The organism is Nitrosococcus watsonii C-113, assembly GCF_000143085.1.
Lineage (GTDB): Bacteria > Pseudomonadota > Gammaproteobacteria > Nitrosococcales > Nitrosococcaceae > Nitrosococcus > Nitrosococcus watsonii.
Window position 1 is genome coordinate 1,208,277 of record NC_014315.1, and the last position, 57,671, is coordinate 1,265,947.

General features: G+C 50.3%; 42 protein-coding genes (2 of these 42 cut by a window edge). 22 read left to right on the forward strand and 20 right to left on the reverse strand.

The genetic code is table 11. The features are described 5' to 3' along the window. Positions 1-1,304, reverse strand: the 5' end (the start) of a protein-coding gene (locus NWAT_RS05610) for a DUF2309 domain-containing protein (RefSeq protein ID WP_013220173.1). The gene continues 2,101 nt to the left of window position 1, outside the view; 1,304 of the gene's 3,405 nt are visible here — the first part of the coding sequence; its start codon is at positions 1,302-1,304; its stop codon lies off the left edge, out of view. A 30-nt stretch (positions 1,305-1,334) separates the two neighbouring features. Next, a complete protein-coding gene (locus tag NWAT_RS05615) occupies positions 1,335-2,792 on the reverse strand; it encodes a complex I subunit 4 family protein (protein WP_013220174.1) in 1,458 nt (485 codons plus the stop codon). A 405-nt stretch (positions 2,793-3,197) separates the two neighbouring features. On the opposite strand from NWAT_RS05615, the gene NWAT_RS05620 reads away from it, so the two are divergent. The 11 genes from NWAT_RS05620 to NWAT_RS05670 all read left to right on the forward strand — a co-directional run bounded on the left by NWAT_RS05620 (position 3,198) and on the right by NWAT_RS05670 (position 19,970). Beyond that, positions 3,198-3,797, forward strand: a complete 600-nt coding sequence (locus NWAT_RS05620; RefSeq protein WP_013220175.1) for a DUF938 domain-containing protein — start codon at positions 3,198-3,200, stop codon at positions 3,795-3,797. A gap of 191 nt (positions 3,798-3,988) precedes the next feature. Continuing rightward, positions 3,989-6,664 carry a pyruvate dehydrogenase (acetyl-transferring), homodimeric type gene (gene aceE, locus NWAT_RS05625; protein WP_013220176.1) on the forward strand — a complete coding sequence of 892 codons (2,676 nt, stop codon included), beginning with the start codon at positions 3,989-3,991 and terminating at the stop codon, positions 6,662-6,664. 15 nt (positions 6,665-6,679) lie between these two features. Then, a complete protein-coding gene (locus tag NWAT_RS05630) occupies positions 6,680-8,029 on the forward strand; it encodes a 2-oxo acid dehydrogenase subunit E2 (RefSeq protein ID WP_013220177.1) in 1,350 nt (449 codons plus the stop codon). 60 nt (positions 8,030-8,089) lie between these two features. After that, a complete protein-coding gene (gene lpdA / locus NWAT_RS05635) occupies positions 8,090-9,511 on the forward strand; it encodes a dihydrolipoyl dehydrogenase (RefSeq protein WP_013220178.1) in 1,422 nt (473 codons plus the stop codon). A 203-nt stretch (positions 9,512-9,714) separates the two neighbouring features. After that, entirely contained in the window at positions 9,715-10,284 is a 570-nt protein-coding gene (locus NWAT_RS05640; RefSeq protein WP_013220180.1) for an HNH endonuclease, read from the forward strand. Between the two features lie 111 nt (positions 10,285-10,395). Continuing rightward, positions 10,396-11,355, forward strand: coding sequence for a universal stress protein (locus NWAT_RS05645; protein WP_013220181.1), 960 nt, complete (start codon positions 10,396-10,398; stop codon positions 11,353-11,355). Between the two features lie 265 nt (positions 11,356-11,620). After that, positions 11,621-14,614, forward strand: a complete 2,994-nt coding sequence (locus NWAT_RS05650) for a DUF748 domain-containing protein (RefSeq protein WP_013220182.1) — start codon at positions 11,621-11,623, stop codon at positions 14,612-14,614. Between the two features lie 40 nt (positions 14,615-14,654). Beyond that, a complete protein-coding gene (locus tag NWAT_RS05655; protein ID WP_013220183.1) occupies positions 14,655-15,545 on the forward strand; it encodes a metallophosphoesterase family protein in 891 nt (296 codons plus the stop codon). Positions 15,546-15,663: 118 nt separating this feature from the next. Beyond that, on the forward strand, positions 15,664-16,416 hold the full coding sequence (locus tag NWAT_RS05660; RefSeq protein ID WP_013220184.1) for a class I SAM-dependent methyltransferase: 753 nt from the start codon (positions 15,664-15,666) through the stop codon (positions 16,414-16,416). Positions 16,417-16,444: 28 nt separating this feature from the next. Beyond that, positions 16,445-18,241, forward strand: a complete 1,797-nt coding sequence (locus NWAT_RS05665) for an ABC-F family ATP-binding cassette domain-containing protein (protein ID WP_013220185.1) — start codon at positions 16,445-16,447, stop codon at positions 18,239-18,241. A gap of 652 nt (positions 18,242-18,893) precedes the next feature. Further along, positions 18,894-19,970 carry a cytochrome-c peroxidase gene (locus NWAT_RS05670; protein ID WP_013220186.1) on the forward strand — a complete coding sequence of 359 codons (1,077 nt, stop codon included), beginning with the start codon at positions 18,894-18,896 and terminating at the stop codon, positions 19,968-19,970. Between the two features lie 104 nt (positions 19,971-20,074). On the opposite strand, the gene NWAT_RS05675 is transcribed toward NWAT_RS05670, so the two are convergent. Next, positions 20,075-20,737 carry a class I SAM-dependent methyltransferase gene (locus NWAT_RS05675; protein WP_013220187.1) on the reverse strand — a complete coding sequence of 221 codons (663 nt, stop codon included), beginning with the start codon at positions 20,735-20,737 and terminating at the stop codon, positions 20,075-20,077. 87 nt (positions 20,738-20,824) lie between these two features. Then, entirely contained in the window at positions 20,825-21,628 is an 804-nt protein-coding gene (thiD, locus tag NWAT_RS05680) for a bifunctional hydroxymethylpyrimidine kinase/phosphomethylpyrimidine kinase (RefSeq protein ID WP_013220188.1), read from the reverse strand. A gap of 308 nt (positions 21,629-21,936) precedes the next feature. Between thiD and NWAT_RS05685 the strand changes: the two genes are divergently transcribed. From NWAT_RS05685 to NWAT_RS05710, 6 genes are all read left to right on the forward strand, one after another. Next, positions 21,937-23,745, forward strand: coding sequence for a thiamine pyrophosphate-binding protein (locus tag NWAT_RS05685; protein ID WP_013220189.1), 1,809 nt, complete (start codon positions 21,937-21,939; stop codon positions 23,743-23,745). Continuing rightward, positions 23,742-24,542 (forward strand): citryl-CoA lyase, encoded by an 801-nt coding sequence (locus tag NWAT_RS05690; protein WP_013220190.1) that lies wholly within the window; start codon positions 23,742-23,744, stop codon positions 24,540-24,542. Before NWAT_RS05685 ends, NWAT_RS05690 begins: the two co-directional genes overlap by 4 nt. A 56-nt stretch (positions 24,543-24,598) precedes the next feature. Further along, positions 24,599-25,399 (forward strand): citrate/2-methylcitrate synthase, encoded by an 801-nt coding sequence (locus tag NWAT_RS05695; protein ID WP_013220191.1) that lies wholly within the window; start codon positions 24,599-24,601, stop codon positions 25,397-25,399. A gap of 119 nt (positions 25,400-25,518) precedes the next feature. Then, positions 25,519-27,570, forward strand: coding sequence for a TonB-dependent receptor plug domain-containing protein (locus tag NWAT_RS05700; protein ID WP_269724274.1), 2,052 nt, complete (start codon positions 25,519-25,521; stop codon positions 27,568-27,570). Between the two features lie 147 nt (positions 27,571-27,717). Then, positions 27,718-28,674, forward strand: coding sequence for an ABC transporter substrate binding protein (locus NWAT_RS05705; RefSeq protein ID WP_013220193.1), 957 nt, complete (start codon positions 27,718-27,720; stop codon positions 28,672-28,674). A gap of 9 nt (positions 28,675-28,683) precedes the next feature. After that, positions 28,684-33,186, forward strand: a complete 4,503-nt coding sequence (locus NWAT_RS05710; RefSeq protein WP_013220194.1) for an EAL domain-containing protein — start codon at positions 28,684-28,686, stop codon at positions 33,184-33,186. Positions 33,187-33,227: 41 nt separating this feature from the next. Here the strand turns inward: NWAT_RS05710 and NWAT_RS05715 are convergent, their stop codons facing one another. After that, positions 33,228-35,780, reverse strand: a complete 2,553-nt coding sequence (locus tag NWAT_RS05715; protein WP_013220195.1) for an FtsX-like permease family protein — start codon at positions 35,778-35,780, stop codon at positions 33,228-33,230. Beyond that, positions 35,777-36,466 (reverse strand): ABC transporter ATP-binding protein, encoded by a 690-nt coding sequence (locus NWAT_RS05720; RefSeq protein ID WP_013220196.1) that lies wholly within the window; start codon positions 36,464-36,466, stop codon positions 35,777-35,779. Before NWAT_RS05720 ends, NWAT_RS05715 begins: the two co-directional genes overlap by 4 nt. A 137-nt stretch (positions 36,467-36,603) precedes the next feature. Between NWAT_RS05720 and NWAT_RS05725 the strand changes: the two genes are divergently transcribed. Beyond that, positions 36,604-37,071: a nucleoside deaminase gene (locus tag NWAT_RS05725; RefSeq protein ID WP_013220197.1), complete on the forward strand. Its 468-nt coding sequence runs from the start codon at positions 36,604-36,606 to the stop codon at positions 37,069-37,071. Between the two features lie 180 nt (positions 37,072-37,251). Here NWAT_RS05725 and NWAT_RS05730 read toward each other — a convergent pair whose 3' ends face one another. From NWAT_RS05730 to NWAT_RS05740, 3 genes are all read right to left on the reverse strand, one after another. Further along, positions 37,252-39,024, reverse strand: coding sequence for an efflux transporter outer membrane subunit (locus NWAT_RS05730; protein ID WP_013220198.1), 1,773 nt, complete (start codon positions 39,022-39,024; stop codon positions 37,252-37,254). Positions 39,025-39,133: 109 nt separating this feature from the next. Beyond that, positions 39,134-40,798, reverse strand: coding sequence for an efflux RND transporter periplasmic adaptor subunit (locus NWAT_RS05735; protein WP_013220199.1), 1,665 nt, complete (start codon positions 40,796-40,798; stop codon positions 39,134-39,136). After that, complete coding sequence (locus tag NWAT_RS05740) at positions 40,795-44,100, reverse strand: efflux RND transporter permease subunit (protein ID WP_013220200.1); 3,306 nt, start codon at positions 44,098-44,100, stop codon at positions 40,795-40,797. Before NWAT_RS05740 ends, NWAT_RS05735 begins: the two co-directional genes overlap by 4 nt. Positions 44,101-44,394: 294 nt before the next feature. Here NWAT_RS05740 and NWAT_RS05745 point away from each other — a divergent pair, with 294 nt between their 5' ends. After that, on the forward strand, positions 44,395-44,928 hold the full coding sequence (locus NWAT_RS05745) for a MauE/DoxX family redox-associated membrane protein (RefSeq protein WP_013220201.1): 534 nt from the start codon (positions 44,395-44,397) through the stop codon (positions 44,926-44,928). 16 nt (positions 44,929-44,944) lie between these two features. Here NWAT_RS05745 and NWAT_RS05750 read toward each other — a convergent pair whose 3' ends face one another. From NWAT_RS05750 to NWAT_RS05785, 8 genes are read right to left on the reverse strand one after another with little or no spacing between them, the layout of a single operon-like run. Continuing rightward, positions 44,945-46,642, reverse strand: coding sequence for a complex I subunit 5 family protein (locus NWAT_RS05750; protein ID WP_013220202.1), 1,698 nt, complete (start codon positions 46,640-46,642; stop codon positions 44,945-44,947). After that, positions 46,642-48,141, reverse strand: a complete 1,500-nt coding sequence (locus NWAT_RS05755) for a complex I subunit 5 family protein (protein WP_013220203.1) — start codon at positions 48,139-48,141, stop codon at positions 46,642-46,644. The genes NWAT_RS05750 and NWAT_RS05755 overlap by 1 nt, the downstream gene beginning before the upstream one ends. Further along, positions 48,138-49,610, reverse strand: coding sequence for a complex I subunit 5 family protein (locus tag NWAT_RS05760; protein ID WP_013220204.1), 1,473 nt, complete (start codon positions 49,608-49,610; stop codon positions 48,138-48,140). Before NWAT_RS05760 ends, NWAT_RS05755 begins: the two co-directional genes overlap by 4 nt. Positions 49,611-49,643: 33 nt before the next feature. Beyond that, positions 49,644-49,961 (reverse strand): sodium:proton antiporter, encoded by a 318-nt coding sequence (locus NWAT_RS05765; RefSeq protein ID WP_013220205.1) that lies wholly within the window; start codon positions 49,959-49,961, stop codon positions 49,644-49,646. After that, entirely contained in the window at positions 49,958-50,641 is a 684-nt protein-coding gene (locus NWAT_RS05770) for an MnhB domain-containing protein (protein ID WP_013220206.1), read from the reverse strand. The genes NWAT_RS05765 and NWAT_RS05770 overlap by 4 nt, the downstream gene beginning before the upstream one ends. Positions 50,642-50,663: 22 nt before the next feature. Beyond that, the gene (locus NWAT_RS05775) at positions 50,664-50,954 is read right to left on the reverse strand and encodes a Na(+)/H(+) antiporter subunit B (protein ID WP_013220207.1); all 291 of its coding nucleotides are present in this window, start codon (positions 50,952-50,954) and stop codon (positions 50,664-50,666) included. After that, positions 50,951-51,265 carry a monovalent cation/H(+) antiporter subunit G gene (gene mnhG / locus NWAT_RS05780; protein ID WP_013220208.1) on the reverse strand — a complete coding sequence of 105 codons (315 nt, stop codon included), beginning with the start codon at positions 51,263-51,265 and terminating at the stop codon, positions 50,951-50,953. Before mnhG ends, NWAT_RS05775 begins: the two co-directional genes overlap by 4 nt. After that, the gene (locus NWAT_RS05785; RefSeq protein ID WP_013220209.1) at positions 51,262-51,531 is read right to left on the reverse strand and encodes a monovalent cation/H+ antiporter complex subunit F; all 270 of its coding nucleotides are present in this window, start codon (positions 51,529-51,531) and stop codon (positions 51,262-51,264) included. Before NWAT_RS05785 ends, mnhG begins: the two co-directional genes overlap by 4 nt. A gap of 140 nt (positions 51,532-51,671) precedes the next feature. Here NWAT_RS05785 and NWAT_RS16005 point away from each other — a divergent pair, with 140 nt between their 5' ends. Continuing rightward, positions 51,672-52,253, forward strand: a complete 582-nt coding sequence (locus tag NWAT_RS16005; RefSeq protein ID WP_157679816.1) for a hypothetical protein — start codon at positions 51,672-51,674, stop codon at positions 52,251-52,253. Between the two features lies 1 nt (position 52,254). Beyond that, complete coding sequence (locus NWAT_RS17975) at positions 52,255-52,755, forward strand: RNA-guided endonuclease TnpB family protein (RefSeq protein ID WP_083781426.1); 501 nt, start codon at positions 52,255-52,257, stop codon at positions 52,753-52,755. 38 nt (positions 52,756-52,793) lie between these two features. On the opposite strand, the gene NWAT_RS05795 is transcribed toward NWAT_RS17975, so the two are convergent. Then, on the reverse strand, positions 52,794-53,309 hold the full coding sequence (locus NWAT_RS05795; protein ID WP_013220210.1) for a Na+/H+ antiporter subunit E: 516 nt from the start codon (positions 53,307-53,309) through the stop codon (positions 52,794-52,796). 193 nt (positions 53,310-53,502) lie between these two features. On the opposite strand from NWAT_RS05795, the gene NWAT_RS05800 reads away from it, so the two are divergent. After that, positions 53,503-54,435, forward strand: a complete 933-nt coding sequence (locus NWAT_RS05800) for a universal stress protein (RefSeq protein ID WP_013220211.1) — start codon at positions 53,503-53,505, stop codon at positions 54,433-54,435. Positions 54,436-54,549: 114 nt separating this feature from the next. On the opposite strand, the gene NWAT_RS05805 is transcribed toward NWAT_RS05800, so the two are convergent. After that, complete coding sequence (locus NWAT_RS05805) at positions 54,550-56,214, reverse strand: PEP-CTERM sorting domain-containing protein (RefSeq protein WP_013220212.1); 1,665 nt, start codon at positions 56,212-56,214, stop codon at positions 54,550-54,552. A 487-nt stretch (positions 56,215-56,701) separates the two neighbouring features. Beyond that, positions 56,702-57,671 carry the 3' portion of a hypothetical protein gene (locus NWAT_RS05810; RefSeq protein ID WP_013220213.1) on the reverse strand. Its footprint extends 290 nt past the window's final position, so the window shows 970 of its 1,260 coding nt (coding positions 291-1,260); the start codon falls outside the window, past its right edge; it ends in the stop codon at positions 56,702-56,704.

Sequence of the window (57,671 nt, forward strand, 5' to 3'; positions counted from 1 at the left end):
AATTCCGACGGATTAGTCTCAAAATAGGTTTTGAGTTCATTGAGGTTGCCGGCTATTCCCCAGGTATTCTGGGAAATATGCTCGATCCAAATAACATCCAGGAAGAGGCGGATGGCTAGGTAATCCATGAGGGAGGCGGGCGCCTCCTGGTTTGCCTTATACTGAGGCCGGTGGTAGCGCCAGTTGATGAGGCCGGACCAGCCTGGTATCTCCAGCGCAATTCTCTTTAAGTAGCCATCCCAGCGGGATTCTGGAATCCGTAGCCGCTGGAGACAGGTAATCACCGCATCTACCGAATGCTCCGGTAATTCGGCATGAAACTGATGCCACCCATCGGGTAGTTCGGCCAAATCGAGTCCGAAATCAACAGGTGAGCAACCCCGCCATGCCATATAAAGTCCCTGCTCCCGGTGCGGTAAGTTCCAGGCGGCGAGTCCTTCATCAAGGTGGGAAGCGCAAAAACGGATCAGGATAGGTCGGACTTGGTCCAATAGATCCTCGCCAGTCAGTGCTTGTAATAGGCCACGCAGGGATAGTTGCTCACCTACCTCTTCAAATAAATGGCTGAGATCTCTGCGGGCTTCAGCAAGCATTTCCTTTTGAGGTATAAGCGTGGGTTGGCTAGCTAAGCTTACCCGAAACTTACTCTGCCTCCCTTCAGCCTGGCTGTGGGAAAATTCTTCCAGGTCCACTAATTCCTCTAGTTCTTCCGAATGTAGGTTCGGCTTTTCAAGCTGGAAAACTTTTAAGCATGTTTCCCATAGATTCCGGATAGTTTCACTTTCCGAATGGTGGCTTTGATTCTCATCCTGGGCAGCCCCAAGCAGCGCATCGCGGGCAGACTTTGGCACATCGTCCTGAAAGCGCCTTAGCGCACTGCACTCATTGATTTGCCAACGGAAACGGCTAGGGGAGAGAGGGCTGATATCGTGGATTAGGCTGATGCGCCAAATATCCTGTTTACTGATAGGGCGATCGCTAAACTTCAGTACGATTTCACGGCAACGGCCATCGGTGTTGTACCTTAGGGATTCATTAAGATCAGCGTCGTCTATACGGCCCCGGGCGTAGTGCTTGCGGAAATCTTTTTCAGGCAGGTAACCACGAAGGCCGGTTAGCTTATAGTAAGCCTCGAGGGCTTCGGTAAAGGGTAAATGCTCATAGCCCTGCAAGGTATTTAGGTGATTGAAATTATATAAGGGCGCTGCGCATGGCAGCACCAGTTCTAGCTTGTCTACCGCGGCAGTCAGTTTTTCTCGAATATCCAAGGGCGATTCTGCCCGTTCGGGGTGGTGTGCGCTCATGAGATTCTCCTAAATTTTTATAAAAGTTTATTAAGGGAAACCGGCACTGAGGCTGATGATGTAGGCTCCAAATAAATCCAAGGCGGAAGCCGGCATGACCCCTAAGGCAATGATACCGAAAGCCAATACCCCAGCGGAGGCAAGCTCTGTGCCATGCAGGTCTTTTAAAGCGCGCATTTCAGGCCGAACCGGACCGGTAAATAAACGTACGATAGTCCGCATGGCGTAGGCAGCGCTGATGACTACGCCGAGGCTGGCTAGCAGCACCCACCAGCCCCAGCGCTCGAAGCCGCCAATGAGCGCATGAAGTTCAGCCGGAAAGCCAACGAGGCCAGGCAGGCCTATCGATGCCAGCAAGGCTAAGGTAGTAAACAGGGCGAATTTAGGCATCACTTGGACCAGCGAGCTGTAATCAGCGACCTCACGGCTATGCGTTCTATCATAGAGCAGGCCGATTAGCAGAAACAGGGAGCCGGCCACCAAGCCATGGGCGATCATCTGCATGGTTGCGCCCAAAAAACCAGCTTCATTGAGGGCGGAGATGCCCAGAATCACAATCCCCATATGACTAATCGAGGAATAGGCGATCATGGCTTTGAGATCGCTCTGGCGCCAAGCCAGTAATCCTCCATAGACGATACTAAACAGCGCTAATCCAGCTAATAAAGGCTGAAGGGCGAGGGCTGCGTCCGGCAGCATGCCGATAGCGCGAATAAGACCATAGGCCCCCATTTTTAGCAATATGCCGGATAGCAGAATACTGACGGGGCTTGGCGCCTCCACATGGGCCAAGGGGAGCCAGCCATGGAGGGGAAAGATAGGAACCTTGACTCCAAAGCCAATCAACAGTCCTAGAAATACCAGTATTTGCTTCTCCAGGGGCATTTGGGAGGCAGCCTGGGTCATGGCAGCTATGGTGGTAGAGTGCTCGCTGGACGAAGTATAAATTATCAATAGACTAACCAGCATGAATACAGAGCCGCCCATGGTGTAGAGCACGAAATTTAAGCTGGCCATCTGTCGGCGTTTGCCACCCCACTGATCGATGAGAAAGAACATGGGGATTAGGGTTAGCTCCCAGAAAACGTAAAACAGCACCCAGTCTTCGGCCATGAACACGCCCAGCAGGCCGAATTCCAGCACCAGCAGGGCAATATTGTAGCCCTTGGGGCGATCAGTCATGTTATAAGAGGCCAAAATAGCAATGAACGAGAGCAGGGTTGCCAGCAATACCATGGGCAAGGCAAGACCATCCATGGCTAAGGCATAGTGGCTCCCCAGCTCTGGATTCCAGGGTTCCAGCTCTACGAGCTGAAACTCGGGACTGCTGGCATCAAAGACGAGCAACAGGGAAAAACTAAGGATAAGCACGAGCGCTGATACCCCCACCGTAGTACGGCGTATTAAAAGAGATTTATGGGGGGGCATGAAGGCGATGAGTAGCGCGCCGATAATTGGCGTAATTAGAATTAGGCTAAGAAATCCCATTGTCTTAATTCTTATTTGTGTGGCTAGGATAATAGGCAGGCGGATACCGATTTAACTTTATAGGGTTAGGATTATTACACACAGGGCATACCCCTTTTTTAAGATATATATTGCGGAAGTATCTTTGAATAGAAATAAAGATTTAGCAATTTTTATGCCTATTATTTATTTGATAAGAACAATTTGCTGAACTATAGAATAAAATATGGAACTAATACCAGCTTTTCGAGACCAAGGATAAATAAAATAGTTTATTTAAGCCACTTCCTTGGTTTATTTAAACCGATAAAAAAGATAGAGGGTGATTTGCCCCACTCAACATGGTGAATATATTCTTTTTTATCGATTCCTTTGCCTTCACTAGGAGGCTTCCATCATTTTATAACGTTAGAAATTTCAAGTTGAATGTTGATAAAAAATTTTTCACAGGCCTGTGAAAATAATAAAAAGCCTATCTTAGAGATATTAAAAACCGTGCTTAAAGAGCGTGGCGAAGTATTAGAAATCGGAAGCGGCTCGGGTCAGCATGCGCTGTACTTTGGAGAACATCTCCCCCACCTGGAATGGCAGCCGACCGAACTGCCGGCGGGGATAAGCGCATTGCGAGATAATTTAAGCATGGCCTCCCTTCAAAATATTCTGGCGCCGAGGGTGCTCGATGTCTGTCAGCACCCCTGGCCCATAAGTTCCACCGCTAACATCTTCACTGCCAATACTTTGCACATCATGGCCTGGTCTGATGTTCGTCATTTTTTCAAGGGCGTCGGGCGGATACTCAATCCAAATGGTTTGCTATGCGTTTACGGGCCATTTCGCTATGGCGGGAACTACACTAGCGAGAGTAACGCCTATTTCGATAGGTGGTTGAAAGATCGAAATCCTGAAAGTGGTATTCGAGACTTTGAGGACATAAACTTGCTTGCCCAGGAACAGGGATTAGAACTGCTTCATGATTACTCGATGCCAGCTAATAACCAGTTACTGATCTGGAAATTAAGCCATTGAGCGGTGTAAAAGTAACACGCTACCCCTTGCGCTTGGTGTTTACTCGGCGGCACAGGCCGGGGTAGAGCGCCTTGGATAAGTCAGAACTCATTATTCGGGTGAGTAAAGGGCATCCTTGCCTATAGTGGGGAATAGTCTTAAGCTTTTATAGTATTGATTTGGCATTCGAAATAGACAGGATCGAAGGCGATATGGCGGAGAATAAGGCACAGACCATTGAAGATATTGAGGCTCAAGAAACCCGGGAATGGCTGGAGTCTCTGGATTATGTCTTGCAGCAAGGCGGCCCCCAACGTACGGTACGGCTGCTGGATCGTTTGCGGCTTCATGCCCAAAAGGCAGGGGTAAGTCTGCCTTATCCGGCCAACACGCCTTATATTAATACTATTCCGGTGGAGCAAGAGGTTTCTTTTCCTGGCAGCCAGGAAATCGAGCGGCGTATTCGGAGTTTGGTGCGCTGGAATGCCATGGCCATGGTGGTGCGGGCTAACCGGGAAGAAGAGGGGATTGGCGGCCACATTTCCACTTTCTCTTCAGCGGCTACCCTCTATGAAGTTGGCTTTAACCATTTTTTCCGAGCCAGAAGCGAAGAGCAAGAGGCCGATATCGTTTATTTTCAGGGCCACGCCTCGCCGGGTTTCTATGCCCGCGCCTTCCTCGAAGGCCGCTTATCCGAGCAGCAGCTAGAGAATTTTCGCCGGGAGCTGAAACCAGAAGGAGGCTTGCCTTCCTATCCCCATCCTTGGCTCATGCCTGATTTTTGGGAGTTTCCCACAGTCTCCATGGGACTCGGTCCCATTATGGCCATTTATCAAGCCCGGTTTAACAGTTACTTAGAGGACCGGGGGCTGAAAAAGCCTTCCGGACAAAAAGTCTGGGCCTTTATCGGGGATGGGGAAACCGACGAACCAGAAACCCTGGGGGCTATTAGCCTGGCCGTTCGGGAGCGTTTGGATAATCTTATTTTTGTCGTCAACTGCAATCTCCAGCGGCTCGATGGCCCGGTGCGGGGCAACGGAAAGATCATCCAGGAATTGGAAGCTATTTTTCGGGGGGCCGGCTGGAACGTTATTAAAGTGATTTGGGGCCGGGATTGGGACCCGTTGCTGGCCAAAGACTATGAAGGCGTGCTGGTCCGGCGGATGGAACAAGCCGTCGATGGAGATTATCAAAAGTACGCTGTTGAATCTGGGAGCTATATTCGCAAACATTTCTTTGGCACGGATCCTCGCCTTCAGGAGATGGTCAAACACCTTTCGGACGAGCAATTACGCCGCCTACGCACGGGAGGGCATGATCCAGAGAAAGTCTATGCGGCTTATAAAGCGGCGGTAGATCATCAGGGTTCACCGACCGTTATTCTGGCTCGAACCATTAAAGGCTATGGCTTGGGTGAAGCGGGTGAGGGGAAAAATATTACCCACCAACAAAAGAAATTAAACGAGCAGGAACTTCGTGATTTCCGGACTCGCTTCGGCATTCCTATTTCTGATAACCAGGTAGCCCAGGCGCCTTTCTATAAACCGCCGGAAGACAGTCCCGAGTTTAAATATCTTCATGAACGCCGCCGGGCTCTAGGCGGTTACCTGCCGGCGCGGCAGGTGCATGGTGAGTCCCTGCAAGCGCCTTCCGAAGAGTTTTTTACCGAGTTTTATGCCGGCACTGGTGAGCGGACCATGGCCACCACCATGGCTTATGTCAGAGTGCTGACCAAATTGCTCCGCGACCCGGAAATTGGCAAGCTCATTGTCCCTATTATCCCTGATGAGGCACGAACCTTTGGCATGGAATCCCTTTTCCGTCAGGTGGGAATTTACTCCCACGTGGGCCAGCTTTATGAGCCGGTGGATAGTTCCACCCTGCTTTATTATAAAGAAGCCACCGACGGACAGATTCTGGAGGAAGGAATCACCGAGGCGGGCTCTATGTCCTCCTTTATTGCCGCAGGCACAGCTTATGCCACCCATGGAATCACTACCATTCCTTTTTTCACTTTCTATTCCATGTTTGGCTTTCAGCGCATTGGGGACCTTATTTGGGCCGCCGGGGATATGCGCTGCCGCGGCTTTCTGGTGGGAGCAACGGCAGGCCGCACCACCCTTGCCGGTGAAGGGCTTCAGCATCAGGATGGTCAAAGCCAAGTGCTGGCCTACTCCGTTCCTAACTTGAAGGTCTACGATCCCGCCTATGCTTATGAAATTGCGGTCATTATCCAGGATGGTATGCGCCGTATGTACCAACAGCAGGAGGATATTTTCTATTATCTAACGGTGACCAATGAGCTCTATCCCATGCCCGAGATGCCCGAAGGGACCCGTGAAGGAATCTTAAAGGGTATGTACCGGCTGAAAACTGCTGCCAACCCGGAGGCGGGGCTGAGGGCGCAGCTCTTCGGTAGTGGTGCTATTTTGAATGAAGTCCTAAAGGCCCAGAAGCTGTTGGAAAATTACCAGGTAGCGGCGGATGTTTGGAGTATCACTAGTTATAAAGAGCTCTACCTGGAGGGCCATACCGTGGAGCGCTGGAATATGTTGCATCCGCTGGAAACACCCCGGGTGCCTTATGTGAGACAATGTTTGCAAGAAGCTCCAGGGGTTTTTGTGGCCGCTTCGGATTATCTGAAAGTGTTGCCGGATTCCATTTACCGTTGGTTTCCCCGGCCAGTGGTTTCCCTCGGGACGGATGGGTTTGGCCGCAGTGACGGCCGCCGGGCCTTACGCGATTTTTTTGAAGTCGATGCCCGGTTTATCACGCTGGCAACCCTGGGAGCATTGGCCCGTGAGGAAAAGGTGGCGCCTGCCCTGGTGCAACACGCCATCCAGGATCTGGATATCGATCCGGAAAAAGCCAATCCCATGATTACTTGAGAAGGATATTATTCCGTGGTGCGTGAATTTAAGCTTCCCGAATTAGGCGAGAATGTTGAATCTGGTGATGTGGCCAAAGTGCTGGTATCTCCAGGAGATACTTTAGAAAAGGATCAACCGGTTTTAGAACTTGAAACCGACAAGGCGGTAGTGGAAATCCCTTCAACAGTTAGCGGTAAGATCAAGGAGTTAAAGGTTGAAATAGGAGATCAAGTGGCCATTGGCCAAGTTATTCTTACCTTGGAAGAAGGGGAAGAGGACATCCAAGAGGAGGCTCCTGCTGCTAAAGAAGAGGCAAAGCCTGAGCAGGATGACAAACCCTCTGAAAAAAACGCAGCCGTAACAGGTGGCCAGCAGCCAGCACCTAAAGTCTCTCGAATGGAGGCTCGCGAGGAGAGGGGGATAAAGAGGGATGAGATCACAGCCGCCCCTGAAACAACGGTTTCGGCGCCTGCTCCAGCGACCCCATCAGTGCGGCGATTAGCTCGGGAGCTCGGCGTTGATATTCACGAGGTCACAGGGTCTGGCCCGGGTGGGCGGATTTCCGGGGATGATGTGAAGCATTATGTCCGTGCTTTGGTATCCCAGCGGACCACGCCATCATCAGCTCCCGGAGTTGTTTCTCAAGCGACTCCCTTCCTTCCCCTGCCAGCGTTTGAAAAATGGGGTGCGGTGGAGCGGGAGCCCATGAGCAAGATACGCCGCAAGACGGCGGAGCAAATGAGCCAAGCCTGGACTATTCCCCATGTGACCCAGCATGATCAGGCGGATATTACCCGGCTTGAGCAAGCCCGGAAGCGTCTTGCTAGGCGGGTAGAGCAAGCAGGCGGCAAACTCACCCTGACCGCTATTGCCTTGAAGGTAGTTGCTGCCGCACTGCGAGCTTTCCCCCGCTTTAATACATCCATAGATGTGGACGCTAAAGAGCTGGTCTATAAACAGTATTGTCATATCGGCGTGGCGGTGGATGCGGAGCATGGCCTGCTGGTACCCGTCCTTCGGGAGGTCGATCAAAAAAATATCGCGCAGCTAGCGGTAGAGCTAACAGAGCTTGCCGAGAAGGCGAGAAGCCGAAAAATCGGTCCCGAGGAAATGGCCGGAGGTTCTTTTACCATTACCAACCTGGGTGGTTTAGGCGGCTCCTATTTTACCCCCATTATTAATTGGCCGGAGGTTGCTATTTTGGGTCTCTCCCGAGCTAAGTTGACTCCCCTTTATAGAGAAGGAGAACTTCAGCCCCGGCTGCTTCTGCCCCTTTCTCTGTCTTATGACCATCGGGTCATTGATGGCGCCGATGCGGTTCGTTTTTTGCGCTGGATTGCGGAAGCGTTGGAAGATCCCCTCTTGCTGTCCTTGGAGGGGTAGAGTTATGGTGGTAGTTGGGCTAACTGGAATCATGTATGAAACCAATAAGAGGAAATGGGTATGGCTAATGAAGTGGAAGCGACGCAATTAGCCATTATCGGAGGCGGGCCAGGTGGCTATGCGGCTGCCTTTTTAGCCGCTGATTTAGGTCTGGAAGTCACCCTTATCGATGGAGAACCCAACCCCGGGGGTGTCTGCCTCTATCGAGGTTGTATTCCATCAAAAGCTTTATTGCATGTGGCTAAGGTGATTGGCGAGTCAAGGGAAGCGAGCGCTTGGGGAATCCACTTTCCCGAGCCGAAAATTGAACTGGATAAGCTTAGATCCTGGAAGGAGCAGGTAGTGCGTAAGCTGACGGGTGGGTTGGGGCAACTCTCCCGGCAACGGAAAATCAACTATATCCAGGGACGAGCCGGGTTTAAGGATGCCCGCACCCTAGAGATAAAGAAACAAGAAGGCGGGGCCCAATTACGGTTTCAAAATGCAATTTTGGCTACCGGTTCTTATCCGGCTTCCTTGTTGCCTCATCTTTCCCTGGATAGCCCCCGCTTACTGGATTCCACTTCTGCTTTGGAAATTCAGGATATTCCCAAAACTTTGCTGGTCGTTGGTGCCGGTTATATCGGTTTGGAGATGGCGACCGTTTATGCCAGCCTTGGCTCACAGGTCACGGTGGTTGAAATGACCAAAGGTGTGTTGCCGGGTGCGGATAGGGATTTGGCTTCGGTACTGGCCAAGCGCTTGGAGGGTGTTCTCCATAACCTACTGTTCAAGACCAAAGTCACCCGTATGGAGGAAGAGGCTAAAGGTATCCGAGTCCATTTAGAAGGAGCGGAGGAGGGCGAGCATCTCTTTGATAAGGTGTTGGTTGCTGTAGGGCGTAAGCCCAACTCCGCTATCCCGGGGCTTGAACATACCCAGGTAGAACTTAATGACAAGGGTTTTATTCAAGTTAATGCCCAGCGTCAGACCGCGGACTCGGCAATTTTTGCCATTGGGGATGTGGTAGGAGAACCGATGTTGGCCCATAAGGCCAGCCATGAAGGCCGGATTGCGGCGGAAGTCATTGCTGGGCGGCGGGTTTTCTTTGAGCCCCGGGCTATCCCCGCGGTAGTGTTTACCGATCCGGAAGTGGCCTGGTGTGGTCTGACGGAGACAGAGGCTAAAGCAGAGGGGCAGGCGATCCAGGTTGCTCGTTTTCCCTGGGCTGCCTCTGGCCGAGCGGTTACCCTGGATCGCACCGATGGCTTGACCAAGCTCATTATCGATCCAGAGACGGAGCGCGTTCTAGGAGCGGGTATTGTGGGGCCAGGGGCGGGAGAACTTATCGCCGAATTGGTTCTCGCCGTAGAGATGGCTGCGGTGGCTTCGGATATTAAGCTCAGTATTCATCCCCATCCAACTCTTTCAGAGACAGTGATGGAAGCAGCGGAAGTCTTTTTTGGCCAAAGTACCCATCTTTATCGTCCTGCCAAAAAATGAGGTGCTTGCTTATTAATTAATCCTCCGAGATTTCACATCAAAATTCTCAGCTATCCTAAAAAAGAGATGGGAATTTTCTTAGGAGAAAAGATGTCTAAGGGAGGTACGTTAATCCTTTCATTTAATTTTATAGCAAGAAGGCAGATGATTTTATACGTTACCTTTGATGCTGAAATGCTCCGAGTATTGACGGAGGATAATGAATGATCCCGCCTATCCTACGACTTGATGTTACGGGGGCGCCAACCGCTTGGATTCCTTGGCAAGAAGCGGTGGTACTTTATGTCAAGGAACGAGTGACATGGACCGCGGGCAATATTATTTATCGAGTCCGGGGGGGGATTAGCCGATTAACGGGACAACAATCTCACTTGGAGCTAAGCTCAATTATCGCCTGTAAAGGTAAAGTTGTTCGGCATAAATATGATCTAATTCCTCCCTTGAATAACCGTGAATTGTTCCATCGCGATCACTATATCTGTCTTTACTGCATGGGTGCTTTCCGGGACAGCCAGCTCACCCGTGATCATATTATTCCCCGCTGTCAAGGGGGGGATGATTCCTGGACTAACGTAGTAACTGCTTGCCGTAGTTGTAATCAGAAAAAGGATGGGCGTACGCCGGAAGAAGCGGGGATGACCCTTCTTGCTGTGCCCTATGTCCCGAACTATGCGGAATGGTTGGTCCTTAAAAACCGCCGCATTCTGGAAGATCAAATGGAATTCCTCAAAACCCGCTTTCGCCGTCACGGAGAACGGCTATCCTTCTCCTAAAGCCAAGGTTGCAGTCGTCACTTCAGAAGCGGGGGAGCTTTGAAGGTAGTCAGCTTTTTTATTCCTCTATGTTTTTTATTTAATGAGATAGACTGATTTTGGGTAACTGCCATGGCCAGGCGTCAACGGGTACTGATTGTTCTTAATCCAAATGAATTAGATTCTCAACCGGAACCAGCGCTGGAGCGCGGGGTATTTATTGCCAGAGAAACTAATGCGTTTCTGGAGCTATTTGCGAGCGAATATCATCCCTCATTTACGCCCCTTATTGGTAAACCCTCACAGAATGAGTGGAAGCCTGAAACCTATATCCGCTTTGCGCTATCGCGATTGCAGGAAATTTCTGAAATGCTGATCCAGCAGGAGCAGTTGGACGTTTCGGTCGATGCCGCCTGGAACCGCCATCAGTACGATGGGGTTATGGAGAAAATATCTCGAATTAAACCGGATCTAATAATCAAGTCTACTCGCCATGATAATCAGTTGAATAGAACGTTTTTTAATTACGCTGATTGGCATCTTATCCGAAATTGTCCTTGTCCACTCATGCTAGCTAAGAGCGAGGACCGTTGGGAAACGCGCACTATAGTAGCTTGCGTTGAGCCCTCTCATCTCCATGGTCACATGGAAACCCTGGACAGTTCGATAATTGAAACCGCGCAAGAGCTTGCATATCGCCTGAGAGGAGAACTTCATATCTTTCATGCGATTGAATTTATGCCAGAGCCTATATTTAGGCTTTGGCAGCCAGGGTCTAGCTATAAAACCCATAAAAAAGAAACTCGCCAAAAGCATGAAGCGCTTTTAAATAAATTGCTCAGGCCTTATGGAATAGGAACCCAGCGAGTCCATGTTTTTGAGGGTGGGCCAGCGGAAACTTTACTATCTTTTGCGCAAGAAATAAAAGCTAGTCTCGTTGTTATGGGAGCAGTTTCCAAAGGCACGCTAGGAAATTTATTGATTGGTAATACCGCGGAGAAAGTACTGGATTCTTTGCGCTGCGATATTTTGGTTGTCAAGTCTAATCCTCTTGAGGCTAAAGAACTGAATGCTGAACTCGTTTTTGGCTGAAGGTTTTTGATTCCTTTGAAAGAATTCCACTCGGTAAAATGAGAGAAAGGTAATTAAGTAATGGGTATGGTGCAATGTTTGGATCGGTCGGCGTTTGGTTTGCCCATAGTCTCTGTAACGTATGCTCCTTAGGTATTAGAGTATGAACAATAAAAAATATTTATAAATCCCATTTGCCGAGAGAGTTATTATGCTATCCGGGCGATAATCTTTGAAAACAAGAAATGCAGTTTTTTCTTAAAGGATTCTTAAAATATTATTTAATATGGTAGATTCCGCGCTTAGCAAGGCAAGTACTTCCTCGTCCTGGGTCGGAAAACGATGGGTACGCAACACTGCTTTAGGGGTGGTAATTATACTTCTTATCTATACCTTGGTTGGTTTTTTCCTAGCCCCTTATTTGCTAGAGAAGAAACTGATCAATTCCTTAAAAGAAGATTTGGGTGTAGAAGCAAAAGTTAAGGGAATCACGTTGAATCCCTATGCGTTGACTCTAGCAGTTAATGATTTTTCCTTTCACAAGCCGGGGCAGCCTAAGCTGTTTGGTTTTAAGCAATTCTATGCTAATTTTGAGCTTTCAAGTATCTTTCGTAAAGCATGGACCTTCCAAAAAATTAGTCTAACTAAACCTTATCTGAGGTTGCAAATCAATAAAAATGGTCAGGTTAACCTTGCAGAATTATTGCCTACGGCTGAAACGCCGGTGCCAAAAGAGAATAAAAAAGAAGTACCGTTAATAAGCGATCAGATTCTCATCACTGGAGGGAATATCGATTTCATTGATTTGACTCAACCTACTCCCTTTAAAAAATATCTGGAAGCGGCTGATGTGGATTTAAGGAATTTTAGTACCTTACCCGAGAATGATGGTAGTTATTCCTTTAAGGTCGCCACCCGAGCGGGGGGAATCCTGCATTGGAAGGGAAAAGTCGCCCTAAACCCTTTACGCTCTAAAGGACATTTTAAACTTATGAGAGTTAAAGCCCGCGCACCATGGAAGTACTTTCGCGACCAAGTAGCCTTTGAAATCATCAGCGGCCGGATTGGTGGGCGTGCAAACTACACCCTGGAGAGGCAGGAAGGGGCGCTACAGCTTAGTTTGGATGGGGTAACGTTTGCCTTGACCCAATTAGGACTTAAGCCTAAAAAAGGAGATAGGGAAATTCTTACGATACCAAAATTCGGATTTTCCGGAGGGCAGCTACGATGGCCAGAAAAAATCATTGGGGTTAAGTTTGTCTACATGGGCGGGACTCATTTACGAGCCTGGATGAACAAACAAGGCGTATTAAACTGGCAAAAATTATTCAAAAATAAAACAGCCGAAAAAAAAATGACGGATTCGACCGCTAATTCTCCATCTTCAAGCTGGCGGGCGGCGATAAAAAAAATCAAGGTTGAAAACGTTAGTGCCAGCCTGCAAGATCGCACGACCGAGCCATCAGCCGCGCTGAATGTTAGCGATTTGGGTTTGCAGCTTATTAATGTTACTACCATACCCGGTCTGAAATCTGATTTTAATTTGCAATTTCACCTTAACAAGCAAGGTCAGTTTTTAGCTCGAGGTCATGTCATGGCGTTGCCCCCGTCCGCTGATTTAGAAATCCACCTAGAACCCCTTTCCCTGTTGCCTTTCCAGCCCTATCTGAACCGTTTTCTTAAACTGAAGCTGATTTCAGGTAACCTGGAGGTAAAGGGAAATATCGCCTACGCTCAAAGTAATAATGCTCCTAACTTACAGTTTAAGGGCAAACTGGCTCTGCAAAAATTCGCCACGGAGGATACTTTGCTAGATAAGCGTTTGCTAGCGTGGGATAATCTAAAATTTGAACAGGTATTGGTTGATTTATTTCCTTCTCGCATTCATATCGCCAATATAGCATTGGATGCTCCTTACGGAAAAGTGACGATTAACAAGAATAAAAAAATCAATATCAAAGAAGTATTAAGTCCCTTAGCAGAGAAGCAAGCCAACCAGCCTGTGACTCCTTCCTCTACTTCCGCATCCAAACCGTTTCCTATTGCTATTGATTCAATTCGAATTAAAAAGGGTTCGGCTGATTTTGACGATCTAAGCGTATTTCCGAAATTCTCCATGGGTATCCATTCGCTTCAGAGTGAGATCAAAAATTTATCCTCGACGGGCCAAGGTAGAACTTCCATTTCTTTGAAGGGAACGGTGGAGTCCTATGGAGAAATGAGCATGACAGGAAAGAGTGATCTCTTTGATCTAGAACGCGCCACCGAGTTCAGTGCCCTTGTTAGGAATATTGCTCTTCCTGAATTTACGCCTTATGCAGTGGAATTTTTGGGATACCCGATAGAGAAGGGGAAATTATCCCTTGATCTCAGTTATCAGATCAAAGAAGACCAAATCCAGGGTAAGAATGGGATTCTATTGAAAAACTTGGATCTAGGAAAAAAAGTTGAAAGTCCAAAAACCATCGATGCGCCCATAAAGCTTGCAATTGGATTGCTTAAGGATTCCCAAGGGAAAATTGATATTCAGGTACCTATTCAGGGGAATTTGAATGCCCCCCAGTTTAGCTATGGGCACCTTATCGGTGGGGCCTTGACGGGTATTATTGGTAAGGCCATTTCCTCGCCGTTTAGAGTGTTAGGAAATTTAGTCGGCGCTAAAGAAGATGTAGATTTGGGATTTATTGAATTTGGACCTATGAGTAGTAAATTGTTACCTCCGGCCCAGGAGAAGCTTTTACAGCTGGCTCAGGCTCTAAAGAAACGTCCGGAATTGCAGTTACAGATACAAGGCAAGTATGATCCTATCACGGACTCTAATGCTTTAAAAAAAGAAAAGTTTGAAGCAATTCTATCAGATCAACTTAAACAGCAAAGCGGTGCTTCTTCGGACGAAAAAGAGAATGCCCTTGCCCGGCAGCAAGCATTAGAGCAGCTTTATTTAAAGCAGTTTTCTATTAAGTCTCTTAATCAGCAACGCACTCAATATGGACTTCAACCAGTGAAGGCAGGCGAGGGAAGCATTGAGTCAAGTACTACTTCTTCTCTAGGGAAAGAATCCTCTTCCTATTGCAAAGCACTTGAGAAAAAACTTATTGAATCACAGCCAGTCAGTGAAAATAAACTCCAGCAGCTAGGGCAGGAACGGGCAAATACCATTAAGTCATATCTGGTCAATAAGGGTGATATTCCGCAAAAACGCCTAGAGATCCTTCAAACCGAATCGACTCGATCACCGGCGAAAGATTTCGTCCGTTGCCAGCTTCATCTCAATAGTTAGAATTTAGAGACGGGAACTTGATAAAGTTTTATAATTCCTTATGTTGAATCTTGTACACATCTCTGATCTTCACTTTGGGAACCCTTTTTTGCCTGAGATTGGTGAGGCCTTACTGCATAAAATTAATAGCTTATCTCCCGATCTTCTGGTGATTAGTGGTGATATCACCCAGCGGGCCAAACCAGAAGAATTTAGGGCGGCCAAGGCTTATCTGGATCGTATGCCCCCGATACCCCAGCTAGTAGTTCCTGGGAACCATGACATCCCTCTTTATCGAATTTTTGAAAGACTTTTTCAGCCTTATAAACTTTATTGTCGTTATATTTCTGAGTCGCGTAATACCGTACTGCGGCAAAATAATGCTGTCATTGTAGGTTTAGATTCTACTAATCCCTATTTTGCGTTTACTAACGGTCGAATTCGCCGAGAGCAATTAGATTTTTGTGCTGAGGCATTTGCCACGGCATCGCCGGAAACAGCGAGAATTGTAGTCACCCACCATCATTTTGCGCCAGCACCGGATTATAAAGGCGGTGAAATAATGCCTAAGGCTAAACGGGCGCTGGATTTTTTTACTGGACTAAAGGTTGATCTTATCCTGGCGGGTCATTTACACCGTGCTTATATAGGAAATTCATTGGATGTTTACCCGGGGGAAGATCGGGAGCATGGTATCATTATCGCTCAATGTGGCACGAGTACTTCACGGCGTGGCAGGGTGCGGGAGCAAGAAAAGAACTCGTTTAACCGGATAGAAATTATGAAGGATACCATTCGTATTTTTCATTACATGTATTTTACAGATTATAAAGACTTTCATCCAACGGCCCAGCATGAATTTGCTCGGCTAAGCCAGCGTAATTACTTAGCGGAGAGTTCCCTCGATAAAAATAATAAAGAAAAGCTGCATACCGATTCAGGAAAAATCTAATTTTCTATGGTAAGGCGAGGATGCCGCTAGAAAAATTCATTAAAATAATAAGGAACATTTTTGTAATAGGCGGCTTTGCTTTGTTCTACTCGCCACTAATGGGCATTGGTGCTTATATATGAATGCTAGGCAAGGATGGAATCCGAGAGACTATGCTAGAAATGCACGGTTTGTGTCAGATCTAGGGATGCCAGTGCTGGAGTGGTTAAATCCAAAGGCGAATGAGCGCATTCTTGATTTAGGTTGCGGTGATGGGGCACTGTTAGCAGAGTTAGCAGAACGAGGATGTTCCGTAGTGGGGGTAGACAGCAGTCCAGAATTCATTAATACAGTAAAAGCCCAAACCCTAGAGGCTTATCTGATGGATGGTGAGCGGCTCCAGTTCGAGCAGGAATTCGACGCTGTTTTCAGCAACGCCGCTCTGCATTGGATGAAAAAGTCTGCTGCCGTAATAAGGGGCGTTTGGAAAGCGTTGGTTCCAGGTGGAAGATTTGTTGGAGAGATGGGAGGGCAAGGGAATATACAGACTATTGTAACCGCTCTGTATCAGGCGCTGGAGCAGCGGGGAATCGATCCCTATTCTTTAAACCCATGGTATTTCCCTGCTGCTGAAGAATACCGGTACCAACTTGAATCCATGGGTTTTCAGGTGAAGCGGATCGTTTTATTTGAACGTCCCACTCCGCTACCTACGGATATGAGAGGGTGGCTTATGACCTTTGGCGCGTCTTTTACAGCGAGTCTGCCCAAAGCTGAACAACCCGCGTTCATTAATGAAGTGTGTGCTGCGCTACAAGCTAAATTGCATCATGGTAACGGTCAATGGATAGCCGACTATATGCGCCTCCGTTTCGAAGCCTATAAACCTTAATTACTCAATACGTATTTGCTAGATCACGATGCCCTCAACTCTTCTTATTAGTAGTCAGAATATTAGCAAATCTTATGGAACCCATGGGTTGTTTTCTGGTATTTCCTTGGGTTTTTTCTCGGATGAACGTTTAGGGTTAATTGGTCCTAATGGTTCTGGAAAATCCACCTTATTAAAAATTTTTGCAGGAATTGAGGCACCTGATTCAGGAAAAATCGTTCAGAAACGGGATGCACTGGTAGTCTATTTGCCCCAAGAGGATCACTTCGATCCGGAAGAAAGCATCGAAGAAATTTTATTCTCCTCCCTTTCAGAGGAACATAGAGAACCGGAGCACTACCAGCGTATTCGAGAAATGATCCGTCGGGTGGCATTTCCGGACGGGGTGCAAAAGGTTGGTACATTATCGGGGGGATGGCGTAAACGACTTGCTATTAGTCGGGCGCTTTTACAGGAACCGGATTTATTGCTGATGGATGAGCCTACCAACCATTTGGATATGGAAGGAATTTTATGGTTGGAGGAACTGTTGAAACAAGCTTCCTTTGCTTTTGTGCTGGTGAGTCATGATCGCTATTTTTTGGAAAACGCGACCAATCGCATTGTGGAGCTAAACCCACAATATTCTGAAGGCTTCCTAAAAGTGGAAGGAAATTACAGTAGTTTCCTGCAAAAGCGGGAAGGGCTTGTTCAGCAACAGGCCCAACAGGAAATGGTGCTTTCCAATAAGGTACAGCGAGAGTTGGCATGGTTACGGAGAGGTCCTAAGGCCCGAACCTCGAAAGCACGCTATCGTCTTGATAGTGCCCAGCAGATGGAAGATGAATTAAATACGGTAAAAGCCCGTAATGCTCAAGGTCGAACTGCGAGAATTGATTTCGAGGCGACCGAGCGGAAAACCAAGAAACTTCTAGAGGCCCGCGATATTGGCATTAGCCGCGGCGGAAAAAGGCTTTTTTCTCATCTTAGCCTACAGCTTTCCCCAGGCAAGTGCGTAGGTGTATTAGGGCAGAATGGAAGCGGTAAAAGTACCCTGATTCAGCTACTAACGGGCGAGCTAATGCCTGAATCCGGCACTATTCAATGGGCAGAGGGTGTTCAAATAGCGACTTTCGATCAAAAGCGGGAGCAGTTAAATTTTACTCAAACCTTAAAAGAAGCTTTATGTCCTTTAGGAGATCAGGTGATTTTCCAGGGAAGTACTTTCCATGTGGCTTCCTGGGCAAAACGTTTTCTGTTTCCAAGCGAAAAATTGAAACTTCCTATTTCCCAACTGTCTGGTGGCGAGCAAGCCCGCGTTTTGCTCGCTAATTTAATGCTGAAACCGGCGGATATCTTATTATTAGATGAGCCTACTAATGATCTGGATATTCCCACCCTTGAGGTGCTGGAAGAGAGTTTACGAGATTTTCCTGGCGCTATTGTTCTCATTACCCATGATCGTTTTCTGCTGGATCGTCTTAGTGGCATATTGCTTTACCTAGATGGCAAGGGAAAGGCGGAGTTCTTTGCTGATTATTACCAATGGTTTGAGGCTAGAAAGTTACGTCCTTCCAACAGAGTTTCCCCTGATCGCGCTTTCCCGTCTAAGCAGGAAACGGCTCATGGTTTAAGCTATGAAGAACGAAAAGAACTTAACCGAATTGAGAAAAAAATTTCAAAGGCAGAGCAAGCCCTGGAAACCTTTCAGGAACGTCTTCATGATCCTGAAATCATGAGCGACTCTGAACGCTTAACAGCGTTATACGCACAGCTACAAGAGTCGAGAAATAAGGTTGATCAGCTATATCAGCGATGGGAAGAATTAGAATCACTAAGACCGTAATTTGTGCGCGAGCTTTTTGGGCTGACTCGGATATGAAATAGAAATATATCAAACGCCCTATATGATTATGAGCGGCAAAAGGCCAATATTTTTCCCCCATTCCAATGCTTAGCGGTGATTTGGATTTTTATTAACTGCTTAAAGCATCGGTTTCATCCTCCCTCCCCATTAACCGGCAACCATAAAAACACCAAAACCGATCTTTTGTTAGGGCGTCTTAAGAATGGTTGCTCTATGCTGAACCCCATGCCAGTAGTTTCCGCTGAGCCTATCTGCTGCGGTGATTGCGCTTTAAGTTCTACCTTTACTTTCTTCTTAGTATTTGTTGCCGTACACACTTTTCTCGCTTTTCTTAGATTATCCGAGTTTCTGTGTCCAGGATGGTCTAGTCATTTCAGGTGTAGTTTATAGATTTGTAAGCAATCTATTTCATGATTACAATCATTTTTGAGAATAAGCTTAATGCTGATTCTTGAGGGGGTTCAGGAATTTTTTTCTAATCGTTAGAATAAATTGCGTTAGCGTATCGCTTCTTTAAAGTTAGACTAGAGTAATTAACTGATATTCCTGGATAAATCATGAAATTGATACTATTAATATAAATTCGCTTCCATATTTTTATGCGCCCACCATATTATTAGGAGAGAGAAGAATGAAAAAATTTGCTTTCTGTTTAGTGCTGATAATAGGAACGGCTTATGCTAGCCATGTTCTTGCCAAAAAGCATGGTGACGAGCTGATGCAGCAGGCCCAGTCCCTATTTAAACCGATTCCCACCGAGCTGCAGGAGATAGAGGGAATTACGCTGACGCCAGAGAGGATTGAGCTGGGTAAATGGCTTTATTTTGATCCTCGCCTCTCCAGAAGCTGGCTAATTAGCTGTAATACTTGCCATAATCTTGCCCTTGGTGGAGTGGATCTAGAAGAAACTTCTATTGGCCATGGATGGGCAAAGGGACCCCGTAATGCGCCTACGGTACTCAATTCCGTATTCAATTTTGCTCAATTCTGGGATGGGCGGGCGGAAGATCTCCAAGCTCAGGCGAAAGGACCGGTGCAGGCGGGCGTAGAGATGAATAATACGCCGGAGCGGGTGGAGCAGACTCTGAAAAGCATCCCGGAATATGTTCAGCGCTTTCGGAAGGCCTTTCCCGATGACTCTAACCCCGTCACTTTCGATAATATGGCGGATGCTATCGAAGCTTTTGAAGCCACTCTACTGACTCCTGGATCTCCTTTTGATCAATACCTTAACGGTGATTCCCAGGTACTGTCGAAAGCACAAAAAAAGGGGCTTAAACTCTTTATGAATAAAGGCTGCTCAAGCTGCCACAATGGAATTAATGTGGGTGGGGGAAGCTATCAACCCTTTGGGGTTGTAGAAAAACCCGGCAGCAAAATTCTTCCGGAAAAAGATCAAGGGCGGTTTACGGTGACGGAAACAGCCAGCGATAAGTACGTTTTTAAAGTCCCTTCTTTGCGTAATATAGAGTTAACTCCTCCCTATTTTCATTCTGGACAGGTATGGGATCTAGAACAGGCAGTTGCTATTATGGGCTCATCACAGCTTGGTATAAAACTTAGCCGTAATGAAACCGCCGCTATTGTAACTTTCTTGAAAACCTTAACTGGCGAGCAACCCAGGGTGGAATATCCTATTCTTCCACCCCATACTAAAGGAACTCCGCTGCCGGTGATCGGGGTTTCTAGCAATGCCGCCGGGCATTAATTAATCGTGTTTAAATAATTCATACGCCTTTCAGTTAGGGCTGCAGGAAGCCTCCTCTTGAACCGCTTCGGCGATTCAAGAGGAGATGGTGTATCTTTTTCTCTTTAGCGTTTTCGAGCTAAGGTTAGCCCATCAGCGATGGGGACCATGCTTAGGGTCACCCGTTCATCTTCAAGCCGGGCTAAATTAAAGGCACGGATAGCGCCCGTATCTTCATCGGTGAAGCTAGGGTCAATGACTCTTCCATTACGCAATACATTGTCGACGGCGATGAGGCCGCCTGGCCGTAGTAGTTCCAGTGACCGCTGGTAGTAGTCTTCGTATTCTTCTTTCTTGGCATCGATAAAGGCAAAGTCAAAGGTGCCAGCTTCTCCCCCTTCGATAAGTTGATCGAGGGTTTCAATAGCGGGTCCCAAACGTAAATCGATTTTGTTGGCGACGCCTGCTCGTTGCCAGTAGCGCTGAGCAACCGCAGTCCAGTCAGGATTAATATCACAGGCCACAAGCCGTCCTGCCGAGGGGAGGGCAAGGGCTGTCCAAAGGGCGCTGTAGCCAGTGAAAACCCCTACTTCCAGGGTTTTTTGGGCGCCTAATAATTCTATGAGTAGAGCCATGAACTGCCCTTGCTCCGGGGAGATTTGCATATTGGCTCTAGGCATGGTTGCGGTTTCTTCTCGCAGCTCCCGCAGGATCGCCGACTCCCGCAGGGAAACGGAAAGCAAGTAATCGTAGAGATCATTGGTGATTTGGATTGTTTTCATGGACATGGACTGTTTTTCTCCTATTTAAAAATTAAGCTATTAAGTTTGCCTGCCCTGGGGGTGGATTAAAATTCGTAGGGTATTTGAGAAGGATTAAATCCTAAATGGGCTTACAGTATGGGCATGGTTAAGGGGACCATAGCCTTTCCCATAGCCAGGAGCAAGGCGGATTGCCTCCTGCACATAAGCGTGAGCCCGCCGAACTGCCTCGGAAAGGGGGCGGTTTTGGGCAAGGCCAGTGGCAATAGCCGAAGCCAGTGTGCATCCTGTGCCGTGAGTGTGGGGAGAGACGATACGTTGGACTTGGAAGCTTTCTTGATAATCTTGTGTCATCAGTAAATCATGAAGCTGATGACCGGGAAGATGCCCTCCTTTAAGCAGGACGCCGGCAGGACCTAGGGCCAGCAATGCGTTGGCTGCCTGTGGCATGGCTTCGGGGTGATCGATTTTGCGACCGGAGAGCGCTTCGGCTTCCGGGATATTGGGCGTAATAAGGGTTGCCCGGGGGAGCAAGCGCTGCTTTAGTACACTGAGGGCTGCAGGATCGAGTAGGGAAGTGCTGTCTTTGGCTATCATGACCGGATCAAGAAGAAGAGGAATGTTCCCGGCCAGCTCATCTATAAGATTGGCGACTGCATCAATAACCGCCGTTGAATGCAGCATCCCGATTTTGATACAGTCGGCGCCAATATCCGTCAGTACTTGTTTTACTTGTTCCACAATAAAATCAGGTGCTATGGGCAATATCTTAGCGACTCCTTGGGTGTTTTGGGCTGTGAGGGCGGTAATCGCTGTGGCACCATAGCCTCCAAGGGCCGTCACGGTTTTAATATCCGCCTGGATTCCAGCGCCACCCCCCGAATCCGAGCCGGCAATGATCAGAACACGACCGCGCATCACCCGCTAAATTCCCCCGGATGGGTACCTGGCCGCCATCCGGTTGTTTGAGTCTTCCAACCTACTTTCTCGCTCATCCCCAAATTATATCTTCTGCCCTGCCCTTAAACCAGTTGATAGGCTTTTGCCCGGATGCTCTTTTTTTGATGCCGGGGGTTCCAATTCTATATCCAGCCTTAGGCGTTCTTCTAAATTTATAAAGCTGTACTGGGCTCCTAGTTTCTAAAGTTACCCCTGAAAAGGTCGTTGCATAGAGTTATCAAAGGCGGTTTTTAAGAGTGAAAATTCTCTATGAGAGAGGGATATAAGTGATATCCAACCGGACGGTTAGCACGACTCAAGGAAATGTGCCCCAATCCCAATGGGAGGCAGGGGATTTACTGGTGGCCTATTTAGCCCAATTATCGGTGGACTATGTGTTTGGGGTGCCAGGAGGGGCTATCGAGCCCTTGTACAATGCCTTGGCTCGCAGTGCCCGTAAGGGGGGGCCGCGAGCGATAGTTGCCCGCCACGAAACCGGGGCCGCCTTTATGGCCGATGGCTATGGGCGTCGGACGGGCAAACTAGCGGTTTGCTGCGCCACGACCGGGCCGGGCGCCACCAATCTCATCACAGGGATTGCTTCGGCCTACGAGAATCGCATTCCCATGTTGGTGATTACCGCCCAGACGGCTTTGAGTCAGTTTGGGCGAGGAGCTTTTCAGGATTCTTCCTGCACTGGCATTGATACCGTGAACTTGTTTCAGCATTGCACTCGCTATAGCACTTTGGTCTCCCATGTGGCGCAATTGGAACATAAACTCAGTACGGCGATCATGACGGCTTATCAGTCTCCCAATGGCCCCACTCATCTGAGTATTCCTTTAGATATATTACGCAGTACCGCTTCGGTTAAAACTCCTTCCTATCAGCTTGCCGCTTTGCTGCACCGTCCTGCCTTACTAGCTGATGGGGAAGTAAAGTCGCTTTGCAGCCACATTGTCCAGGCGAGGAAAGCAGTGTTTGTGGTGGGGGAAGATTGCCGCGAAGCGATTGGCGCTATTTTGAATCTCGCCTCTTTAATTCAGGCCGAAGTGGTCACTACGCCCCATGGTAAAGGATTGGTCAGTCTTTATCATCCTCTATTCCGCGGTGTTATTGGTTTTGCTGGGCATCGCAGTGCCAGCGAGACTCTGTCCGATCCTGAAGTGGACACCGTGGTGGTGTTTGGCGCTAACCTGGGAGAATGGGCAAGCAATGGTTGGGACACCGAAGCTCTTTTGAATGATCGTCTCATCCATGTGGAGAATGTAGAGGGAAACTTGACCCGCACGCCCATGGCACGCTTGCACGTACGGGGAACCATTAGCACGATTTGCGAACGAGTCTTAAGCTACCTCCGCCAGCACCCGCCAGCAAAAGAAGAACCGGCGCTTGGAATAGAGCGCAGGCAGCCCGACTCCCCCCTGCGGGAAGTTTTAAGACATGAGCCAAAGTGGCGCTTCCAGCTTGATGAGGAGGCAAAGTATTACGATGATTCTACCCCCATTAAGCCGCAGCGGTTAATGCGGGAGCTTACCCGGCTGTTTCCTCCCAATACCCGCTTCCTAGCCGATACAGGAAACAGCATAGCTTGGGCAATCCACTACTTACACCCTTCCGGTCAGTCTGATAGGAATGGGGAGCCATTTCGCGGCTGCTTGGAGTTTGCCTCCATGGGTTGGGCGATTGGCGCTGCCGTAGGCAGTGCTTTGGGCGCTCCAGGTAATCCGGTGGTCTGCATCACGGGGGATGGTAGCTGGCTCATGAGCGGTCAGGAAATCACTGTGGCAAGCCAGGAACAACTGCCCGTGATTTTTATTATCCTCAATGATGCGGCGTTAGGGATGGTCAAACATGGTCAGCGGTTGGCCCAGGCTGAGGCTATTGGCTTCGAACTTCCGGCAATCAATTATTGCGCTTATGGAGAGGCCATGGGAGTACCCAGCTATATTATCCGTTCTCCCCAAGATCTTATGGCGCTTGATGTTAAGGCCATTTGCGAGCGGCAAGGCCCTACCTTGCTCGATGTGCGAGTCGATCCCGAGGAGGTGCCCCCCATGAAAACCCGGATGAAGATATTGGGAGGGTTGCAATGAGTGAAGGACGGGAGGTGATTCATAGCCGCATCTGGGAAGAGGTCGCAGCGCCCGATAATCCTTTTGTCGCCGCTGCCTGCTACTGCTCCGGTTACGACGTCTACGGCGATTTGCTGGGCAAAGCCAGTTGGATCGAATATTTATACCTGCTCCTCAAGCAAGAGCGTCCTTCCCCCAAGGAGGCCAGACTCTTGGAGGGACTCGCGGTTGCTATCGCTAATCCAGGTCCCCGGGATCACAGTATTCGCGCTGCCATGTGCGCCGGGGTTGGGGGGTCCACTTCCGCGTCATCTTTGATGGCTGCGCTGGCGGTGGGCGCCGGTCAGCTAAATGGCGCCCATGAAGTAGCGTCAGCAATGGCCTCGTGGCAGGAATGCGGTAGGAATTTAATGGCCTGGCAGGAGCGTCTCCAACATCCCCCACAAGAGGAACGGGCGGATGTGTGGTTGCCCCTAGAACATCCTCCCGGTTTTGATCCCCATGGCGCCAGTTGCGCCATGCCAGTGCAACAAACTTTAGCTTTTCTGGCAAAAAACAGTCCGGGAGAAGCCCTTTCCTGGTTGCAAACCCATCGGCCGGAACTTGAGACCGCGGCCAACTGCCCCTTGGCAATGACCGGGGTGGCGGCCGCGGCGATGAGTGATCTGGACTTCAATATTCAGCAGGGTGAAATGCTGTACCTGTTGCTCCGCTTGCCTGGGGCTGCCGCCCATGCCTTGGAACAGCAGGTATACGGTTGGCGGCGCTATCCTTTTTTTAGAAATGGTTTGGAATTAAGCGATGAACCGCAAGGGTAGGGCAGTGCGATTACCGTATCTCGATGAGTGGCGGGATAAAAATAGGAATAATGGATATGCAAGGGCCTAAATATCTTTTTAAAAATGAAGACCACTGGGTGACCAATATGGGCGCCTGGTTTCCAGGGGAGCGAGTGGTTTTCCGTGGCAAGGATTTATTTCAAGAGCTAAAAGATCTTCCCTGGATGGGTTTGCTGCTTTATGGCATTACGGGACGAATTCCTAACGGAAAACAGATTCGGCTGTTTGAAGGTATTTGGACTTTATGTAGCAGCTATCCTGATCCGAGATTATGGAATAACCGGGTTGCCGCGCTGGCAGGTACCACTAGAAGCACTGCTGCGTTAGCCCTCAGTGCGGGAAATGCGGTTTCGGAAGCTTCAATTTATGGACGGCGGCCAGATATCCGAGCTATTGATTTTCTGTTTCGGATTAAAGGTCAGCTAGAGGCAGGTGCTGAGATAGAAGAACTTGTGAGAAAAGAATTAAAAAAATATAAAATTATTCCCGGATATGGCCGTCCTATTACACGAAAAGATGAGCGCATTGAACCCCTCCTGTCCTTAGCCGAAGAATTAAATTTTTCCCACGGCCCCTATGTGAAGCTTACATTTACGATCGAGGAAATTTTGTTGCAGGGACGGTGGCGTTTGTATATGAACATTGCCGCCCTAGCAGCAGCACTAGCGGCCGATCAGGGATTATCTCCACACGAATATTATCATTATTTGGTTTTATGTTTTTCTGGGGGCATATTGCCTTGTTATTTGGATGCAGTGAGAAAACCAGAAGGTACCTTTTTTCCGCTGTCTTGTGATCGCATTCAGTATGAGGGTGAACGTCGTAGGGTTTGGTGAGTGTCAATAAAAAATAATCTTTCCCGCTCTATGCCATTATGTATTTTTCATTGATTACTCGTAGTGTCTTTTGCTTGTTAATTTTGTATACAGCCAATGCGTTGGCTGTAAATACGGGAATGGATGATGAAGAAGCCTTGCTTAATTTATATGGCGGCGAGGAAATGATTAGTCTTGCTACCGGCAATAGTAAGCCCATTTCCAGGGCGCCTGCCATTGCAACCGTTATCACTGCGGAAGACATTAAAGAGATAGGCGCCACGGATCTAGATCAAGTGCTGGAGACCGTGCCAGGATTACACGTGGCAAGAAACCCTAGTGGATATAATCCTATTTATACCTTTCGGGGAATTTTCTCCCAATTCAATCCACAGGTGTTAATGTTAATTAATGGCATACCTATTACTAATCTTTTTTTTGGGAATAGACATCAGATATGGGGTGGTATGCCGGTACAGTCTATTGCTCGGGTTGAAGTTATTCGGGGACCAGGGTCGGCAATTTATGGGGCGGATGCCTTTGCCGGCGTTATTAATATCATTACCAAAACCAAGGAGGATATCGGGGGCACTGAAATAGGCGGCCGTGCTGGTAGCTTTAATAGTTGGAATGGCTGGGCGCTCCATGGAGATAACTGGGGTGGTTTTGATGTGGCGGTCATGCTGGAATATGGTGATACCGACGGTCAACGGAGAATCATTAATGCGGATGCTCAAACTTTTTTTGATAGCCAGTTCGGTACGGAGGCTTCCTTAGCCCCTGGCCCGGTAAATTTGCAGCGGGAAAATATTGATGCCCGTTTGGATATCAGCCGGGAGCATTGGCGTCTGCGGGCAGGCTTGCAGCGGCGGAGTAATTTTGGAACCGGCGCTGGCGTTGCGCAAGCTCTAGATCCCAATGGCCGCTTTGCCAGTAACCGCTGGAACGTGGATCTGACTTATCATAATCCTACATTCTTTAGTGAAAATTGGGATGTCATGGCGCAAGCGAGCTATTTTAATACCAGTCAGGAAGTTGAGCATGATGTCCGGCTTTTTCCACCGGGAGCGGACTTTAATAGTTCCCCCGGAATAGATTTTCCACAGGGCGTGATTGGTAATCCTGAAGTTTTTGAACGCCATGCTCGGTTTAAAACCTCAGCCTTTTATACCGGCTTTGAACGGCATCAGATTCGCGTGGGTGCGGGTATGCGTTATGGTGATCTCTATGATGTCAAAGAGGTCAAAAACTATGAATTTGATTTTAAAACGGGCTTGCCCCGACCTCTTGGAGGCTTAAGGGACGTCACCGGGAATCTATCCCAGGTTTTTTTGCGTGAACGGGATCGTAAGAATTATTATGCTTTTCTTCAGGATGTTTGGAATTTTGCCAATGATTGGGAATTCACCGCGGGTGTGCGGTATGATCATTTCTCTGATTTTGGCGATACCATTAATCCCCGCCTCGCCTTGGTTTGGGCCACTCGTTATGATCTGACGACTAAGCTCCTATATGGCCGCGCTTTCCGTGCTCCTTCTTTTGCCGAATTATTCAATATTAATAATCCGGTGGCCATAGGTAATCCTAATCTTGATCCAGAGACAATTGAAACGGTAGAGCTAGCCTTTGATTACCGGCCCACCAATGCGCTGCATTTGGCCCTGAGTCTATTTCACTATCGCTGGGACGATATCATTCAATTTGTGCCCGATCCTGGGACTAGCGTCAATGTTGCTAAAAATGCTGGTAAGCAAAAGGGCCTTGGGTTAGAGCTGGAAGCAGACTGGGCGCTTACTTCTACTTTTCATCTTTTAGGCAACTATGCTTTTCAACATTCAACAGATGAGAAAACAGGTAAGAATGCAGGCTATGCGCCTCAACATCAGATTTATTTGCGTGGAAGCTGGGAGTTTCTTCCCCATTGGCGTTTAACACCACAGCTTAATTGGGTTATCGATCGGGCGCGCCCCGCTGGCGATAACCGGCCTGCTATCAATAATTATAGTATTTTTGATTTGACTCTACGCCGGACAGCGATCAAAAAACATTGGGAAGCTGCCTTCTCCGTACGTAATTTATTTGATAATGATGCCCGTGAACCTAGCCCGGCAGGCAACCCAAGCGCTTTAATTCCCAATGATCTTCCCTTATCTGGACGAAGTTTTTTTGGGGAAATTCGGTTTCGTTTCTAGCTGGTTGCGCATTACAAGAGAATTGTTATAAAACCAGCACCGATTACTGAGGCTGGTTTTATAGTTTTATATTTGCAGACTGTTAACCTCATCAGGTTATTTGAAAATAAAAGTATTGCGGCCATAAATTTCGATAAGGATAATTCGTTGACAGCTGAAAAAATAAGAAATTGCCGTCAATATTTTTTTTTACTTGTATGGTTATTTCTTGGTGGCGCAGGCATGGGGCCAGTAGCATTGGCTGATTCGCCAGCAATTGCTGTTATCTATCCAGATATCAGGGAGCCTTATCAGAGTATCTTCCTTAAAATTATAAAAGGGATTGAGGATAAGATAAAAAAAACCGTCAAACTTTATCCATTAAAAAAAAATTATGACCCTGAAGTCATTAAATATCATCTCAGAAAAGCACGGATACAGGGTGTTATTGTCCTTGGAAGCAGGGGGTTATCAGCAGCGAAAGATCTACAATCTATGTTTCATGTTGTTATAGGTGCAGTCTTGATTTCTCCTGGCGGGGAGAATCTAACAGGGATATCATTAACACCTGATCCTGAAATTATTTTTCAGAAATTGCTAAAAATTGATCCTGGCATTAAGCAAATTACTCTGATTTACAATCAAGATCAAACCGAATGGCTTATTGATCGAGCAGTAAAAGCAGCTAGATTTTATGGTATCGGAATTAATACATTCTCTGTGAAAAATATTCGTGAAGCGGCTGCGCTGTACCGGGATATTTTACCTCTGCTGAAAGAAGGAAAAGATGCGATTTGGTTGCCACAGGATTCTACTATTGATGAGCAGGCTATTCTGCCGCTAATTCTGCAAAAAGCCTGGGAACAAAATCTGGTTGTGTTTTCCAGTAATTTAGCACATATACCGAGAGGCGCCTTATTTGCCCTCTATCCCGATAATGAAAGGATGGGACAGAGCCTCGCTGATTTGATGTTAAAAAAAATAACAAATGGTAGAGAATCTCTTGGCATAAGTCCATTGCGTGATCTTTTAATTGCCGTCAATACGCGTACTGCCGATCATCTAGGGCTTAATTTAATGAATCGGATGAAGCAAGATTTTGATCTGATTTTTCCGGCACGATAGGAGCACAGGGTGAAAAGGTTATTACATATTTTTCGAAGAAAAAAAGGATTCCGCCAGCAATTGGTGATGACTTTTACTGTTGGAATCATTTGTTTAGCCTTGCTTTCCTCTTTTGCTATTTCAACTTTATCCAGCCGCACGGTTCGTACGACCTTACTTGAGCAGGGACGCCGCGCTACTGAGACTTTTGCGGCTCAAAGCACACTAGCCCTGCTCTATCAGAGCGCCGATAATGCTAAGGAGGCAGCCCGTGCAACGCTAGCTTTTCCTGATATTCAGGGGGTAGCCATTTATGATCTAGAATACCAAGTATTGTTATCCGAAGGACAGGAATCTTTGTTGCCTGCAGAGCATACGCTGTGGCCAAGAATGCTATGGCTAGAACGAGAAACAGAAAATGCTTGGTATTTTGTGGCCCCGGTTTATGCACGCCAGGGTAATACCGATCTGGAGGATTCGCCATTTTTAGCCAATCCGCCAGAACCCGAGCTCATTGGTTTTGTGCGGGTAATGATGGGTAAAGGTACTTTAAAAACCCTAGCAAGGGATATTTTGCGTGGTAATTTATTGGTGTCTATCACTTTGGCTGCTGTGTTACTTCTTCTCTTGCTTGCGATTACGGCGCGGATGACTACGCCGCTTAAAAACCTAGCGGAAAAAATGAAACAGGCTGAGCTAGGAGAAAAAAAAGTGCGCGCTAAAGTGGATGGGCCAAAAGATATTATGGACATGGAGGGCGCTTTTAATACCATGATGACCGTCCTGGAGGCCCGGGAGCAAGAATTGAAAAAAGCGCGGGATGCAGCTTTAGAATCTGCCCGTATCAAAGGAGAATTTGCCGCTAGTGTTAGCCATGAGCTTCGTACTCCTCTCAATGGGGTAATAGGAATGCTTGAGTTGTTAAGCAATACGGAATTGACTCCCAATCAGCGCGAATATGTGCAAGTAGCCTGCGGTTCAGGGGAAACGCTATTAGATCTCATCGGCAATATACTGGATTTTTCACGTATCGAGTCGGGGAAGTTTAAACTTGATTCCGTTGATTTTTATTTACAAGAAACCTTGGATGATGTTATCGGTTTGCTTGCTGCTCAAGCACAGCGGAAGGACTTGGAAATAGGGTATGTGGTAGCGGAAAATGTTCCGCTATTTATGCGGGGAGATGCGACCCGGATTCGGCAGATTCTTATCAATTTGATGGGCAATGCCGTCAAGTTCACCGAGCAAGGAGAAGTATCCATTGAGGTCAGGCTGCTCGAGAAAAAAGCAAAAAAATTAGTGCTCCATTTTGAAGTAAGGGATACGGGCATTGGGATTCCCCTAGAGTTTCTGGCGCGGGTATTCGAAGCTTTCTCCCAAGCGGATAGTTCTACTACCCGTAAGTATGGAGGCACCGGTTTGGGTTTAGCTATTTGTCGTCAGCTGGTGGATTTAATGGGGGGTGACCTTGGAGTAGAAAATAACCTTGATAAAGGAAGCCTCTTCTGGTTTACCGTCCCCTTAGAAGAAATGATAATGCCTCAAGCAGGGCAGGCATTGACTAATAAGGCGGAAGTGGCTGGGTTACGATTGCTGATTGTCGAAGACAGCACAGTGAGCCGGCGCTTTCTAGGCCAGACTTTTAGCTCTTGGGGAATGTACCATGGTTGTGCTGAAAACGGGCAACAGGCTCTCAAAATGCTGCGTAGCGCTGTGGCTGAGGGACGGTCTTATGACCTTGTGCTGGTGGATGAAAATACGCCTGATTTGAAGGGTCTTGAGCTGGCACAGCAGATTGCCGAAGATTCTTTGATTGCCTCCGTTAAGATTATATTGATGGGGCGCCAGCGCCATCCTGTCTCTGATATTTCCCCTCTATCTGGCGTGGTGAATTATGTAGCTAAGCCAGTGCAACAATCTTCCTTATATAACACGATTATAACCGCCGTAAAACAAAATAAGGAGGTAGTGTCGGAAACTTTATCTGCGGCCATAGAAGAAACGGAATTTTCCGATCGCCGCGTCTTGGTCGTTGAGGATAATAGGGTCAATCAGCAGGTGGCCGTGGGGATGTTGGAGAGATTGGGTTGCCGGGTTGAGGTGGTGAGTAATGGTCAAGAAGCGCTGGATGCGATGTCCGGCAAAGTATATGAGTTAGTGTTGATGGATTGTCATATGCCGCAGATGGACGGTTATGAGGCGACTCGCCAAATTCGAATTCGGGAAGCTGGCAAGAAACAAGTACCCATCATTGCCATGACGGCTAATGTTAGAAAGGGTGACAGTGATAAATGTATCTCAGCAGGTATGAATGATTACCTGCCAAAGCCGCTTCGGTTGAGTGTATTGCGAGATAAATTGCGGCATTGGCTAGGTACGGGTTCTGCAGATACAGATTCCGAAAGTACTCAAATGGAAAGCGAGGAGCGTGAAACTCCTCTGGATCTGCTTGCCTTGAATCGACTCCGCACCAGTGTTAGAGATGCTTTTCCCAGGATGGTGGAAACTTTTATTGAGGATACTTCGCTTTATTTGGATATTCTGCAAAAAGCGATCTTCGAGGACAAAGTCCACAAAGTAGGGGAAATGGCCCATAGTGTTAAGGGTAGTGCTAAGAATTTTGGCGCTAACCGGTTCGCCTCTATTGCTAAGCAATTAGAAGATTTAGGACGTTCTGGTTCTCTGGAAGGAGCCAAGGAACTGTTTGATAAGTTATTCTCTGAATACTCGTTTGTTAAAAGGGCATTACAGCAAGAGAACGAGTCCGGCAAAGAAGTCTGTCTCTTTAACAATAGAAAAAAATCACGGGTGCTTATCGTTGACGATGATCGAACTATGCGTATGGCGCTGCGTAATGTTTTGGAAAAAGGGGGTTATTGGATTGATGAGGTCATAAACGGTAGTCAGGCGCTGGCATTTTGTAAACAGCAGATGCCGGACCTGGTTTTGATGGATGCGGTCATGCCTGTATTGGATGGCTTTAACGCCTGTGCTCAGATACGAGATTTGCCAGGCAGCAAGCATACACCAGTGCTTATTATTACTGCCCTAGATGATGATCATTCCATTGAAAGTGCTTTTTCTGCGGGGGCTACTGACTATATTCCAAAGCCGGTGCATTTTTCTGTATTGCAGAAACGGGTTGCTCGTCTTCTCGATGCTAGTAGGGCTGAAAAGGATATCCACCAATTGGCTTATCATGATGTGCTGACAAATTTGCCAAACCGTACCCTGTTTCACAAGCAGCTTGGGGGGGTAATCAATCGGTCTCATTTGAGAGGAGAAAAGTTTGCTGTTCTATTCCTTGATTTGGATCGCTTCAAGCTGGTTAATGATACCCTGGGTCATGAGGTGGGGGATTTGCTGCTGAAGGCGGCGGCTGATCGGATTGTAGGCTGCCTTCGCTCAAAGGATATGGTGGCCCGGTTAGGAGGAGATGAGTTTACAGTTATCCTGGAACAAATTGAATCCCCCCGAATAGCGGCGGAAGTGGCTGCTAAGATTTGTAGTGTTCTCTCTAAACCATTCGTTTTCTCGGGCCAGGAGATGTATATCGGCACCAGTATAGGTATTTCCCTCTATCCTGATGATGGCGAAGACGCAAGCATGCTCATTAAACATGCGGATACCGCTATGTTTCGCGCTAAAGAGCAAGGCAACAGCTATCAATTTTATGAAAGAGGTATGGAGACGGCCGCTGTTAAGCGACTAGGCTTGGAAGCCGAACTTCGCCGGGCATTGGAGAAAAATGAATTTACCCTTTATTATCAGCCGCAAATAGATCTTGGCACGGGAGAAATTACCACCCTGGAAGCGTTGATACGTTGGGATCATCCAGAGCATGGTTTAATTCCGCCGTCAGAGTTTATTCCCCTAGCGGAAGAAACCGGGCTTATCGCCTCCATTGGCGTCTGGGTATTGCGGGAAGCTTGTACCCAAATGCGGTCTTGGCTGCAGCGGGAATTCGGACCTTTCCGTATTGCTGTGAATGTATCGGGCCGGGAGTTAGAAAGGGAGGAGCTAATTGATAAGATTGTAACCATATTGAAAGAAACAGACGTGCCTCCAAAATGGTTAGAGCTTGAAATTACTGAAAGCGTAGTGATGAAACGGGCGAGTGCGGTGATACCTAAATTTCATCGTTTGAGAGAGATGGGAATAAAACTCGCTATCGATGATTTTGGTACGGGTTACTCATCACTCAATTATTTGAAAAGTTTTCCCGTCGATATATTAAAGATTGACCGTTGTTTTATCCATGACGTTGTCAATAATCCGGATGATGCCGCAATTATCAAAGGTATCATTGCGCTTGCCCATAGCCTGCGGCTGAAAGTGGTTGCGGAAGGGGTGGAGAGTCAGGCGCAGGAAGAATTCCTTAAAGAGCATCAGTGTGACAGGCTTCAAGGCTTCTACCTTAGCGAGCCTTTATCGGCAGCCGAGATTGAACAAGCACTCTTGTCTTGGGGGAGGGAGGAGGGCTGTTTATCTTTATCGAAAGTATACCTTTTTCATTCTAACGGCACGGCTTAGAGACTCGAATATTTTTCCCCTTGTAAAAGCCTATCCACGGATCATTCCTCTCTTAGTCCTTCCGCTGGAGGAGTATGGGCCATTCGCCATGCTGGATAAATTCCGGCAAGCACGGCTGCGATGATAGCAAGCAGGACTCCTTGCAAAAGAATTTCGGGAGAAATAGTAAATCCCATGCTCCAGCCGAAAGATCGCCGGTTAATCACATAAATCAATCCTAGGGCTGAGAGCAACCCAAGGGGGAGCGCCAGCAGGCCGCAAACCAGTCCTATCAGTCCGGTTTGCCCCGTTACCAGTCCTCTTAGCTGACGGGGAAGGAGTCCCATGGCTCGCAGTATGCCAAATTCCCGCGTGCGTTCTAATTGGAGGGCCATTAAAGCGCTAAAAATACCGGCGAAAGCCACTAATCCAGCGAGCAGCCGTACTACTTCCGTGATGGCGAAGGAGCGGTCAAAGATTTGTAATGAGAGTTCGCGGATAGAACGGTTGGTACGGATTTGTATGTGTTGGCTGCTGTTTATGCTTTCTAGCAGGGTTTGACGCAGGGTTTCAAGGTCCACATCGGGCTCGGCATAAATACCAATTCCGGAGACTCCGTCATCGGACCAATAGCGCTGGTAGGTGTCACGGTGGATCGTTACGACCCCCTGATCTGAGCCGTAACTGAGATAAACGCCAGCTACGGTAAAGGACTGTCGTCCCTGGTCGGTGCGCAGGTGCAGGCGTGAGCCAGGTGATAGCTGGTGGTGGTAAGCGTAGGGCTCGGAGACCAGTACGGCTCCTTCATGGACAAACGCTTGCCATGCTTTTTCTGGATTTCCCGAGGTAAATTGAAATCCGGCAAAGCTTTGGGGGGCAGGCGCAAGAGCCACCATATTGGTGAGGCCGTTTTTGCCTTCAATCCGTACCCAGCGGGTAGTGCTGATTGCCGTTACCCCTGGTGTCGCGGCGATACGTTCAATTAAGGACAAGTCCAGGGAGCTATGAGCCGGACCTGAATGGGTGCCAGGAATGGAAACGTAAAGATCGGCCTGTAGGGTCGTCGTAAGCCACTGGCTCACGGAGAGCCGAAAGCTATCAATCATAACACCGATGCCAACCGTAGCGGAGACCGCCAGGGTCAGGGCCGCCATGGCCACGCCAGTTCGGCTGAGGCTGGCCACAATACCGCGCGTAGCTAACTGGCCTAAAATTCCAAAGCTCCGGCGTAGCAAAGGCTGCGCTAGGGTGAGCAGCAGAGTGCCCAGAGTCGGTACCAGTAAAGCACATCCTATCTGTAGGGCCGTCAGGCTTACAAAGCCTAGCCCAATGCTTTTGCTAGGTAGCAGTAATACAAGAACCCCTGTGATTAATACGCCCCCGCCCATCAGAGCAGCCCTTTTCGACCAGCGGCGGGCTTGATGTTCTAACGAAGAACGATGAAGGGCAGTACCAGGAGGAGTGTGAGTTGCTTCCCGAGCAGGAACCACGGTGGCCGCGAGGGTAGCGCCTAGGCCCAGAATGAGACCTTTGGTTAAGCTTTCCATGGAGGGGGACACATCACGGACCTGGACAGCGAAGTAAAGATCATTGAAAGTTTGACTGACCAATCCCAGGAGAAATTCGCCTAGGCCGATTCCAAGTAGTATGCCTGTTACCGAGCCCGCAATCCCGAAACCTAGGGCCTCGGTGAGCAGGAGTAGGAATATTTGCTTGCGAGCGACTCCCAGGGCACGCAGTAAGCCAATCAGGCGGCGCCGCTGCAACCAGAGAAAAGTGACGGTATTATAAACGATAAAACTGCCTACCAGGAGCGCCAGCAAGCTGAGCGCAGTGAGATTGAGTTGAAAGGCGCGCGTCATTTCGGTGATTGCCCGGCTGCGGGCGTTCGCTTCGATGAGCTCGGTCTGGGGTGGCAGGCGTTTTTCGAGCTGTTCCTGCTGAGCAACGCCTGCCTCACCGGGAGGTAAGATCAGATCGATATGGCTGAGCTTTCCAAGTAAGCCTAATACTTCCTGAGCCGTTGCGATATCGGCAATAAGTAAATTGGCAAGCCCTTCTTGGGCAAGGCCCTTCTCTTGAAAAATGCTGGCCACCGTTAATTGGGCATGATGAGCACCCACCCGGATTGCCAACTGATCCCCCTGTTGTAATCCTAACCGTTGGGCGGTTGCCTGTTCGATAATTACCGCGCCAGGTTTGGTTAAGAGGGCTGGTATGTCCACCTTGGAGCCTGCGCCTGTTCCGCTGGAATAATCCCGGAAGGGTTGCTCGGCAAAGGGATCGATGCCTAACAGCCGCAAAGGTTGATCGTTGTTATCGGGCAGGTAAATATTGCCTTCTACGATAGGGGCGGAAGGAAATATCCCCTGATTCAAACGGACATGGAGATAAATCTCCTCCGGTAGCCCATCGGGTCCACCTATAATCCGGTGAGTAGCCCGGCCCGTCACGCTTTCTGTGGCAACGGTAAAAGCCCGGTTAGCGCTACTGTTAGCAAGGTCGATAGCCACTACCACGGCAACCCCGAGCGCAATACCTAGCAGCGCCAAGGCGATTTGCCAGGGATGCCGCCCTAAGCTTCGCCAATTAGCCCGCCACAATACTGGCGTCATTGGGGAGGCTCTTCGGCGACCAGCCCTTCGGGACGTAACCGCAGGATGCGGTCTGCTTGTCCAACTACTTCCGGGCTGTGAGTGACCATGATGAGGGTTTTACCCTGTTGTTTGGTAAGGCGGTCTAGGAGGGCCAGAACCCGGCGGCCGGTTTCCAGATCCAGGTTTCCTGTTGGCTCATCGGCCAGTACCAGCAAGGGATCGTGGACCAGGGCGCGGGCAATGGCAACGCGTTGTTGCTCGCCCCCGGAGAGTTCATCAGGAAAGCTATGGGCTCGTTCCAGCAGGCCAACTTCTTGCAGCAAGCTCTGAGCATAAGCGTGTTCCGTGGGATTATTGCGACCGTTAAGTTCTAGGGGCAGCAATAAATTTTCCTCTACGGTAAGCGTGGGAATAAGGTTGAAGAATTGAAAAATGAAGCCAATATAGCGCCGGCGCAGCAGGGTGCGATCTTCCTCGGAAAGCCGAGTCAAGGATATCCCATTGATGTTCACCTCGCCGGCACTGGGAAAATCGATACCCGCAATGAGGTTAAGGAGGGTGGATTTGCCCGAACCGCTGCGCCCGAGCAGCACTATACATTCACCCTTTTGGATCGTAGCGGTGAGCTCATGGAGTACCCGGTGCTCGGTTTCGCCTTCCCAGTAAGATTTACTAAGGTTGAGGAGTTCTAGTACCGGTATCATGCGTCATTTAATAAGAGACCTAGAGGCTTACTAACAGGACATTATTCTCTATCATACTAGCAGTAAATGAAACTGATGGTGACTGGGTCCTTTGGAAATGCCTGTTAGATTGCAGGTGAGTCAGTGGGAGAAGCGGTATGCATGCAAGGTTCATGGCGGAGGCGATTAGCCTGGCAAGCAAGGGTATGGGTGATGGTCTTGGGGGACCTTTTGGCGCTGTGGTGGTGCGCGATGGAGAAATACTTGGGCGCGCCTGCAATGATGTTATTGCATTGCGCGATCCCACTGCCCATGCAGAAGTTCAAGCTATTCGCATGGCTTGCAGGAATCTTAATGATTTTCATCTGGAAGGTTGCACTCTATATTGTAGCTGCGAGCCTTGCCCCATGTGTTTGGGAGCCGCCTATTGGGCTCGGATCGCGCGGATTTATTATGCCGCTGGCCAGGAAGATGCGGCCCATATCGGCTTTGACGATGCAGCCATTTATAGCGAATTATCCCTTGAACCAGGCAGGCGCCGGATTCCCATGTTTCAGCTCATGCGGAATGAAGTTCTGGAGGTTTTTGCGCGCTGGCAGGAAAAGCCCGATCGAACCCTTTATTGATGGAAGAGTGGGTTAGGTTGCCGCCGAAAGGGTGTTTTGCCAGGTTTGCTTCCAATCATTTTTTTAAGAGATAAATGCTTGGGGTTGCGGCGTTCGCATCAAAGCTGCGTTTCCCGCTCCTGGGGGGCATCGCACTTCCTTGTGCCATCCCCTCAACGATCTTAAAGATAGCGGGTTGGGTTAGTCATTATTACCCTTGTTATGTTGGTCGGTCTCCATTTCCTCAGGAGGTACCGCCATTTTGGGTACAGACATTTCCCCAGGGGGATGAATAATGAGATCCTGATTTTCCCCGTTGCTGCCTGTGGGTATAGCGATTCCTTCGATGGATTGAGTGAGATCATCGTATTGTTGACTATATCTCCCATCATTGCTCGTTGGGGCATCGATTCCCCCGACGGGTTGGGGTTTGCCAAGATCGTTATATTGAAGAACACCGAAGGGCTGTATCTGCTCGTCGGTAGGCAGTTGCTCGCGGTTCCAGCCTCCGCCGAGTGCCCGGACGAGCTCAACCGAGGATTTCATCAGCTCAGCTTTACCCCTGACTACCTCGATACGCGCATCCAGGGTGTTGATTTGCGCGAACAGAAGGTCAAGACTGGTTGCCAGTCCCCCTTGATAGAGGTTGACGGTCAGGTTTTGCGTTTCCAGGGCGGCTTCAACCGAGGTTATCAGTTTTTCGACTTGGGCAGAGATCAAATTCGTCCGGCTCAAACCGTTCTCGACCTCGCGAAAGGCATTGAGTACCGTCGAACGGTAATCGTCTACCGTCTCGCGATAAACCGACCAAGCTTGTTGCAAGCGGGCGCGGCGATGCCCACCCTGGAAAATCGGGAGCGTAACCTCTAAGCCATAGGTCCAGAAACTCTTGGCCATATCGAATAGGCCGGTGCCTCCTTCAAATCCGCTGCCAGCCCTGAATGAGATATGGGGATAAAAGGCGGCGCGGGCAATGCCGATAGTGCGGTTCGCCTGGGCCATCTTGCGCTCCATGGCGGCAATATCGGGCCGGCGCTCCAGTAAGGTTGATGGAATTTCAACCGGTAATTCAAACTTGGCCATGGGAAACTCATCGAGCGGCGCGACTTTAAAGCTGCTCGCTGACCGGTTAACGAGCACGGCGATCGCATGTTCTATGACCTGGCGTTGGGCCTGAATCTCAAGGAGCCTCGCTTCCGTGCTGAATAACAGGAACTGGGTACGCGTGACGTCGATTTTCGGCGAAATAGCCCCGTTAAAACGGTCTTCAACGACGCCCAGCAAGTTTTTGTAGTAGTCGACCGATTGACTCAGGATGGCCGTTTGCCCATCCAGGCTACGCAATGTGTAGTAATTGGTTGCAACTTCCGCTTGCAAGCTGAGCCGGGCAAGTATGTATTCAGCAGCCCGTTGCTCGGCGCGGTAAATTTTCATGCGGGTTCTATTGCGAATCCTTGACCAGAAATCCGGCTCCCAGCCAGCAAGTCCCCCAAATTCAAGCGTCGTTTCTCGGTCAGGTTCGCCAAGGCCGCGGAATAGCCGCTCTTCCGACTGTTTATTGTTGGAAGCGCCGAACCCTACTCCCAGCTGGGGAATGAGCCGTGAGCGGACCTTCATCATGATGGCCCGAGCCTGAATGAATCGCTCAGCGGCAGCATGGAGATCCGGGTTGGCCTCCATGGCCTGTTTTTCGAGCTCATTCAAAACTGGATCGTCATAAAGTTTCCACCAATCCGGGCGCAGCTCGCCTTCCGACGGGTTCGCTTTAGCAAATGGCCCCGACCCGCGCCACGAGTCGGGGAGAATAAATTTTTCCGGTTGATAGTCAGGCGTCAGATCGATGGCGGGACCCCCCATGCAAGCAGACAAAGCGAGCGTTAATAGGGAAACGCAACCGCTCCGGGCGCGGCGAACAAACACGTGGGCATGGCTCTTTCGGTATGCCCCTTTACCGATAGTATTGTGCTTGATCATAGTTTTTTATTGATTTATTTAGAAAAGCTGTTATCAGGATGACGGCGCGGTATTCCCACTAAGGACGATGAGCTCGCTCATCGTCCTTAGTGGGAAACGGATGAGGAGGCTAAGGATTGTCTCTCATAGCCAGCTCGCCGTGACGGCCAGAGGTCATATCGAGCACTGCCTTCTGCTTCGGTGTGCCGGCCGTTTCGAACCAGAGCGTTAACGACCAATCGCCTGCTTTAGGTAAGTCAAGCGATCCACCGTAAATACCGGGTTTCACCTCCCTCACCTCGGCTGGAATCTCTGTTGGTTTTTGGGAGTCCTCCGTCGTTATTTTAGCAACCGCTTCAATTGCAGCGTTTTGGATAGGTCGTCCTTGCTGATCTCGAAGGTAAATCACCAATATATTTTTGCCTACCACTGGTTTGTTAGGCTTCAGGGCGACATCGAATTGATAGGGGCCTACTTTATAAGGCAGCGTGCGGTTATCGGTGTCTTGCTTGCCTGCCGCCTCTTGAGGGGGTTGTGCACCAGTCTCGGGGGAAGATGTTTTACTGGCCGTTTTCTGGGTCGGTAAATCAGAATCGGTCGTTTCATAGGGTGATTTTATATACCCTTTCGCCGGCTTATCAATGATGCGCACCTCGTCTCCCTCGAGCAAGGCGGCACTAGGGTTGTCCACAAGGCGATCAGTTGTGGAGATACCCGCCACTTCCAGAGTCCTGGCGCGAATTCTTCTCACTTCAATCGGCTTGAAGTGAATACGGTTGTCTGCGGTTACGATGGCCGCCGTCGCCCCCTCTTCCTCAAACACCAAGGAAGTGGTCGGAATGGAAACCGCGCCGCGCTCAACCGGCGCCGTAATCCGGACTGAGGCGTAGGAGCCAGGCCAGAGCACCCCGTCCTCGTTTTCGATGATAAATTCGGTTACCGCGGTCCGCGTGCTCACGTCAAAACCCCCAGCCACCGTTAGGAAATTGGCTGTGAAATGGCGCTTGGGAAACTGGGGTACGGTGACATCGGCTGTCAGGCCGGGCTTAAGAAAGGGTCCGAATGATTCCGGCACGCTGACAAAAAGACGCATCTTGCTGGTGTCGGCCACGGTGAACATGTTGGCTTGCTCTTCTCCTTTCAGGCTAAGGCTGCCGGTCTCGTTGACATAATCGCCGACGTTAACGTTACGCTCTATCACCACTCCATCGAAGGGGGCAAGGATGTGCCTGAAGCTTCTCTTCGCTTCGATGTTTTTGAGTTCCTGTTTCGCTCGGTTGAGCTCTGCATTTTTGACTCTTTCATTGGCCGTTTTCACCGAGACCGATTGGGTGGAAACCGCTTTGGTATCACCCAGATTAACCCAGCGGCCCTTGGTTACGACGGCAAGTTTATATTCGGCCTCTTTAGCCTTCACTTCCGCTTCGGCCATTCTATACTCAGCGTTAACCATCGGCGTGTTGAGTTCAGCGAGAAGGTCGCCTTTTTTCACCTTGGCGCCGTAGTCCGAGTACCACATGTCCACATAGCCCGATATCCGGGCGTAGATGGGCGCTTGGTGCCAGGCCACAAAATTCCCGGGAAGGTCAATGGTCTGGTTTGCCTCCAACTCCTGGGGATATAGGACCGTTACCGCTGGAATAGCCCTTTCCAGGGTTTCTTCCCGTACTGCAGTGGCGTTGTGTTTGCTTTCGTAAGCCCGGTAGCCTAAATAAAGCACGACAATAACCACGATGACGACGATCAGCAGGGCGCTTCCGCGCCATGATTTTTTACGATGCAAGTTCTCGTTCATGAATTACTCTCCAGTTGAGCAACGGTCCGCTGCTGACGCCGGTTGTAGATGATGGCGTACACGCACGGCACGAAAATCAAGGTAAATATGGTGGCCACTACCAGACCGCCTATGACGGCACGTCCAAGTGGCGCGTTTTGGGAATTGCCGAGCGACATCGGTATCATGCCGACAATCATGGCCGAGGCGGTCATCAGTACCGGACGGAAGCGGGCAATCCCGGCTTCGACCGCCGCCTTCAATGCTTCGCCGTGCATTTCGATACGCTCTCGGGCATAGGCGACCACCAGGATCGAGTTGGCGGTGGCCGTTCCCATGGTCATGACGGCGCCGGTCAGGGCGGGTATGGAAATATTGGTATGGGTGAGGAACAACATCCAGGCGATGCCCGCCAAGGCGCCAGGTAAGGCCGTGATGATGATGAAAGGGTCGACCCAGGACTGAAAGTTAACGACAATCAGCAAATAAATCAGCGCGATTGCGGCGATAAGACCGACGATCATCTCCACGTAGGCGCCCTCCATGAGGCTGGCCTGGCCGTGAATTTCCACTACCGCGCTGTGGGGCAGCTCGTCTTTCATCTCATGGACGACGTGCCTGACATCTTTGAGTATTGCGCCCAGATCCCGTCCTTCTGGAGAGACATAAATATCGAATAGCGGCATGATGTCGGCATGGGTAACAACCCCTGGGGTGCCGATGGGGGTTACCGTGCCGACATTGCCGAGCAATTGCAGTTTGTTGCTTGAACCCTCGCCGCCTTCGTTGCTTTGAATGGGCACCGTCAGCAATTGATCAACCGTTTTGAGTTGTGGCTGGGGGATGCGGACATTAATGGGGTAGGTCATGCCGGTGGCTCGATCCAGCCAGAAGTTCAAATCGATCTGATAGCTGCCAGCGGTTGCTACTAGCATATTGTGGCCAAAGGTCTTCTGGTTGATATCGACGCCCAGACCGAAGGGCCGATCGGATTCGACCAAAAGAGTCGGCGTATTCATAGTCTGCTGGATGACCACATCCCTGGCGCCTGGAATCTTGCTTAACTGGCCGCGCAATTTACGGGCGAACACGAAATTATCAACCGGATCGGGACCGTTGATCTGCACATCGATAGGGGCCGGAGAGCCAAAATTGAGAATCTTTGCGGTCAAGTCAGAAGGCTGGAAGGTAAAATCAGTGCCTGGGTAGCGTTCTCTCAAGCCCTTGCGCAGGGTTTCCCGGTAATCCCAGACCGGCGATTCCTTATTTTTCAAAGTGATGGTGATATCGCAATCCTGGGAGCCGATGGTTGGGGTTGGAATGAAGGCCAGGTTATGGGGACCGACTGGTAGGCCGCAATTGTTGATGACATCTTCCACCTGTCCGGGCAGCAGCCGCCTGATGTCATGCTCCACCAGGGAGGCGATGCGGCTTGCGACCTCGATACGTGTGCCGAGAGGTGCCCGCATATGCATTTGCATGATATCGGATTTAATTTCGGGGAAAAAGTTGCGGCCGTTGAAATAGAACAGGCTCCAGGACAACAGGGCTATGATCAACATGACGATGACGGTTAAACCGCGGCGGTCAACCGACCGTTCAAGCACGCCGCCATAGCTATCGCGAAAGCGATTGAACCCGCGTTCGAAGCCTTGCTGGAAACGGCTGAAGATGTTGCTTGGTTTTTTCTTTTCCTCCGGCACGGGCACGGCAAAATGGGTGCCTCCAACATTATGCATGGCTTCCTCTTCCGACTCCCGCTCGGTCAGTTCGTAGGTTTTCTGGGCGGAGCGGTCGATTTCCGGATGATCAGGATGGGGATGGTCGCTGGGGGCGTTGGGATCGTGCAGAATGTATTTCGCCATCGTCGGCAGCAAAGTATAGGACAGGAAAAATGAAGCGATCATGGCGAAAATGATGGCTTTTGCCATGGGCCCGAACAGGAAGCCGGATACCCCGCTAAGTCCGAACAAGGGGAACCAGACGATCGAGATGCCCAACGTGGCGACAAAGGTGGGTAGAAGGATCTGCCTGGAGCCATCGAGGATAGCGGTCTCCAAGGGCTTGCCCATATGGATATGGGTATCAATATTTTCTATTACCACGGTTGCGTTATCCACCAGTACCCCCACCGCTAGGGCCAACCCGCCCAGAGTCATGACGTTGATCGTCTCTTCAGAGGCGTGCAGGGCAATTAGCGAGCACAGAATGGATAAGGGGATGGTGGTGATGATGATTGCCGTGGGTCGCCAGGAACCAAGCAGTAGCAGCACGATCAGGCCGACCAAGGCCGCGGCGATGAGAATTTCATGCACCACCTCCTCGATCGAATGCTCCACGAAGCCGGAAGCATCGTTGACGACCTTGAGCTTCACGCTTTCGGGCACGACCTTTTCAATCCGCGGGATCATTGACTTGACCCCCTCCACCACCTCCAGGGTTGAGGCCTCGCTGCTTTTCATGACCACAATCATGACTGCTTGCTTGCCTTCCACCAGCACCGGGTTCTTTATCACTCGGCCCATGAGGTTAACATCGGCGACATCGCGCAGATAAATGTAATTATTGCCCTCTCTTTTGATAGGAATATTTTCGTAATCCTCGACCTTCAGCACGGAGGAGTTGGTCAAAACGACCCAATCGTAGGAGTAGATTTTCATGTCTCCTCCCGGCAGCACCAGATTTTGCCGGTTGACCGCTTCGTGGACTTCCTCGGGGGTGAGGTGACGTGCCAACAATTTTTCCCGGTCAATCATGATTCCAATCTGCATGTCCTGCCCGCCATAGGGATGGGGCAGAATCGCTCCCTCTACAGTGACTAGCAGAGGGCGGATGCGCATGATGGAAAGGTTGTACAGTTCCCCCGGTGTCAGGTCATCGGAGGTTACCTGCAGAGTGGCCACCGGCACTGACGAGGGTGCAAGCTTCATGATCATGGGAGGAGCAATATCCGGTGGTAAGAAATTGACCACCGTTTGGGCAATCGCCGTGATGTCGGCTTCGGCTTGGGCAGGGTCGACGCCGTGTTCTTGCAAAAATATATTGATGATACTGCTGCCAAAATAGGAATGGCTGTGGATATACTTGATGCCTTCGACCGTCGAGGTCAAAAACCGCTCGAACATATAGGTGATCCGCCCTTCTATGTCTTGCGGCAGCATGCCATCGTAGGCCCAGACCACCGAGGTGACGGGGATTCTGATACTCGGGAAGATATCGGTCGCTGCGTTGCGCACCGACTGAAATCCGAGTATCACAATAAGAATGGAAAGAACAACGAAAGTATAAGGCTTTCGTAGGGCAATAACGACAAGCTCGTTCATAATAACTTACCATGGATGTTAATTAGGACATGCCCATAACCCGTGCAGCATCAATGCCAATTTGTTTATACAAATAAAAATCAATAGCTTGTATGAGGTTTAAGCCAGTACACTGGCTTAAATCACCCACGGTAATTCTTGAGAAAGGCTGAAAACCACCATATTTTTGAACACAGTTGTATTTTGAACTATGTTTTAATTATTAGGATTGGATAGGTTTCACAGGGTTGGTTGAGTAGTCGTACACAATTGGCCCTACTCTTCTTCAAATTGGGATAGGGGGATAAAGAGATTATGAGTAGGGCATTATCAAGCAATGATGCAAAAGTACGGGATGGGGGGCGAGGCGAGACGCTGGCGGATTACTGGCCCTTGATCTCCCTAGTGGGCGGCTCCGCACTGGCGGCATGGGCAATCGCGGATGGTTTCGCCAGTGTTGATATGCGTACCTTTATGCATGCTTATATGGGCGTATTCTTGTTGGTATTCGCGCTATTGAAGATTTTTAATTTAAACGGCTTTCAGGACGGATTTGTGATGTACGATTTGCTGGCCAAGCGGGTCAGAACCTACGGCTATGTTTATCCTTTTATTGAGCTGGCCCTTGCCATTATGTACCTTAATTTCATTGCGCCGGAGCTTACCTACTGGGCTACCGTGGGGGTTTTTAGCTTTGGTGCGATTGGCGTCGTAATAGCGTTGCGGCAGGGACTTGATATCAATTGTCCCTGTATGGGCAGCGTGCTTTCGGTTCCTCTCTCAACCGTAACCTTAACGGAAGATATTGGCATGCTAGTAATGGCCCTACTGCTATTGTTCGTTGAGTAGCCTATTCCCGAGTACGTTAAATTATGAGGGAGCCGAATAATAGGAGGGCAATCATCAAGAATAGGAGGCCAAAGTTCTTCCAACGCCGCAAGACTGTTTCCAGATAGGCTGAGGCCGTGGGGAGATCCCATTGTCCAGATAACCGCTGGGGTAGAGTCAAGATTTGAGGCTGAAGGCGAAAGATTGGATGAATTACCTTATTCCACCCGCGGGCGATAAAGCTTAACCATCGCTCGATCAGAACCAAAATATCGCCGCTCGGAATAAACCAACTCACCCCAAGCCGGTGGCACAGTAAACTTCCTAATATAAAGAGCGCGACGCCCAGGAGAATGCCCCACCCTCCGCTTTTGATAGCAGCCGAGGTGAGGGAAGACGCGGCGGCTTGCTCGGCGGCAGGCCAAAGCCAGGTGGCAAAGTTAACGGCCAATAGAAGCCCTATGGCAGGTAGCCACATTCCTGGAGGTAGGCGGCCCCCTAAGCCTTTAGGCCAGGTGAGGTTAATAAATCGCGCCATGAGCAAAGTTGTTCCCAGACTGGAGGCAAACAAAAGGCCAGGCAACCCATCACTCCACGGCGGAGCAGTTAAAGGACTTAGGGATTTTAAGGCTGTTTTAGCAATGATCCCGCTGGTAAAAGGAGCGCCCGCGAGGGCAAGCGCCGGCAATAAGAGGGTCAGGCGTACTAAAATCCCGCCGCTATGGTGGGTCAGTCCTACGGCCAGGAACAACGCGCTCTTAGCCAGAGCGTGGTGAAGAGCAAAGAGGGTCAGGACGGTGAGTACCAGAGGCCAGTGGGCGGGTGCCCCTAAACTAACACCGACTCCGAAGGTCATTAGTCCCATTTGGCTAATACTGGAATAGGCCAGAAGAATTTTGGGCTCCCGCTGGGTTAGGCCCACCAGCACGCCATAGAAAGCAGCGGCAAAGCCGGCTATCATCAATCCATTGCCCCACTGAGGAAGGGCCATTTCTCCCAAGGGCAAGAATCGTAGCCAGCCGAGCAGTCCGGCATTAATCATGGCCCCCCCTAAGACCGCACCCCCTGGCACGGGGGTCGCCCCGTAGGCCAGGGGCAGGGAGAAATGTAGAGGCAGGAGTCCCAATTTAATGCCGAAACCTATCAATAACAGGGTTAAAACCACCGGACCGTAGGTTGCGGGGGAGGAGTGACTCATCTCTACGGTGCCTGTTTTGACAGCCAATAATATAAGGGCGGAGAGCAAACAGGCTTCGCCGATGATAACCAGGGTTAGATAAACATGTCCGGCCCGTCTTGCTTCTTCGCTCCCTGAATGGACGATTAAACCGTAGGCGGCTATGCTCATCAAAGCGAAGAAGAACAGAAAGCTCATCATATCCTGGGCCAGGATCAGCCCTAGATTGCCGGTCATGGCGAGGAGATAGAAGAAAAAGAACCGCTCCCGGTGAGGATCTTTGACCTGGTAGCAAAGGCCATAAAGGCCGGCCAGCCACCACAGCAAGGCAGTAAGAGAAAGAAAGAGAGCGCCGGTAGAATCTAGACCCAAGCGTGTCCCCAAAAGTAGCCACGGAATCTGAATTTCAGTGCCCACTGGCAGCCAGTAGCTGGCTACTAACGCCGGCAGAGCGGCCCAAGGAGTAAGCAGGGTGATAAGCGGACGCAAAGCGGGTATTGACCAGGCCAAGATCAAGCCTAGGGGCAGAAGCAGGATGAGGGGCAGCACTAGACTCATCAGGGGGAGGGGTATTCCCGGACGGCAATAAGGCGGGCCCATTCGGCGGGGCTGAAGGGCGCATGGGCCAGAAGACCAGCGCCTAGAGCCATGGCCGCGGTGATGAGGGGCGGCAGGAGTAGCATCCAGTGAGTCTCTAAGCGGCCACGGGATGTTTCCTCGGGCCAAGGATTTTTCTGGGGACTGAACCAGGCCCTATAAAGAATGGGTAGAAAATAGGCGGCATTCAATACACTGCTAAGAGCCAGTATCCCTAACACCCATTCTGCCCCCGCCAAGACAGAGCCACTTCCCAGGTACCATTTACTGATAAAGCCCGCTAGGGGCGGGACGCCAATCATTCCTAGGGCGCCTAGGGTAAAAGCGGTCATGGTCCAGGGCATGCGCCGTCCCACGCCAGCCATCTCGCTAATACGGTGGATGCCGAGAGTTTCGGCTAAATTGCCGGCACAAAAAAACAAGGTGATCTTCATGAGCCCCTGATGTACCAGATGGGCCATGGCCCCAATGGTGGCAACTGGATTTAAAAGGGCGATGCCCAAGGCAATATAAGAGACTTGACTGATAGTGGAATAGGCCAGTCGGCGTTTGAGATCATCTTGAAACAGGGCCCGTACCGAGCCGTAAATAATCGTAAAGGAAGCCAGCCAAGCCAGGGGTGCGGCCACGCCTAACTTGGCAACAAATTCGACCCCAAATACGTTGTCCACGATTCGGACGATACCGAAAGCGCCTGCTTTGACCACCGCGACCGCGTGCAAGAGGGCGCTGACGGGTGCCGGCGCTACCATGGCTTGGGGGAGCCAACCATGCAAAGGTACAAGGGCAGCTTTGACGCCTACACCGGCGATGAGCAGTGTAAAGATGATGGTCAAGGTTTGGGGATCGATGGGAGGAGCCTCGGCCAGTAGTCCTCCCTCGGTGAAGCTAAGCGGTCCCGCCAGCGTTTGCAGCCAGGCCATGCCCGTTAGCAGCAGCACACCCCCCATTAAAGTATAGCCCAGATAAATTTTGCCCGCGCGCAAGGACTTCTTTGTCCCTCGGTGAGTTACTAGGGGATAAGTGGAGAGGGTTAGCATTTCGTAAAAGATAAAAAAGGTTATCAGGTTACCGGCAAGGGCAATTCCTACCGTGGCGCTTACGCACAGACTGAAAAAGCCGAAAAAGCGACTTCGATGGGGGGAGGCTTCCAAATAACCTATGGCATAAAGCGTAGTAAAAAACCACAAAATCGAAGAGAGGGTAATGAATAACACCGATAGGGTATCTGCCCGGAGCAACAAATCCATCTCCGGTAGTAGAGGCAGCCGGGTCTCGTAGCTTTGGTGGTGGAAAACACCCCAGACTAAAGCCGCCACGAGCAGCAACTTGATAGTCGCCGCTGTCATATTGAGGGTAGTACGGGTCCTATAGGCACGTTGGGGGAGAAAAAAGATCACAATTCCGGCTCCCAAAGAACTCAATAGGATAAGCAGTGGCAGCCAGAAGCTCCAATTCATGGCAGCAAATATTGGTAAGACATAGGGGCGCCGATCTCAATGAGAGTCAGGGGTGTTTGGGTGATAAAACCAAGGCAGATGGCCATCAGGGCGAGCAGGAGCGCCGGCCACTCCATCAACCAGGGAACGGGACGGTAATGGGCTTTGCTTGGGGCTTGCATGAAAACGTAGGACAATACCCGGAAAACGTAGCCAGCGGCGAGCAAACCACCCAGTACAATAATGATTGCCCACCCCCACTGGCCATTGGCGATGGCGGCGGTAAGCAAAGACCACTTGGCGAGAAAACCCGCGCTCGGTGGCAATCCCATGAGGCTAACCCCCGCCAGTCCAAAGGCAAAGACGGTGACGGGCAAACGCCGGCTGATCCCGTTTAAGGCTTGAATGCGATCCTGTTGCAAGGCGTACAATAGGGTGCCAGCGGCCAAAAACATGCTTCCTTTCGCCAGGCCGTGGGCGAGGGTGTAATAAAGCGCGCCGCTCCAAGCGGTGGATGCCGCCATGCTATTTTGGGTCAAAGGAAAAACCAGAAACAGATAGCCCAACTGGGCCACGGTGGAATATGCCACCAGGAGTTTGAGACGCGGGGTCTGTAAAGCCTGAATGGAACCCCAGAGAATGGCAAAGGCGCCCAGTAGCCCTAGCAGGTTAGCCGCCGCTCCAGTGGTGCTATCGGGAAAAACAGTAAACCATAGTCGCAGCAAGAGATAAAAGGGCGCCTTGACTACCAACGCCGAGAGGGCGCTGCTGACCGGTGTAGGCGCATTGGCATGGGCTGGAGGCAGCCAAAAATGGAGGGGGAAAAGGGCGGTTTTTAAGAGCAGCCCCACCCCCATCAAGGTAAGCGCTGCCCTTGGCAAGGGTCCGGCCTGGACTGCTTGACCCAAGGATGCCATATCAACGGTGTGGTAGCCAGCATACAACAAGCCGACACCCAGCAGATAAAATAGAGAGCCTAGCAATCCTACCAGCAGATAACGCATAGCGGCATTTAAGGCCGGCGCCTGGCCTGAAAGCCCCACCAGCGCCACGGAAGCTAGCCCAATTAATTCTAGGGTAACATAGGCATTAAAGATATCGGCGGTAAGGAAAAGGCCGTTTAAGGCGGCCCACAAGAAGAGCCATAGGGGCCAAAAATAATCGGAGCCATGGTTGCGTTGGCGAAACCCAGCGTAGCCCATGCCATAAAAACTAACAAAAAATCCTACCGCGGCTGTCAGCAGGAGCATAAGCGTACTGAGGCCGTCCGCATAGAGATCAATCCCGAGGGGCGCGCCCCAACCCCCGATAGAATAACGCTGGGGGCCCTCTGTGAGCACTTGTTGCGTGAGCGCGATCACTGCCCATAGTATTCCTATGGCGGTCATGAGGCCGATAAGATTTTGGTAGCGATACAGGATGAAGGTCAGGAGTGCCCCCGTTAGGGGCAGCACCATGAGCCATGGGGCGCTGTGGTTGAAGATTGCCATGAATTCCTAGGATGAAACAGTCCTTTTAAGGGTTTATTCTGAGGGCGAATTATCATCCAGTTCCGTGCGCCCCGTTTTTCCCTTGACTCGAGCCGCGAGGGCCAGTCCGAGCAGCATGGAAGCCGAGGCTACCACAATCCCCGTCAGTACCATAGCTTGAGGGACCGGATCGGAAATCCCTTCCGGGCTGCGGTAAGCCGCGGCTACATAGACTAAAAAAACCCCGCTAGCCATGATGTTGAGAGCCAGAATTTTACGCAGCAGATGGGAATGGACGAACAGGGCGTAGAGGCCCAGGATGAATAATCCAATTCCTGTCAGGATATAAAGTAAAGCGGGCGTGAATATCATGGCTGCTTGTTGGTATGCCGGTGAGGCTGGCCACCCGCAAAAAGGGCAGCCAGGATTACCCCAATGGAAAGAGCGGCAGGAAACTCCAGCCATAGAATCTTGGTTTTCATCCACTGGGGAGAAACCGCCAACAGCAGATCCCCGCCCACAAGGGGAATCATGGCTGCGGTGAGAAAAATGGCGATGCCTAGCGCCGCGGCAAGGCGTAGCCAGATTTCCGGGGGGAGAGGAATCCCAGAAAGATTGGAGAGTCGAAAGAGTGCCCCTATTGTGCCCAACATGGCGCCGCCCTGGAAGGCGCCGCCAGCAGCGCTTCCCCCCGCCCAGACCAGATAAAAGAAAGCGAGGGCCATGAGGGGAAGCACCAGCCGTAGAAAATCGAGTAGGATAGGATCAGGAGAACTCGGGGAGGGAGGAGGGGCCTCCCCGAAGGACCATACGCCAACGAGGGCTAGGAGTAACACAGCCAATTCCAGCAAGGTATCGTAATCGCGAAAGAGCAACAGTACCGCCGTCACTGGACTGATTTCCCCGCCCGGCTCCTTGCCCGGCTCCTTAGCGGCAAAGACCATTGGCCCCAAGCCCGTTGCAATGGGGGCAAGATCCATGACTCCCCAGATCAGAATAGCCATGAGCACTAATAGCAGGGATAGCAGCACAGCTCTATAGGGATCTATCATGGCTGTGATTGCTGATCGAGACTTATTGGGGGTCATGGTGGTCGGGATTCGGTTTGCTTTGCCTGGGCTGGCCATTACTCATTCGGCGCCAGGTCACCAGCAAGGCGGTGCCCGACAGGCCCGCGCCGATAGCTGCCTCGGCGAGAGCGATATCGACGGCAGCCAGCCGCACCCAGGCCAATGCCATGATGAAGCTAAAGGCAACAAATAGCACGATGGCTTGGAACAAATCTTGGCCGGTGAGCATTCGCCAGGCTAGCCAAAGTAGGGTAAGTGCCAGCAACCCATCGATGCCCCACTGCCAGAAATTCATGGTTTATCCTTGGGCTGAATGCCCTGCTCTAATGTGGTTCGGGCAATGAGAAAGCTGGTAGTAGCGCTAGTAACCATCACCAATAGCCAGATCAAAATCAATTTGAGCGCGCTACTTAAAGTATCGGTCTGTAGCGCTAATCCAGCGATGAGAAGCCCAAGCCCCAGGTTATCCGCTTTGGTAAGGGCATGGAGACGGCTGTAGATATCGGGAAACCGCAGCAAGCCGAGGGTACCCACGATAAAGAAGAAGGTTCCCGACACGGTCAATGCCGCACTTAACCATTGGCTGATAGACACCGGATTAGTCATCGCTCTGGGGGTGATACGCTCCAGATATGCCGGATGAAAGCGATGGTGGCAACAGCCGCCAGCAAGGCAAGTACTAAGGCGACATTCTGTAGGGAAGGTGCCTGCATTGCCTCGGCCAATAACAATAAAATAGCCACGCTGGTGGTGCCAAAAAGTTGCGCGGCGAGCATCCGGTCTGCCGCCGTAGGTCCTCGCAGCACCCGGATGAGGCCCATCATAATGGTGACGATGAGAATAAGCGCTAATCCTAAATTAAGTGATGTCATAAATATTGCGGCTGGAGACCGCCCTCTTTAGGGGGCGGAGGTGGAAAGCCGCCCATTCGTTGATTCCGTGCTTTGCTAGTGATATAACTTTCACTATGAGTAAGCGCACCGTAAAATGCAAAATGCAGCCAACGCCCGCTATGGCGAAACAATTGGCGGATACTTGCGAGTCTTTTGCGAACGCCTGCAACGAAGCGCTTGCGGTTGCAGTGCGGCAAAACATATCGAATAACATCAAGCTGCATCACGCCTGCTATACCGACATTCGGAAAACCCACGGTCTTTCCGCCAACCTGGCAGTCCGGGCCATTCGCCGCGTAAACGCGGCCATGACCCGAGCTAAGCGCTATGGCGGCAAGCCTCGTGCTTTTCGTCCGACTAGCGTTGATTACGATGCCCGGATATTTGCTTTTCGAGAATCTGACGAAACGGTTTCGTTGACGGTAATGGGTGGACGCATCCATGTGCCGCTTGTGCTGGGTGACTACCAGCGCCGAGTACTTAAAGCTAAGAAACCGACCGCCGCCGTGCTGACTCGTTCGCGCGGGCGATTCAATATCAACATCGTGATCGAGGATATTGACGCCGAGCCACCGGGCGATAACACGCTGGGCGTTGACTGCGGCATCCGCAATACGGCGGCGACTAGTCACGGCACACTCACTGCACAATGGTCAATCCCGCCAACAATACAAAGCCAAGCGGGCGGCTGTCCGCGCTAGCTTGCAAAGTAAAGGAACACGCGGTGCACGGCGTGTTCTGAAGCGGCTCTCGGGCCGAGAATCGCGCCACATACGGCATGAGAACCACCTCCTGTCCAAGGCTCTCGTTGACGAAGCGCAAATGCACCAGTGCGGCACGATCCGACTGGAAAAGCTCACTGGCATTCGGGCGAGAACCAAGGTCAGAAACAAGCACTTGAATCGTATGGTCAACGGATGGTCGTTCGGCGAATTGCAAAAATTTGTCGAGTACAAGGCGACACGTGCTGGAATCAAAACCGAGCACGTTAATCCGGCCTACACCTCTAAAACCTGCTCGTGTTGCGGTAAACGCGGTAGCCGTCAACAGGATGTTTTTCGTTGCGCAACCTGCGGTGAAAGCCACAGCGATATTAACGCTGCGGCCAACATCGCAGGCGGGGGCGTGTGTAAACCGTCCCGAATCAATGCAGATTGTGAAATTAACTTTTCGCATGATGTAGTTGAAAGCTGCCTGCTTTAGCTGGCAGTTGTTTACTCCCGATTTTCTCATGATTGCTGCTATTTAGTGTGCGGCAATCGAAACAGAGCTGCAATACGTGTTTCAAGGGCTTGGGCTTCGGCGGCGATTGGGGCCTGGGTATCCAGGACATGGAGGGTAAGGCTATGGCGGCGGACGCGCGTCACTAGGGTGCCAGGCAAAAGGTTGATCGCATTGATAAGCAAGGTATGGGCCGGCGTACCTGGAGACAATTGGGTTGGGAATTCCACCAGGCCAAGATTAAGGGGTAAACGGGGCTGAAGCACCCGTTTTGCCACATCGATGCCAGCATGCAATGATTGCCAGCAAAAAAAGAGGATAAAGGATAACAGGCTCAGGTAATCCAGTTTGAAAGGGGCTGCCCGCGAGAAGCGGAAGCTAATGTAACTTGCTATTAGTATAGCGGGTACGCCTACACTCCAGGAAGCAGGAGCACCGTCCGTCAGAATCCACCATAGGCAGGCAAAGAGTAGTATTCGTACCAGGATAGAGCGCCAGGAAGCTAGCAAGAACTGTTGCGGGGGCTGGGATTTCAACGGGATTTCTCTTCCTTGTCTGGGTTATCTGGTAGTTATTGTGGAGCTGCGAATAGGGGGTATGCTTATGACTAAGAGCGCCTCCCGCCAATATTTATTATTTTGCCCCCATGCAAAAGTAAGTCAAGGATAGTCTATAATTAATATCAAGAATGGTTTACTAAACAATTAATTAGCAGGCGGGTTAAGCAGTATGAAAGAAATCAGGAATATCCTTTTAGCCCTCGATGGTAAATATCAGCGGCAGGCATTGATAGCCCAAGTGGCCGCGGTAGCAGAAAGCAGAGGCGCGCGGGTAACGCTATTGAGTGTTTTGGAGTCGCCGCCCAGCAGGCAGGAAGTAGGGATGGCATCGTCGGAACTCCAACAGCTTATGACCGAAGAGCGGGCAGAGCGGTTACAGGCTATCGCCTCGGAGCTTGAACAACATGGTGTTCAAGTAACGGTTAAGGTTGTTCAGGGAAAAGCTTTTATGGAAATCATTCGTGAAGCTTTAAAAGGGAAATACGATCTGGTTATGAAGCCCGCTGAAAGCGAGTCGAGCGTAAGAAGCATGTTGTTTGGCAGCACCGATATGCAGCTTTTGCGTATGTGTCCTGCTCCGGTTTGGGTTATTAAACCGACTCACCATCCCCAGGTGAGCAAGATTATGATAGCGGTGGATTTATTGCCCCTTGACGAAGAAAAAACCGCCCTTGCCGACACCGTGATGCAGTGGGGAAAAATTATCGCTCGCCTAGCCGGTGTTCAGCTTGATGTGCTTCATATCTGGGATCTGTATGGAGAAACGACCTTGCGGGGGAGAACGGTGCTGGCGGATACTATTGATAACTTGGTGCGAAATGAGGAGCAACGGCACCGCCAGTGGTTGGATGAATCGCTTTCAAAAAACGGGTTAGCGCCAGAAAAAGTACGGATACACTTTTATAAGGGCGAGGCGAAAGAGCTGATTCCCGTTATAGCCAACCAAATGGAAACGGATCTGTTGATAATGGGGACGGTGGGGCGCACCGGAATACCGGGTTTTTTCATCGGCAATACGGCTGACTCGGTGCTTCAGCAGGTGGACTGCTCCGTGCTTGCTATCAAGCCAGAGGGCTTTGTTACGCCAGTTAAGGTTGATTAGGGTTCTGTTGCCTCTGATGGGAGGGTATTGAAGGTTTGTTCGACTTTTTATCGATCCCAAACACGAACGAGACAAAAAAGGGCCGACATTTCTGCCGTGCCGGCCCCCTCGCGCTTATGCGTGCTCAAACGAATGGCCTTGCGGTTTCCAAGCCACAACTTTTCTCCTGCGACGTGCCATCAGGAGCCCACTTAGGCCAAAACCGAGCAGTCCAAGCGTGCCTGGTTCGGCCACGAAAACCGTTCCACCTTCCGCCGTCAGAGCAAACGTTTCACCTCCCAAGCCAATATTGACGGTACTGCCGCCAGTAATGCCCGAGTCGGCTGTGAACATCACGTCAATATTGGCGAAAGGGTTAAAGGTGTTATCAACCTGGAACAGAGCGAACCCAGAGAAAAAATCCTCGATATTGAGAATGTCCACCGGCTCAAACCCAAGAGTCAAATCGATCATGGCCGTTGCGCCAAAGATCACATCGCCGGAGACGATGAATTCATCCCTATCGAAAAGCGAATTGATCTCAAGTTCAAGCGTGCCGTCATTGACTATAAAATCGCCATCGATGGTCATTGTGCCCGGCGAATTACCCGGCGCGACCGTGCCGCCGTCGACAATCACATTACCGGTGATCATCCCATCGCCGGAAAGCCGGCCATCCGCATTGACGAACACGTTCTGCGCTGTGGCCATTCCGCCATTGCGCACCGTTAGGGAGGAATCCTGCCCGCTCACGGGTGTCACGTGGGGATCGGTATTGTTACTGGAAATATTGATATCGGTAAGGGTGGTCACCTCGCCGCCATTTTCCACTAGAAGATGGCCTGTTGATTTTCCCTGGGATACTTCGATGCCGATATCAATATCCGTAACGGCGGAAAGGCTCGATGCGACACCGCCCGCTGATATGCCACTAACATTGACCTGCGCGCCGTTGGCGTCAAGCGAATCAATAATAATGCCCGGTTCCTGCTTTCCATCAAAGACGAAGCCTGGCTCAAGCTGTTTCACCGCGCCGCCATCCGTGATGTTGACAACAGCCTGGCCAAATTGATTCTCGACAAAGATGCCGTGCTGGGCTTGTATTGTCGAGCCCTCGCCCGTCACGGTAACGTTCACATTTGTTGCCGTGGCTTCAGAATAATCGCCAATGAAGACGGCGCCCTGTTCAAATTCGCTCAATTGGCTGCCGACCGCATCAACAAGACCGCCATTGGAAACGGTCAATGTGCTGCTCGCCGAACCGAATGGAACAAGTATCCTGCCGCCGCCAGCGAAGGAGCCGCTTGCCGTCTGGCTTCGCAGCACCGATTCCGCGCCATCAATGGTGACATTTGAAGTCCCGGCGCTGCCTGAAAAACTCTCGCCGAGATGGATATCCGCATTGCTTTCCAGGACGCCACCTTGGCGAACCTCAAGCGCGCCGGAACCGCCAAAACCAATTCGCGCACCGATACCATTATTGATGGCTGCCGTGGCCGATCCCGAAATGCCATTACCAATGATGCGTACCTCGCCCGTTGATCCGGCGCTTGCACCAACGAGAAGTCCGCTGCCGCCGATTGCGGTAAAACTGTTTCCAGTCGCTCCCCCATTGACTTCCACTTCACCCGAAGCGCCTCCGTATCCGACATTGATCTGGCTCGTGCCAGTCGGTGTGATAGCTACATTCGGAAACACATAACCATTCGTAATCACTGTCGCACGCGCTCCGAACGCCATCACTGATACACTGGCGGCTAGAGCCAGGTTTATGGTTGTTTTTAAACGATTGCAGAACATTTTGTAGACTCCTTGCTTCTTAATCCGACCATTGTTGCATTGCCATAGGCAAAAATAACGCCAATAATTTTTTATTTTTTAAAACAAGTGGTTAATCAAAAATTAGCAGAGTTAAGCCGAAGCCCTTGTAAAGCAGGAGACACAATCAAATTATTATGAGTGGGTGCGCGCCTCGAAGAGGCCCGTGATTCGCGCTCCTTTCGGAGATTAAAATCCCCCCGCCTGCATGCGACATGCTTGGTATCAAAACCCTAAGGCAAAAATATCCCAACCCGCTCCAAGAGATTGTGAGATCAAGGTAAGTGATGACAATGCCTAAGTAAGTCCCTTGCAATTGAACCACTTGCGGCCGCTGAAGGGGAACGCTGGGTAATACATTGGTGGCAGCATCAATGGTTAACCTGCTCGGGCTGCCCGTTGCCCCTGGAAGGCGGGATGCGTTTTCGCTTTCCCGCCCTACGTGGTCCCAAAGGGAATCGAATCTCTGTTACCGCCTTGATAAGGCGTAGGTAACAAGAATTACTACACAAAAGCCTCCTATTCCGGCAAGCACGATGAAGAAATCGCGATTGTTTAGGTCCTCTGAAGGAGCATTTTGACTGGCAAGAAAGAGGCCCAGAGTCGCCCCAATTCCTAGGCTCCGTTTGGCGATGCCGAGCAGGGATAGGGCTGTGGCGCGCAGGCCCCCCACCGCGTAATCTAGCATCCAGGATTTAACGAGTGGCGGCAGGGCGAGCAGGATTGACTGCGCTAAGCCCAACAAAAGGGGGATAGCAGGCGGGGGGCCGGTTATTGCCGCGGCGCCCAGGCTAAGAGACAGGCAAAGCGCAGCCGCGATGAGCAATGCCCGTTGCTTATGGGTCAGCTTCTGGGTGGGGAAACGCCAAGCCAGATAGGTGCCGAGAGCGCTTACCAGCACCACCACGATGCAGTTGAAAGCGAAGATGCTCAGCGCGCGGTCGGCGACGGTGCTGCCTGGCAGTAGCTTAGCGGGTGCGAGGTAGTCGATATACTGAAACAGTAAATTGGTGCCGGCGCCTATGGTGACTGCAACCAGGAGGCCTGCGCGCCCACGCCGCAATACCGCCAGATAATCACGGAGGGGAAAGACGAGAAGTTTCCGTGAGCGGGGGGGCTGGGTGCTTAAATTCGGTAGCCGGGGAGGGCGTAGTAAAATCGCGCTACTAGCCAATCCCAGGGCAAGCGCGTAGGGAGCTAGACTAATATTGGCCAAGTTAGGGCGATCTAGGGAGGCATCCCAGGGCGGGCCGTAGAGTAGGGGAAAGGCCAGAGTTGCGGCCCCGAGATAGCCCAGATTATAGAGTAAATACCCTTCGGTAAGTTGGCGATCCGTAGCTGGAAGCCCGCCAGTCTTCCGGTTCCAGGCTTCGTCCAGCCAAGCATCCAACGAGGCGTGGTAGAGTCCCAGGCCGATACCAAAGCTCAGTCCAGCAGCA

Excerpts from the sequence above, each read along its gene's own strand:
- NWAT_RS05615 (WP_013220174.1), bottom strand. The coding sequence starts at position 2,792 with ATGGGATTTCTTAGCCTAATTCTAATTACGCCAATTATCGGCGCGCTA.
- NWAT_RS05620 (WP_013220175.1), top strand. The coding sequence starts at position 3,198 with ATGTTGATAAAAAATTTTTCACAGGCCTGTGAAAATAATAAAAAGCCT.
- aceE (WP_013220176.1), top strand. The coding sequence starts at position 3,989 with ATGGCGGAGAATAAGGCACAGACCATTGAAGATATTGAGGCTCAAGAA.
- lpdA (WP_013220178.1), top strand. The coding sequence starts at position 8,090 with ATGGCTAATGAAGTGGAAGCGACGCAATTAGCCATTATCGGAGGCGGG.
- NWAT_RS05640 (WP_013220180.1), top strand. The coding sequence starts at position 9,715 with ATGATCCCGCCTATCCTACGACTTGATGTTACGGGGGCGCCAACCGCT.
- NWAT_RS05645 (WP_013220181.1), top strand. The coding sequence starts at position 10,396 with ATGGCCAGGCGTCAACGGGTACTGATTGTTCTTAATCCAAATGAATTA.
- NWAT_RS05650 (WP_013220182.1), top strand. The coding sequence starts at position 11,621 with ATGGTAGATTCCGCGCTTAGCAAGGCAAGTACTTCCTCGTCCTGGGTC.
- NWAT_RS05655 (WP_013220183.1), top strand. The coding sequence starts at position 14,655 with ATGTTGAATCTTGTACACATCTCTGATCTTCACTTTGGGAACCCTTTT.
- NWAT_RS05660 (WP_013220184.1), top strand. The coding sequence starts at position 15,664 with ATGAATGCTAGGCAAGGATGGAATCCGAGAGACTATGCTAGAAATGCA.
- NWAT_RS05665 (WP_013220185.1), top strand. The coding sequence starts at position 16,445 with ATGCCCTCAACTCTTCTTATTAGTAGTCAGAATATTAGCAAATCTTAT.
- NWAT_RS05670 (WP_013220186.1), top strand. The coding sequence starts at position 18,894 with ATGAAAAAATTTGCTTTCTGTTTAGTGCTGATAATAGGAACGGCTTAT.
- NWAT_RS05675 (WP_013220187.1), bottom strand. The coding sequence starts at position 20,737 with ATGTCCATGAAAACAATCCAAATCACCAATGATCTCTACGATTACTTG.
- thiD (WP_013220188.1), bottom strand. The coding sequence starts at position 21,628 with ATGCGCGGTCGTGTTCTGATCATTGCCGGCTCGGATTCGGGGGGTGGC.
- NWAT_RS05690 (WP_013220190.1), top strand. The coding sequence starts at position 23,742 with ATGAGTGAAGGACGGGAGGTGATTCATAGCCGCATCTGGGAAGAGGTC.
- NWAT_RS05695 (WP_013220191.1), top strand. The coding sequence starts at position 24,599 with ATGCAAGGGCCTAAATATCTTTTTAAAAATGAAGACCACTGGGTGACC.
- NWAT_RS05700 (WP_269724274.1), top strand. The coding sequence starts at position 25,519 with ATGGATGATGAAGAAGCCTTGCTTAATTTATATGGCGGCGAGGAAATG.
- NWAT_RS05715 (WP_013220195.1), bottom strand. The coding sequence starts at position 35,780 with ATGACGCCAGTATTGTGGCGGGCTAATTGGCGAAGCTTAGGGCGGCAT.
- NWAT_RS05720 (WP_013220196.1), bottom strand. The coding sequence starts at position 36,466 with ATGATACCGGTACTAGAACTCCTCAACCTTAGTAAATCTTACTGGGAA.
- NWAT_RS05725 (WP_013220197.1), top strand. The coding sequence starts at position 36,604 with ATGCATGCAAGGTTCATGGCGGAGGCGATTAGCCTGGCAAGCAAGGGT.
- NWAT_RS05730 (WP_013220198.1), bottom strand. The coding sequence starts at position 39,024 with ATGATCAAGCACAATACTATCGGTAAAGGGGCATACCGAAAGAGCCAT.
- NWAT_RS05735 (WP_013220199.1), bottom strand. The coding sequence starts at position 40,798 with ATGAACGAGAACTTGCATCGTAAAAAATCATGGCGCGGAAGCGCCCTG.
- NWAT_RS05740 (WP_013220200.1), bottom strand. The coding sequence starts at position 44,100 with ATGAACGAGCTTGTCGTTATTGCCCTACGAAAGCCTTATACTTTCGTT.
- NWAT_RS05745 (WP_013220201.1), top strand. The coding sequence starts at position 44,395 with ATGAGTAGGGCATTATCAAGCAATGATGCAAAAGTACGGGATGGGGGG.
- NWAT_RS05750 (WP_013220202.1), bottom strand. The coding sequence starts at position 46,642 with ATGAGTCTAGTGCTGCCCCTCATCCTGCTTCTGCCCCTAGGCTTGATC.
- NWAT_RS05755 (WP_013220203.1), bottom strand. The coding sequence starts at position 48,141 with ATGAATTGGAGCTTCTGGCTGCCACTGCTTATCCTATTGAGTTCTTTG.
- NWAT_RS05760 (WP_013220204.1), bottom strand. The coding sequence starts at position 49,610 with ATGGCAATCTTCAACCACAGCGCCCCATGGCTCATGGTGCTGCCCCTA.
- NWAT_RS05765 (WP_013220205.1), bottom strand. The coding sequence starts at position 49,961 with ATGATATTCACGCCCGCTTTACTTTATATCCTGACAGGAATTGGATTA.
- NWAT_RS05770 (WP_013220206.1), bottom strand. The coding sequence starts at position 50,641 with ATGATAGATCCCTATAGAGCTGTGCTGCTATCCCTGCTATTAGTGCTC.
- NWAT_RS05775 (WP_013220207.1), bottom strand. The coding sequence starts at position 50,954 with ATGAATTTCTGGCAGTGGGGCATCGATGGGTTGCTGGCACTTACCCTA.
- mnhG (WP_013220208.1), bottom strand. The coding sequence starts at position 51,265 with ATGACTAATCCGGTGTCTATCAGCCAATGGTTAAGTGCGGCATTGACC.
- NWAT_RS05785 (WP_013220209.1), bottom strand. The coding sequence starts at position 51,531 with ATGACATCACTTAATTTAGGATTAGCGCTTATTCTCATCGTCACCATT.
- NWAT_RS16005 (WP_157679816.1), top strand. The coding sequence starts at position 51,672 with ATGGCGAAACAATTGGCGGATACTTGCGAGTCTTTTGCGAACGCCTGC.
- NWAT_RS05800 (WP_013220211.1), top strand. The coding sequence starts at position 53,503 with ATGAAAGAAATCAGGAATATCCTTTTAGCCCTCGATGGTAAATATCAG.
- NWAT_RS05805 (WP_013220212.1), bottom strand. The coding sequence starts at position 56,214 with ATGTTCTGCAATCGTTTAAAAACAACCATAAACCTGGCTCTAGCCGCC.